This is a genomic window from Streptomyces sp. MMG1533 (assembly GCF_001279775.1).
In the GTDB taxonomy this organism is placed as follows: domain Bacteria; phylum Actinomycetota; class Actinomycetes; order Streptomycetales; family Streptomycetaceae; genus Streptomyces.
Genome location: NZ_LGDG01000230.1, coordinates 57672 through 101882, shown reverse-complemented (window position 1 = coordinate 101882; position 44211 = coordinate 57672). Strand labels below are relative to the sequence as shown.

The following is a 44211-nucleotide window of genomic DNA, read 5'->3' as shown; positions in this document are numbered from 1 at the left end:
GGGGCAGGGGTTGGGGTTGGGGCTGGGGCCAGGTCCGGGGCTTGGGTCGGCTCTGGGACCGGGACCGGGCCGCAGGGTGCGGACGCTGCCGCGTCGAGCGTGTCGAGGTCCGCCTCGGCGTCCACCTCCACGTCGATCTCCCGCTCCCACCCTGCCTGGGCCTGCGTCATGTGGCCGTACCCGGTTGCCGACACAGGCGCCACAGGAGTTTCGTGCGGCGTCGCCTCGGTGAGTTCGACGTCCGGAAGGGTCTCGTGAACGGTCGGCTCCGGCTGCGGCAGCGGCGGTGTCGACGACCGTTCGTCCGTGGGCTGTCCGGCGGACGCCGGCAGGACGTGGTCACCGGCGCGCCGGCGCAGTCCCAGCAGCGCGGCGAGATCCTCCAGTTGCTGCTCCACGGGGCCGGAAGGGTTCCAGGGCGCCTTCTTGAGCAGGTCCGCCACCGACCGTTCATGCCCTGACGAGGACTCGTAGCGTCTGACCAGTTCCCGGGCGATCTCCTCCGCCTTGTCCCGCGGCGGGGCGGCGTCCGTCTCAGGGAGGCCGTCGAGCGAGATCCGGCTGAGCAGCGGGTCGCCGGCCGCCGAAGCCCGCCACGCGGGGACGAACACGATTGAGAGCCCGTGCTCGTCCGTGGTGTCGAAGGTCGCGAAGTTGAACTCCGAGGTGAACCGGTTGCCGAAGATTTCGTGCAGGCCCCACAACAGCGGCGCCGCCATGTTGAACCTGCGCGGGTCGGCGAGCCGTTCGGACTTGACGGACAGCCGGTGCTCAGGAGCCCGGAGCACGGCGGCCGTGACCTCGGTGAGCTGAGGGGTGAGTGCCCGCGCATGCGCCCGCATCTTGTCCGAGGTGTCCCGCCAGGAAGCCTGCAGGATCGCGCGGCGGACCGGGTCGATCCGGGGACCCCCGCCCTCGGTGTAGGGAATCTCCGGCGTCGCCGACCACTTCCAGGCGACCAGCGCGATGCTCGGGAGGATGCTGAGCTGTTCTCTGCTGCCCACCAGGGCATGGCAGTTGGTGGTGGGGCGGCCGCCGGGCTCCTTGCCCGCCAGACGGTGAATCAGCACCACCTCGCCGGTCGAGACGACGGTCCGCACCAGGCTCGGCCGGTCGGGTCCGCCCTCCACCCGCAGCAGCGGGGCCAGCTCCTGGTACAGCTGCCAGGCCCGGGCCTCGTCGCAGGAGTACGCCACCGGGGCGATTCCGGTGCGGTGGGTCTGCGGGCTGTGCGCGTTGCCCTGCCAGCGGAAGAAGACCTGGTCGACCAGATCGTGATCTCGTTCCCAGTCGTTCATGCCCCCACCTCGGCGGATGCTTCCTCGGTTGAAGAGATGGTCGAGTCGATGACGCCGCACATGGCCAGCACCGACAGCAGTGGCTCGATCACCCGTCTCGCCCGCACCCCGTGCGGGTAGCGGCCGTCCTCGGCCCGGCCGCCGGTGGCGGAGGCGAAGTGCAGCGTGCACCGCGGGATGCCCTCGAACGGCCTCAGCCAGGGGCGGTGCGCGTGCAACCGCAGAAAGGCGTAGACGTCGCGGCTCTCCTTCAGAAGCCGTTCCTGGTCGAGTGAGGTCCCCGAGGCCTGCGTGACCTCACCGAGCCACTGGCCGACCGGGTTCTCGAACCTGATCAGGTCGGACTTCCCCACGACCAGGGCGGCGACTGCCTGGTGGTCGGACGGAAGCCGGTCCAGGACGGTCTCGAAGGTGGGGTCGCCCCCGGGGCTGACGTTCACCGCGTCCTTGGCACGGGCCTCGTCCAGCTGCGGCAGCGGGAGCGCCAGCAGTGGGTCGACGGCGAACACCAGGGCGTCCACGTTCAGCAGGAAGTTCAGCAGTTCGTCGGTCTTGAGCAGGTCCTCGCCGCCCAGGTCGAAGAAGGCGACGGGGCGGGTCTCACCATGCCGGTCGGTGATCAGGACGGCTTCCGCGAACTGCGCGAACGTGGTCTGCAGTGTGTGACCCAGTTCGGTTCCGCTGCGCAGCGGGGCCACCCGTTTGGTGTAGAAGTCGGAATGGATCCGCGGGCTGACGGACTGCCACCGCAGTCCGAAGGGCGCGAGTGCCTCGGCGGTCACCTCGCCGATCATCTGCGTCAGCAGATGGGTCTTCCCGCTGTGGGAGTTGCCGACCATGGCGACGATCAGCGGTCGCCCGTTGATCAGGTACGGGACCGGGACGTAGTGCGTCGGGGAGTCGTGCGCGCCCGGGCACTTCTGCACCGCCCGGCGCAGCAGATCAGCCAGCCGCTTCGAGTTGCGTTCGGATGTCACATCCAGCTTCTGGTACTGGAGTTGGGCGTCGACGATGAACAACTTGCTGTGGTCGTACGTCATCGACGCGAGGCAGTAGGGGCAGTCAACCGCCCCGGACTCGGCCTGCCCGCCCGGTCGGGGCGGCTGCCCGCCGGCGGTTGCGGAACGCGCCTGTCCCGACAACCGCTTGCGTGCCATGACGGCGTCGAACTCCCTGCGGAACGGGTCCAGCGGGTCGTGTCCGGCCGGCGAGGCCCCGCCGGGGCCGAAGCCCGGCTGGAGCCGCTCCAGCAGTTGTTCCGGGCCGGGCCGGTCCCGGGCCAGTGGGGCGAACAGCGGTCCGATGTCCGGCACCAGGGAGGGATATCTGGCCAGGTCGTCCGGCCTCCCTTGGGCATTCCCCGGCCGCCGCGCCACCAGCTCGTACATCAGCTGGGCAATGCTCCACAGGGAGTCGCGCGGATCGACCTCGCCGATCCCGGCCAGTTGCTCCGGAGGAGCGTAGGGGGCAAGACCGTACGCGGTACGCGGCCGGCCGGTCCGAGTGACCGCGCCGAGGTCCCACAGTTGCACGGTGCCGTGGTCCCAGTGGGCATACGCCGGCGAGATGCCGCGATGCACCAGTCCGAGGTCCTCCAGCAGGCGGACGGCGAGCACCAGGTCGCGCTGGATCAGCTGCTGTTCCCTGATCTGCACGCCGTCGGCCGCGGACAGCGGATCGCCGCTCGGACCGAGGTAGAGCACGAACGGCTCGGCCACGTCCATGTCGTAGCCGACCGGCACCGGGAAGAGCTGCTCATGACTGGTGCCGCGCAGCGCGGAGTTGATGTCCAGCGCCGCGCCCACCTCCGCCTCGAGGGCGCCCTGCGCCTCGGCGGTGCGGGCCTGGGCCGATGGCAGCCGGACCTGGACCAGGTCGTAGTCGCCGTCCAGGGCGACCCATCGGGCGACGGCGGGGGCTGGGGCCAGGTGGGGCAGTTCCTCGCCGGGGACCATCCACGCGGTGTGCCGCCGGCCCGCGGGATCGGTGAAACTGAGGGGGCCGCCCTTCGGCTCTCCGTTCGCCGCGGGCGGTCCGGCGGGTGGGTTCACCATGAGTGCTCCTCGTCCAAGGGGTCGTTCGCGGGGTGCCGCTGTTTCCCCTCGGGAGCGGGCGCGGTGGCCTCGTCCACGGGCCGGCCGTCGGCCGGGTGTCCCGTGTGCCGGTCGTCCGGGTCCCGCGTGCCGCCGTAGGACATCAGCGTCTCCACTGAGCCCGCGCGCAGCGGGGTCAGCCTCAACTGGCCCGCGTAGCGGCCCGAATACGTCCACACCGCTCCGTCGTCGTCGGCCGCGTGGCCGTCCACCTGGTCGCGGACGGCCGCGGGCGCGAACCGGATCCACTCGACGGCGGTCGGGTCGCGGCTCAGCAACGGCAACTGTCCGGGCGAGACGAGCTGAACCACCAGGTCCCGGTCGGCGTTGGGGGCCGCGACCTCGACCACCCGGTCCAGACCGAGGCCGAGCAGCCCGGCGGGACCGCTGCGGGTCCGCTTGGGGTCGGCGTACGGGGGAGCCGGGATGACTCCGTTGTGCAGCAAATGCCGCCGGGCGACGTCCAGTAGTTCCCTGACCCTCCTGGCCACTTGCTTCGCCGCCCCGGAGGCGGAGTGCCCGCCCTTCACGGATTCCCAGTACGGTTCCAGCGCCTGTACCACCAGATCGGCGAAGTCGCCGCCGAGCGTGGCGACCAGGTCGGGGCCGCCGTCGCCGTTCTCCCGGTCCACCCAGGGCGGCGTCCGGTCATCCGGCGAGCCGCCGGGACGTGCGGGCACCGGCCCCGCTCCGGAGAGGGTTCCGGACCCCGGGCGTACGGCGGAGACGGCCCGGGGCATCCAGGCGGGGACGTCGAGCCGGTGCCCGGTGCCCGGGTCCCTCCCCTCCCCGTCGGCGTCGAGGCCCGGGGCAGGCTTCTCGGTCCGCACCCCGGCGGCGGCCTCGGCGGTGACGGTCGCGCTCACGCCGCTGAGCACCACGGACACCGACCGGGCGGCCTCGGCGCAGCCGGTCCGTTCCGGCTCGGCCCACCAGCGCTGCCGTACCGCCTGGTCAAGCACCTCGTCGAGCGCGCGCACCGCCCCCTGCAGCGCGGCCGCGCCGCTGTCCTTCCACACCTGCCGCACGGCCCGGTTCCACTCGCGGACCATCACGATCCAGGCCAGGACCAGGCCGCCCGGCAGGCCGATCGGCGCGGTCCAGGTGGGCAGCCCCAGCAGGGTCCCCAGCGCGGCGGCGGACGCGCCGCCGAGCAGGGCTGCGGTGCCCTGCGCCAAGGAGTATCCGCTGCCGAACGCGGCGCGCACCCTTGGCGCGCTGTTCGGCAGGTGACGGGATATCAAGGATGCGCCGAACACGGCGAGCAACAAGACGCCGACCGCGCCGGCCGCCCAGGGCCAGACGCCCAGTCCGGCGAGGGCGCCCGCCAGGAAAGTGAGGACGCGTGCCCCCGCCGCTCCACTTGGTGCGTGCGGCGGGCCCCCGCCACCGGGGGCGAGCAGTTCCTGCGGGCAGGCGCGCGCGGGCCCCTCGGTCAGTGTGTCGTCCTGGTACGGCATCATCCTGGCCGAACAGTCCTCGAAGCGGTCGGCGACGCCGCTCAGGGTCAGACCGGCGCCGAAGAGGCGCTCGGCGAGTTCGCGCAGTCCCTCGCCCGACTGCTCGGGTGTGATGCCGGCCGGCGGCAGGGTGAGCCCGAGTTCCTTGAGCCGCAGCCCGGCCTCGGCGGGTTCGGTCGCCGTCTGTGGGCGCGCGCCCAGTTCGACGACGTCGCTCACCTGCTCGCGGTACTCACCGAGGGCGGTTCTGGCGCCGACCAGCGCCATGGAGAAGGCTTCTGCACCGTGGCCGGCGACCAGGCCGCCCACGGTGGCGAGATGGTTCTTCGCCTGCCCGGCGTCGCGCAGAGCGGCGACGCAGCGGTTCCGCGTCTCCTCCAGCGGCCCTCCCCGCGTGTACTCGACGGCGTGCTGCGCTCCGCTGCCGTCTGCCAGCCGGTCGAGCGGTTCCGGAAGGCTCGACGCGCCTGAGGCGACCCCGTCCGCCCTGACGTGGGTGCCGGCTCCCTGGGACGGCTGCCCGACGAAGCGGGCGGCCCCCTTCTTCCACGCGCGGTCGCGCGCCGTCGGCGACAGGTCGTACTCCAGCAGCCGCGCTCCCGGGGCGGCGACCCCGTTGCAGGTGGCGCCGAGTCGCCGCAGCACCTGGTCGAAGAGCTCGGGGACGAGGAGCAGCCCGGTCAGTGCGCCCAGGGCCAGGGGGTCGGGCGCGCCGCCGGGCGCGGGCGGCCCGTGCCGCCCCGCCGCCTTGATGTCGCCCGTCCACAGGACCCCGACCGATGTTGTCCTGAGCATGCCGGGGAGGCGCAGCATCGGGGAGTCCTCGTAGGTGCCCGATCCGGGGCGCAGATCCCCGGCGAGCACGCAGAGCAGGCTGATCCTGGGGGCCCGCTGATAGCGCAGCAGCCGTTCATAGACGGACTGGTGGTGGACCAGACCCTCGGGCGTGTCCACCACCAGGAAGCGGTAGGTGCCGGGGGCCGTGCGGCCGTAGGGCGCGAGCAACGCCCCGATGGCGGCCGCGAGGCGCTGGTCGTCGTCGAACCGCTCCGCGTCCTCCAGCAGGCTCAGACGGATCACGGGTCGTGAGGTTCCCTGGTCGCCGGTCACTCGGGATCACGCTCCCAGGAGTATGAGTCGGCCTCGTCCGGGGCGCTCCGGGGCGCGCTCCGGGGCGGCTCCTTCTCGTACGGCTCCCTCTCGTACGGCGCTTTCTCGTACGGCTCCCTCTGGAACGGGTCCTTCTCCGACGGCTCCTTCCCGTACGGCTCCCTTTCGTACGGCTCCTTCCCGTACGGCTCCTTCTCGTGGGGCCGGGCGTCGTCCGGCCGGTCCTCGTGTCCCCGGGTGGGCTCGTGGGGCGAGGCGGGGGCAGGCAGCGGCTGGGTTCCGAAGTCCTCGTCGGCAGGCCGCTCGAACCCGCGCTGTTCCGTCTCCGCCGCATTCGGCCTCAGCCGCCGGCGGTGCGGCTGCCCCTCGCGGAAGGCGTCCAGCAGATCCCGCAGGCTGACCTGGAACTCCTGCTCATCGGTGTCGACCCTCAGCGCCTCGGGAAGGGTGAACGACCAGAACCGGTGCAGCGGCTTGAGCCGCGCGGTGATCCGCGGATCGTCGAACTCCTCGCGCCGCGACAGCAGTTGCAGCTGCTGCGGAGCCACCTTCTCGACCAGATGGACGAAGAGCGGGTGCGGCTTGCCGCCGAGGCGTTCCAGCCCGTTCGGGGTGATCTGCATCAACACATCGCAGTAGGTGTCCACGATGGTGCCCTCGTCCAGCAGGGCCCAGCGCTCGTACGACCGCAGCAGCCCGACCCAGCTGGACAGTCCGTCCTGGTACTCGTCCAGGCTCAGGGTGATGCCGGGCTGGCCCGGCCTGGTGTCGGTGGTGAGCCAGATCCGAATCCGCTCCGGGGAGTCCTGGCTGCCCTCGACGACCTCCACCTGACCGTTCCACATCGCGCACAGCAGCCGGTACAGGATGTGGGTGCGATCGTCCTCGGTGCTGGCCAGCCAGCTGTCCTGGTGGCCCAGCCGCTGCCGCCAGTTGAGCATCGCCCCGTTCTTGCGGGCCGTGCGGGCCCAGGTGCGCAGCACATTGCGGGCCTCGGGCACCTCGGTGATGCTCATCTCGCTGCGGACCAGCACGACCGTGATCGACTCGGTCTCCACGCCCCGGAACTCGATCAGCCGCTTGGTGTCCCTGGGCAGTGGCAGCACCGTCCGCAGATAGTCCTCGACCTCCTGCCGGTTGGGCACCTGCGGATAGACGAGCAGCACCTTCATCGGACCGTTGCCCTCGGGGCTGAAGCCGATCGGCAGCAGCCCCTTGATCTTGTGCCCGAAGTCGGCGAGGGCGGCCTCGCCGACCTCCTCGGCCGCGCCCCGGTCACCCGCGGCCGCTGCCAGCAGCGCGCCCATCGACGGCAGCAGCGGGCGCTCCTCCTCATGCCGCAAGCGCTCGGCGAAGAGGGTCTTGACCCTCTTCTTCACGATGGACTTGACCTCGCCCACGGCGATCTCGGGCTTCTCCTTGCGCACCGCCCGCATGGCCGCGGTCCACTCGTCCGAGCCGACCAGCTTCAGCAGCAGGGTGCCCTCGTCGTCGTTCTCCTTGAGGCCGTGCCGGCTGGAGAGACGATCGGCCAGGTCGCCGTAGAACTCCCGGAGATCGCGCTGCGAGGGCAGCAGGTAGGCGACTCCTGTGCGGTCCTGGTAGAGCTCCTGGACCGCCCGCTTGTGGGTCTTCTTCTCTTCGTCGATGTGCCCGAGGAACGCCGAGGTCAGCCGCTTGACCTCGCTCTCCAGGAGCTTCCCCGAGCGTTCCCACGACGTACGGTGGGCCGCCCAGGCGGAGTGCCAGACGGCGTGACAGCGCCAGGCGTACCAGCGGTCCTGATCCGCCACCGCCGTCTGCACCTCCGAGTCGTTCCAGTGCAGCCGGGCGAGCCTGCCACCGCGGATCCGCGGGACCGCGGGCGGCTTTTCGCCGGCCACACCGGCGGGCCGGGCCGGCGGCTGGCCCCGGCGTTGCAGGATGCCGAGGAGCCCCTGCTGGACGGCCTTGTCCGGGTCGCGGCTGTCGCCCAGCACCATCCGCCTCAGATCGAACGGGTTGACCTTGCCCACCATGTCGTCCATGGCCTGCAGCGGTGTGAAGGCGTGGACCATGGCCGGCATCCGGCGGGCGACCTTCTTGCGCAGGTTCTCCAACTGCGCCTCCAGGTTGACGATCCGGTCCTGCAGCTCCTGTTCGATCGCGGTCCTGCCGCGGGGCGGCACCGTCGGGTCCGACGCCGGATCGAACGGCCGGTGCCAGAGGTCCGACAGCCCGCAGGTGTCGAACATCTGCTCAAGCAGCGGGCGCAGGGAGAGCTCCGACCGGTGGTCCTCATCGGCGAGGGCGTCCACGGCCACGGCGAGCATCCGCGCGGACATCACTTCGGCCAGTTCGTCCACCGGCACGGTGAGCGAGGCGACCAGGCTGGTGGAGACCCCCTTGCGGGCCGATGCCCGACGGGGCGCGCTCGGTGCGCTGTCGCTCGTGGTTGAGGAAGCTGGACGCGAAGGTCTGATCGTTGCCGTCCCGGGCCACGCCGCCGTTGGCGGGACCGTCCCCCAGTTCGGTGCCGATCAGCGACATCACCAACGACACGATGGAGCGCCGCAGGTCGTCGGGGCGGATACCGGCCGTACGGCTGAACAGGAAGCCGGTCGGCATCAGCCCGGGACGCATCCGGATCGGGGTCGCCATGGGGTACGTGATCCGCAGGCCTCCCGTGTTCTCCTCGACGTCCCCGAGTTCGGCGCTGGACATCGGCCGGTTCTGCTCGTCCACCAGCCGGAACAGGTCGATCAGTGACCGGGCCGCGTTGAGTTCGGCCTCGGGCCCGCCGCCGGCCCCGGCGGCGAAGGCGGAGGGCATCACGACCAGCGGATGGATCTTGACGCCCTGGAAACCCTTCTGCTTGAAGGCCTCCGCGATGAGGTGCAGATAGTCCAGGAAGATTCCGGCCCCGGTGCCGCCGGCCACCGAGAAGGACACGAAGACGTCGCAGCCGGTGATCTGGTTTCCGCCGAGCTGGGCCAGCGCCGGGCCGGAGCGCGCGATCGCGTTGATCGCCTCGCTCAGTGGGTCCATGACCCCCTTGAGGCTGTGCTGGAGCGTGCCGAACAGCGCGGCCCGGCCGATCGTCGGGTACTGGCCCGCTCCCTTGCTCAGCGGGGTTATCCGGGGCTCGTTGCGCTCCGGCGGCAGCCATCCCTCGGTCTCCCGGCGGAACTTGGCCCGCAGCACCTGGTTGACCTCGGAGGAGCTGTCGTGCGGGGGCAGCAGATCATGGGTGACTCTGGCGGTCTTGCGGAAGGCGGTGCGCAGCGTCGGGTCGCTGACGCTGTTGAGCGGCAGCAGATCGAGCTCGGCCTCGCTGAAGTCCGCGTAGACGAACTGCAGGCATTCCGGCAGCTGGTAGGGCAGTTGTACGCCGATCCGGCTGAGCGCGGTGCCGTCGGGACCGCACAGCTCCGTGCGGAGCCTGCGCTCCAGTTCGGAGCCGACCTGCCCGCCGGTGCCGCCCAGGCCGACGAAGAGCATGGGCTGGAAGACTTTCATGGGTGTTTCCCCCTGTCTGAACGCTGTCTGAACGGCGACTGTGGTCCGCCGGGGAGTCCGGAGCGGACTCCTGGGGTCAGAGGAACGGATCGAAGTCGTCGTCGAGGCTCGCGGACCCGGCGACTCCGGGCAGGGTCGCGGGGGTGGGCTTCGTGGGAGTGCGGCGGCCCAGGAGACGTTGGAGCCACCCGCCCGGTTTGGGCCCCTGGGAGCTCCCGCCCTCGGCGAGCGAGAGCCGCAGTGTGCGGTCCTGGCCGATGTCGAGCGTCACCATCCGGCCCCGGGTGAGCGGCTGCTCGCCCTCGCCGGCCGTGCGGAGCAGGACACCGGCCCTCGGGTCGCGGCGCACCGCGTAGCCGCCGCCGGGCCCGGCGGCGAGCGTCGGGTGCTCGCCGGTCTTGTCGACGACCTTGAACTCGAACCAGTTGCCCTTGCTCGCCCGGCCGGCCGGCAGCGTGCTGAGCGGGGTTCCGTCGGGGAGGCTGAGTTCGAGCCGCAGCCCGCGTGCCATGCGGTTCCAGATGCGCAGGCGCAGCGCCAGGACGACCGCCGCGACGAGCACCAGCAGCACGGTGGCCGCCAGCCCGACCACGCCGCCGTACTCGTCCATGAAGGTGGGCGTCGGCGTGATGGAGACCGACAGCGGGTTCTGGCTCAGCGGACCGCCGCCCGCCGAGCGGTCGGTGACCGTGAGGGCGCCGCCGAGCCGGGTGGTGGTGGAGACTCCGGCCGCCTTGAAGGCGGGGCTGTCGGCGACCTCCAGCTCCAGCGGGACGCTCCGGGCCTCACCGGCCGCGAGCGACACCGACGACGGGCCCGCGGTCAGCAGGCGGCCGGCGGTGTTCCGCACCGAAACCTGCAGGGTGTGCGCCTGCTTGCTGTTGTTGCGCAGCTCAAGCGTGCCCTGCACGCTGTCGCCGGGGTGGGCCTTCGCGTCAGTCAGAACCAGCCGGGAGGACACCGGGGGCTCGCCGAACGAGACGTGGCCGCCTTCGCTGCGGTCGGGGTCGGCGGCCAGCCCGATGGCGCTGAGGGTGGCCGTGGCCCGGATCGCGCCGTCCGCCGTGGAGGGGATGGACGCGGTGCCGGTGAAGGCGCCGTCCCCGGCCTCGTCGTCGGGATCGGAGCCGTCGTCGGCGAGCTTCAGCGACCGGTCGGTGAACCCGCTGCCGATCAGGGCGGCCTTCACCCGCATGCCCTTGAGGTCCTCGGGATCGGTGATCGGGGTGTCTTTCCTCGTCAGCAGTTGGAGCGTCACCTTCGCTGTGCCGCCCGGCTGCGGGTTGGGCGGGTCCAGGGTGATCGAGGTGCGCAGTTCGCCGTGCCACAGCACGCTTACGCTGGCCAGCTGCCTGCGGTGCCCGGCGGGAGCGTCGATGCGCACGGTCCAGTCGCCGGGGACCGGGTCGGTGAGCCGCAGCGACTCGACCGTCTCGCCTTGGCCGGCCAGGTCGTACTTGGAACCGTTGAAGGTGCCCGAGACCGGGGCGCCCGGCTTCAGTTGCCTGCCGTCGGGATCGGTGTAGGTCACGTTGACGGCTTTGTCGCCCTTGGACACCACGATGGCGCCGACGGTGGCGACCGCGGAGATGTGCACGTGCTGGGTGGTGGGCGGGTAGGCGCCGTCCGTGGGCTTCTCGTGGTGCAGGCAATGGGCAGAGGCGAAGGCCCGTTCGAGCGCCGCGCCGACATCGGCGGAGCCGTCCACGTCCCGCGCCGTGGGTGCGGTGTTCTCGATGCCGGGGCAGGACTGCTGGTAGCCGCCCTCAGCCATCTGCCGCAGCGTGTCCTCGTCCACGTCGGAGCCGAAGCCGAGCGGCCAGATCTGCACCCTGGCGGCCCTGGCCTCGTCGAGAGCCTGGGCGAGCTGGCGCCGCCCCTCCGCCTCGCGGTGCGCCTCGTCGCCGTACGAGGAGCTGTCCTCGACGTCGAGATGGCCGTCCGTGAGCATGAACAGCACCCGGGGGGTGCCGGCGGCCCCGTCCTTGAGATCGGCGACGCCCTGCCGGATCGCGGCGGGGAAGTCGGTGCCGGTGCCGGTTCCGGCCGCGCGGATCTTGAGTTTCGCGGTGCAGGCGCCGACCTGGGCGCGCCCGATGGAATCCAGCTTCAGCTGCGGGCAGGGGGTGTCCACGGCATGCTGCGGAGGTTCGTCGGCGCTGGCGAAGCCGAAGATGTCGACGGTGGAGTCGGCCGACACGTCGCCGAGGGCGATCCGCTCGGCGGCGTCGCGTTCCTGGAGCATGTCCGCGTCGCTGAGGCTTGTGGACTCGTCCACAGCGATCGCGAAGTCGATCGGGGCGATGGCGGCGGCTGCGCTCGGGTCCTGCGCCGGGGTGGCGCCCGCGGGCTCGGTGGCGGCGAGCAGCGGGAGGCCGGCGGCCAGCAGCGCCGAGGCCAGCAGCGCGGCGAGGCGCAGGGGCGCCCGGCGCCTCGGCGGCGGTGTCGCCGGTGACGGGCGTGCGGACCGCCCCTTGACGCGTCTGAACGCGCGGAACTCCTGTGTCATGACTACCCCCTCGGCCCCCTGGGGGCTCATTTAGATAGTTATCAGTCTTTGTCCTTGAAGAAGGGCAAAAGTAGGAATAAGGCTTTTGAGAGAAAGGTTTTTGGCGTCCAGTCAGATCCGACGCCCAGTCAGATCCGACCCCCCGTCAGGTCCGACGTTCAGTCAGGTCGTGCGCTTCCGGGGTGTCAGCCCACGACCAACCCGCAGGCCGCCAACACCGCCGCGGGCGTCAGCGCACCGACCCCCCAGCGCAGCCATCGGTACTTCGCGGCCAGGATCACGCAGATGTCCAGGGTCTGGACCACCAGCCAGTGGACCGGGTCCCTGGCCGCCTCGCCCACCCGCACCGACAGCGCCTCGGGCCCGTCCCTGTGCAGGAAGTCCGCGAAGAACGTCAGCCCGGGGCCGGCCCGGCTGGTACCGAGCCTCGGCAGCACCACCATCACCAGACAGCCCACCCCGGCCAGCCAGAGCACCCCCGACGAGGCCAGTAGCACCACCTCGGACCGGTCGAGGCCGGTCGGCCGCCAGCGACCGCCCAGCAGCAGTGCCGGCAGGGCCAGCGCGCCGGACAGCAGCACCGCGGCCTTGCTGTCGGCGCGGCCGATGTCCTCCCGCGCGGCCATCAGCAGCCGTTCGGCGACGTAGCGGTCCGCCGGTTCCGCTACCACTCGAACTTCTTCCTGCGCTCCTCGCGGGAACGGGCCGACGAGCGGGATGAGGTCTCTTCCACGTCGCCGGTCCCGCCGTCGACCAGGCGCGTGCCCCACTCCGGCTCCGCGGCCGGGGGATCGTCGTCGGCTCGGCGGGAATCCAGGGCCGGGGGGTACGACTCCTCCGGCCGGACCCGGTGGACCTCGACCCGCTCGGGCAGTTCCCGCCTGGGCTCGTCGGGCACCCCGCCGCCGTTGAGCAGCATCCTGCGTACCTGGCGCTCGATGTCCGGGGACTGGATCACGCCCTCCGAGACCCACTGCATGACCCGGTCCAGCATCTCGGCCTGGTCGCTGCGCTTCTCCTGCCGTAGCGCCTCCAGGAAGGCGCCCGCGTTGGCGTCGTCCTGCGCCAGCATGTAATTGATCTGCGCCCCTTGGCCACCCGCCATCATCGCCCGGAAGAACTCCATGCGCAGCGTGAGCAGTTCGCTCTGGTGACGCTCCTTCAGCCGGGCGGTCTCCTGCTTCACCTTGGCCTCGTGCTGCTCCCACCGCAGGTCGCGGTCGAGCTCGGCCTGCCGGACGACCTTGTCGTCCACCGCGATGCGTACGAACACCTTGGTCTGCAGGCCCACATCGGCGCCCAGGTCCCGCCATTCCCCCGCTTCGAGTTCGTTGTTCACCGCATGGTTGGCGCGCTGGGCGTCGTTCACCGCGAAGCGCTCCGAGACCTGATGCAGACGCTTCTTGATCTGCGGGCCGAGCACGTCCGCGACGTCCACCAGACGCTGGTCCACCACCCGGAAGTTGTCGATCACGATCCACTGCACATCGACCTGAGCCCGGAAGAACGCGGCGCCCCCCGCGGCCGGCAGTTCCAGCTCGAAACTGGTGGTGTGCCGACCGCGCGCTACCTCGATCACGGTGTACGGCTTCGCCCCGAAGCGCTTGCCGAAGTGCTCCGTCCCCATCGCGGAGACCACGCTGTAGCCGCCGCTGCGGTAGAACAGCACCGAGGTCAGCTGCGCACCGGGGTGCCGGAACTCCCCGGCGGGGTCGTACTCCGTCTGGAACGGTCCCTTGAGCTGTTCCGGCAGGATCAGCTCCCGACGATCCATGTTCATACCCGCTCCCTCTCCCGGTGTGCCCGTTGCGCCGGCCCCGGCCCCGGTTCGACCGTCCGCCAGATGCGTCGTGCCTGCTCGGTGGGGAGCGGGTCGTCCTCGTCCTCCACCATTCGGTTGATCAGCCAGCGCAGCTGCTCCCGGTCCTCACCGTCGTCCACCAGCAGCGGCAGCAGTTCCTCCAAGCCCGCGGACATCTCCTCGCCGTCCTCCTCGGCGGCCTGGCGTATCCAGACCGCGAGCGAGGCGCCCACGGCCTCGCGCGAGCGCAGCACCCGCAGGGCGTGCCACAGCAGATCGGCGACCGGCACCGTGCGCCCCTCCCGCGCCACGGTCAACGCCAGGGCCAGCGGCCACTTCTGATAACCCGTCAGGTCGGGTGCGGCGCTGTCGTCCCAGATGTCGCCGACTCTGGTGGCGGCCAGCCGGGCCACACTGAGCAGCCCGAGGTTCTGATCCTGCCGGTCCCTGCGGCGGCTCTGTACCCAGGCGGCGATGCGACGCAGCACCGTCATGTCGTCGGAGCCGGCGGCGAGCAGCACCGTGCTGTGCGAGGCGACGGACAGGTGCTCGCCGTCGTCCCGCGTCGCGATCCGGGCCAGCAGATCCAGCGCGGAACCCACCGTCGTCGTGGCATGCCCGTACCCGAGCGTCACCGCGGCGGTCCAGCGCAGCGGCGAGGAATCGGCCCCGGCCCACGCGCGGACCAGAGCCCGGATCCCTGCCCGATGCGAGTCGTGGCGGGCCGCCTGGTCCAGTGCGGTGGCGGCGAACATCCGGCGCCGGGCCCCGGACGCGGTGGACATCGGGCGGATCAGTTGCTCGTATCCGTGCTCGAAGTCGTGGACGCACAGTTCCCCGGCCGCGACCGCCGCGCGGATCCGCACCTGCGGCCGGGGGTCGTCGGCGAGCGAGCGGAGCCAGCGGACCACGGGCGCGCGGGCGGCGTGGTGCCGCGTCCAGACCTCCTTGAGCACGGCGGTGGGGAGCGCGCCGCCCCGGAAACGGACGGTGCGCACGGGCACGGGTACGTCGGCCACCAGGACGCGTCCCTCGTCGAGTACCGCCCGGGACAGTCCCAACGCCACCGACTGGTCGTCGCAGAACAGGGCACGCGCGGGTGCGCGCTCCGGTTCACGGGTCACCGCCAGCTCCCAGGCCAGGGCATGGGCGGTCTCGGCGACGATGCCGTGGGTCGAGCCGTTGAACACCGACAGGGCGATGCGGAAGGCCGCCGGATACATCACGGCGCCGGCGGAGGGAACGCCGGGACTGTGCTCACCGCCGATCTCCCGATCCAGCCCCGTGAACCAGGCGTGGGCCTGGCGGTCGGCCAGGTCGCCGCACCCGGCCAGCAGGTCGTCCCGGGAGAGCCGGCCGAGCGTGTGGCCCGCCAGCAGCTCGGCCAGCGTCTCGGCCTCCGCCGGGCGCAACTCCTCCAGACCGAGGGCGGTGCCGACGTCCGGCTCGTGCGCGAGCTCGGTGGCCCGCCGCAGCCCGTCGGCGCGGCTGTCCGCTCCCGCATCGGAGGACCACGACGCCAGATACTCCTCCAGCCGGGAGGCCAGCAGTTCACCGGTGGGGGCGGCCGGGCACAGGACGCCGTAGCGCCCGGACAGCAACGCGGTCGTGGCGGCGCCCGAGGCGACGATCACGACAGCGTACGCATTCCGCGTCTTCAGTGCCGCCGCCAGCGCGTCGAGGTGGACCTCGGCCGGCATCAGAGTCTCGTCGTTGCCCTCGGGGATCTCCAGGACGAATCCGTGGCCGGTTCCCCGCTCCTGCAGACTCTCGGCGGTGAGCTCGGAAAGGACGGTGCGCGGGTCGAGACGGGACACGCGCGGCGCGGACGGGTCGGGCCGCGGGTTCTCCGGGTCCGGTGCGGTGGCGGTCAGCCGGTCGAGCAGGACCAGCGCCGTGCATGTACGGCCGCTCCCCGGCGCCGCGCCGAGCACCAGGAGCCGTCGGGTGCGCAGGGCCTGCTCCAGATCGTCGAAACCCACCGGCTGCTGGTACACCCGGCGCAGCCGCTCCAGCTCCTCCTCGGGAACCGGGCCGCTGAACACGGCCGTCGCCCGCAGCGACTCAAGGCGAAGGTTGATGTCGCCGAAGTGCGCGGCGTGGAACTCCGGCCGGTGGAAGTTGTGCTGGTCGCGGCGGATGTCGAAGGAGGCCTTGGCCGAGCGGTGCGCCTGGGCGGCGGCCGCCGCGTCCGCCGCGTCCTCGTCGCCTTCCCGGCGGGGATCGCTTCCTACTTCGCGGAACAGGCTGTCGGCGCGTTCGCGTTCCCTGAGCTCGCGCTCGCGCTTCTCTTGATCGGCGCCATCGTCCTTGGCGTCCTTGGCGTCTTTGGCTTCGGCGTCCTTGGCGTTGGCCTTGTGCTGCTCCCCGTGTCCCGGTTCCGCGGCGTTCTTCGCGGCGTTCTTCGGCGCCGGAGGCTCCGGCTCGGACGGGCCGGCGGCGGGCTCTCGGGCGCCGCCCGCTGCCTCGTCACTCATGCCCGGCCTCCCCGCGCGTGTCCCCGAAGTGCACGGGGGCCTGGTAGACCGGCTGGTTGTGGTTGTGCTGGTCGCGCCCGATGGTGACGTAGCCCGCGCCGGGCTCCGGCACGTCATCCGTGACGTCGTCGGCCGCACGCTCGAAGCCCCCACCGGGATCCGTGGCGGACGGCTGCACCCGGCCCAGCCCCGGGAGGTGGAACCACGCGGTGACCTCCCCCTCCTTGAGGCGCGCCACGCTCGGGCGATACGTCTCCGGGCTGATCCCCCAACCACCTGGTCTCACCACGTCCTGATACAGCAAGTCCGAGACGACGCAGATCAGGTCGGCCTGGGCGGCATCCATCAGACGCCTGGCCTCCTGGCAGTCGGCCAGCCGGCAGGCCAGGTCGACCGCGCGTCCGCTCACTCCCCGGGAGTCCCCGCGGACCGGGCCGACGTGCATGCCCACCCGTAACCCCAGCGGACGCGCCAGCCGCCGGTTGCTCGCCCGGAGCTGCTCGTGCACCTCCACGAGCCAGACTCCGAGCAGATCGGAGGGCGGCACACAGGCGGCGACAGTTGCCAGGATGCCGTCCCCCCGGTCCTCCATGTGCACGGCGGCACCCACCGCTCCGGCTTTGAGGAACGCGGGTTCGACCACGTGGTAGAGCTGCTTGCGCAGCTCCGGTTTGTCGCCGTCGTCGTACTCGCCCGACCTCCGCGCGTCCACACTGATCACCAGCTGGTACGTCGCGGGCTTGATGTCGTCGTCACTCATAGCCGTCCCCCTGCGTGTGCCTCTGCGCCACTGCCATCAGCTTGTCCGTGCAAACCCGTGCCGTCTGTGACCGTTTACATGCGATGAGCGGCCGGTCTTCGGAACGCGGTGCCGCACCGGCGCCCGGACAGGCCCTCCCTGCTATCCGTCCTGTCCCTCCGGGAGGCCGCCCGGAGGGGCGGCATGTCCTCCGGCCAGCAGACGCAGCAACTCGGTGTCGAGGATCTCCACCCGCCGTGTCCCGGTGCGGACGATCTTCTGGTTCCTGAGCAGCCCGAGGGCTTTCGCGACGGCCTCGCGCGTCGCGCCGACCGCCGCCGCAAGGTCCTCCTGAGCCAGGCTCACGCCAGGGCGGGCGCTGGACCCCGACGCGGAGGGGCTTCCCTCGGCCAGTTCCAGCAGCCTGGCGGAGAGCCGCTGAAGCACCGTCAGCGACGCGAGAGACCGGCGTTCCCCGTCAGCACTGCGCAGCCGGGACGACAGCTGGCTCATCACGAGGCCGCCGGCGTGCGGATTCTCGATCAGGAACCGGCGAAACCGGTCACCCGGAACCAGCAGCGTCTCCACGGCGCCGAGCGCGGTCACGGTGGCACTGCGCGGACGGCTGTCCAGAGCGGCCATTTCCCCCAGCAGCTCACCGGGCCCGCGCAGGCCGAGCGTCAACTTGGCGGTGCCGCGTTGCGTCGCGGTGGACACCACCCCCCAGCCGCGCAGCACGATGAGCACGTGCGTACCGCGCTCGCCCTCCTGAAACAGATGGTCCCCGGGCGGGAACACCTGCCTGCCCCCGAGGCCCATGAGCGACTCGCACTCCGCGGACTTCAGGGCAGGAAGAAACGGCTGGCTGCGTTCGAGCAGTGCCATATCACCCCCCGCGTCAGCCCACCCTGGTCCGGTGCGGCTCACGTTTCGAGGCGTACATTAGCCCTATCGTGCACCGTAGTTGGCGTATTGCTCACTCTTGCCCGATTGTGCGAATTTACGACCGCATGGATCGGATCCAGCCGCCTGACGCTCACCCGCCGTTGCCCGGCAAGCACGTCCACCACGCGGCTCCCTCAGTGCGGAGAGCGGCGCGCGGTCGGGGCAAGAGGGCTTCGGATCGTCGATCTGCCGCCGTAGCCCGATCAGTTGGTGGCGTAGGGCCGAGTTCTCGGCATCCCTGTCGGAGATGCCGACACAGGGCAGGCGGTCACCTGCGTGGTGGGCGCGGCAGCGCGTGGACACGGTCGGCACCTTCGACCGCAACAGTCGTCCCGGGCGCGATCTCGGTGAACCCCGCGTCCCGCACCAACGGCAGCCCGCTGGTGGTGAGTTCACCCCATCGCCCCGGGGCCGCGGTCCGCACCGTCAGCGGGAAACCGGCGTCCCGCCACGCGTCCCGCTCCTCCTCGGACAGTTCCCACCAGGCGAGCTGGGCACCGTGTCCGGCCTGCGCCATCGCCTTGCCCGCAGACATGTCCAGCTCAGGGTTCATCCACAGCACGGGCGCCCCCGCGTCCGCTTCCGCAGGCGCTTTTGGGTCGTCGAGATCCGTGCCGGAGACCTGGAGCCGGGCCAGATCCTTCGGCCACCCGTCCAACGGCACCGGCGGGAAGACCCGCACCTCCGCCGACTTGCCCGTGACGGTGACGCCGGGCAGCGCCTCGGCCCGCCGCCACTCGGCGCCCCGGGCCCGCCGCACGACCTTGCGGATCCGGGCGTCCTGCCAAGCGCGCACGGCCCCGGCCCACTCCCCGTCTCCGAGGGACCGCTCGTCGCTGAGCATGACGAGGACGGCGCGGGCGGCGGTCTCCAGAGCGTCGGTACGGGCAGGGGGAGCGCCCCGCTCGATACGGACGACGAGCGGCAGCACGAACTGCGGTGCGCTGTCGCGTGCGCCGGGCTCGGACCGGAAGGGGCTTGTGTTTACGGGCGTCGACTCGTTGCTCACACGCACAGTCTGCCAACCCGGGAACGGGAACCTACGCTGGGCGTATGAGCGAGGACTACTGCACGATCCGCGAAGCGGCCCCGCCGCCGAAGGCGGACGCCCCGCCCTACGCGGAATGCGTCCTGTGCCGAAAGCCCACGGAGTACCCGGAGTCGTACAAGGGGATCACGCTGTGCCCGGTGTGCGAGTGGCAGGAGGCGCAGCGGACGGCCTGCTCGGGCTGAGCGTCGAGTCCCCGATCAGTTCGGACACCTTCACGAACCGGTAGCCCCGTTTCCGCAGCTCCGGCACGATCGCGCGCACGGCCCGCTCGGTCGCCGGCGCCGCGCTGCGCGTGCAGTGCATGACGACGACCGACCCCGGCCGCACCCCTTCGAGGACCTGCCGGGCCACGGCATCCGCATCCGTCGCGAAGGCGTCCCCGCCGACCACGTCCCACTGCACGGCGGTGATCCCGGCCGGGGTCAGCGCCTTCAGGGCCCGCCGGTCGTAGCACCCGCCGGGAAAGCGGAAGTACGGCATCGGATCCGGGATCCCGGCCTCGCGGAACGCGCCGTACGCCCGCTCCACGTCCGCGCGCATCCGGTCCGTGGAGACGGTCGGCAGTCCGTAGCAGTCGTCGGTGAAGGCGTAGTGGCTGTAGGAGTGGTTGGCGACCTCGAAGAGCGGGTCCCGGCCGATGGCGCGGGCCTGGGCCGGGTACTCCTCGGCCCATCGGCCCGTCATGAACACCGTGGCCGGTACTTTCAGCGCGCGCAGCGCCGCGATCAGCCGCGGGTTGTCGAACCGCTCGCCCGCCGCCGCCCGAGGCCCCTGGTCGGCGGTCATGTCGGCGTCGAAGGTGAGCGCGACGGTCTGGTCCGACGCGCGGCGGGGTCCGTTCTCGAAGACGGGGGTCAGACCGGCCGGGCCGGGGGCGAGGGTGGGAGGCGGGGAGGGGGCCGCCGAGAGCGCCGAGGGGGCGGGGCGGGGAGCCCGGGGTGCCTGCGCGCCGGCGCAGGCGGCGAGGCCGGCAAGGGCGGCGCCCAGGGCGCAGGCGGTGGCTGCACGGCGTACGCGAGTGGTCACCGTACGAACGTATGATGATCATCTCTCTACGGGGGCAGGCGCGGCGGGGATGTCACCCGGTCAGATCTCCCGCTGCTCCAGCGGCCGGGTCGCCGGCCCCTGGACCACCTTGCCGTCCGTGTCGAACCTGGACCCGTGGCACGGGCACTCCCACGCCCGCTCGGCAGCGTTGAAGGCGACCAGACAGCCCATGTGGGTACAGCGCGGCGCGAGAGCGTGCAGGTGACCGGCCTCGTCGCGGTACACCGCCAGGCGGTCGCCGTCCGCGCGGACCACCGCGCCCTCGCCCCGCTCGACCGACTCCACCGACTCGCCCGGCCGCAGCCGGTCGCCGACGAAGTGGCGGGCGACCTGCGCCTGGTGCTTGAGGAACGACGGTGCCTCGCGGACCGTCGAGCGCAGCCGACGCGGGTCGTACAGCTCGCTCCACGCGCACTCCTCGCCGGTGATCAGTGCCGTGAGCAGGCGGCCCGCCATCATCCCGCCGCTCATGCCCCAGCCGCCGAAGCCGGTGGCGACGTATGTGTGGTGGGCGCCCGGGTGCATCGGACCGACGAGCGCGACGGTGTCCGTGGGGTCGTTGTCCTGGGCGGCCCAGGCGTGCGTGAGCGTGACGTCGGGGAAGTGCTCGGCGGCCCAGTCGGCCAGGTGCTGGAAGCGGGCTCGGGTGTCACCGGTGCCGGGTGTGAAGTGCTCCCCGGTGACGATGAGCAGCCGGTCCTCGCCGTGCGGGGCCGTACGGACCGACCGGGTGCCCTCGTCCGGCGTGATGTACATGCCGTCCGGGTCCCGGCCGGCGCCGATGGTCCCGGCGACGACCAGCTCGCGACGTGGGGAGAGCCGGGTGAACAGCAGGGCGCGGTCGAAGACCGGGTAGTGCGTGGCGACCACGACGTCCCGGGCGGTCACCCTCGCCCCCGAGTCGGTGGTCAGCCGGCAGGGCTCACCCTCCTCCAGGCCCACGACCGTCGTGTTCTCGTGCACCTGCCCGCCGCGCGCGACCAGGTCGTCGGCGAGGGCCAGCAGGTACTTGCGCGGATGGAACTGCGCCTGCCCGGTGACCTTCACCGCGCCCGCCACGGGGAACGGCAGCCCGGTCTCCGTGACGAAGGAGGCCGGCAGTCCCGCCTCGTGGGCGGCCCTGGCCTCGGCGCGCAGTTCCTCGACCCGGCCCGCGTCGCAGGCGTACGTGTACGCGCTGCGGCGCTCCCAGTCGCAGTCGACGCCCAGCTCGTCCGCGATCTGAGCGGCCCGCTCGATCGCCTCGGACTGAGAGCGGGCGTACAGCCGTGCCCCTTCGGGGCCGCGGGTGCGCCGCAGCTTGTCGTAGATCAGGGTGTGCAGGGCGGTGATCTTGGCGGTGGTGTGCCCGGTGACGCCGGCCGCCACCCGGTCGGCCTCCAGCAGGGCCACGTGCCGCCCGGTCCGCGCCAGCTCCCACGCCGTGCTCAGCCCGGCGACTCCGGCGCCGATCACGGCCACGTCGGCGGTCAGGTCCTCCGCCAGTGCGGGGCGGTCCGGGCCGGACGCGGTCTGAAGCCAGTACGAGCCGCTGACGTGCGGGTTCTCGGTCATACGGGCCGGGTACCCCGTCCGGCCCGGTTCACTGAACGAGCAGTCGCCCGCGCCACTGCGCCACGTCGGAGCCGGACACTGCGGGGCCAGGGCCGCGCGATGCTGCTCCGGGACCTCCTACGGCACCGGCCCGTCCCTCACGGCCACGGGCCTTCCGGTCCGGCTACCTACGCCACGGCCCCGTCACTGCGAAGGTCGTCCCGGGCGTGTAGCAGTTGACGTACATCGTCCCGCCGTCCGGGGAGAAGGTCACTCCGGCGAACTCGCCCCACTCCGGCTCGTCCGGCGTGCCGATGTTCTGGCGGCCGCGGGCCATCGCGTAGACCTCGCCGCGCCGGGTGACGCCGTAGACGTGCTGGGCGCCGCTGCCGTCCTCGCAGACCATCAGACCGCCGCTGGGGGCGAGACAGATGTTGTCCGGGGACTCGCCGGGGAGCTGGATGTCCGTGTCCGGGCCGAAGACGATCACCAGGGTCAGCCGGCGCTCGGACGGGTCGTAGCGCCAGATCTGCCCGAAGTGGTCGGCCGCCGAACCGTCCGCGCTGCGCGCGAACGACGACACGAAGTACACCGACCGCCCGCCCCAGTAGCAGCCCTCCAGCTTCTGCGCGTGGGTGATGCCCTTCGGGCCGAAGTCCTGGAGGCGGATGGGGGTTTCGGCGGCGAGCGGGTCCGGTACGTCCACCCACTCGACGCGGTCGAAGCAGGCCCCCGTCTCCTGGATCGAGGACAGGTCGGGTACGCCGGGCACGCGCATCGCCTGGAGCCGGCCGCCCCTGCGCAGCGAACCGAGGCCGCCCAGCGGCTTGTCGGGCAGGAAGCGGTAGAAGAGGCCGAAGGGCTTGAGGAAGGCGTCCTCCGTCTCGTAGACGATGCCCCGCTCGGGGTCGACGGCGATCGCCTCGTGCTGGAAGCGGCCCATCGCGGTCAGCGGGACGGCGCCGGAGCGGTGCGGGTCGGCCGGGTCGACCTCGAAGATGAAGCCGTGGTCCTTGGTGTAGCCGTTGGTGCCGGCCTTGTCCTCGGTCTCCTCGCAGGTCAGCCAGGTGCCCCAAGGGGTCGGCCCGCCCGCGCAGTTGACGGCCGTACCGGCGATCGCCACCCGCTCGGACAGCACCTTGTTGTGGGAGTCCAGGGTCAGCGCCGTACAGCCGCCCTTGCCGGCCGGGTCGTAGGTCAGGCCCTCGACCGTCGGGACGGCGAGCGCGGCGGTGTTGCGGTTCTCGTGGTTGCGGACCAGGCGGACGACGGGAGCACCGCCTTGTCTGCCCGCGAAGGCCGACATGCCGTCGTGGTTGGAGGGGACCTTGCCCTCTCCGGAGCGCAGCGGGTCGCCCTCGCGGGAGAGGACCCGGTAGCGGAAACCTTCCGGCAGATCGAGCAGGCCCTTCGGGTCGGGGACCAGCGGGCCGTAACCGGTGTGGCCCAGGGACTGTGCGGCGGCGGTGCCCGCGAAGAGTTCGGAGAGGTTTCCGGCGAAGGCGATCGATACGCCCAGGACGCCCGTGCGGGCGAGCATCTGACGGCGTGTCGGTGTCGACGAGTCGGCCGTCGAGGCGGAGGTGGTCTCGGACATGGGGCAGCAACCTTCCTGCTGGCGGACAGGAACCTGTGACCCCGCCGTGTCTACCACCTACCGACGGCCTCGGGAACCACGCGCGTAGACGTGTCACTTCCCGATCGGCTTGTCGGCCGACTGCTCGACAGGCGCCTGCTGTGCCCGCTCCAGGAAGCGCAACAGCTCCACCGGGAAGGGCAGCACGAGCGTCGAGTTCTTCTCGGCGGCGACCGCCACCACCGTCTGCAACAGACGCAGTTGGAGCGCGGCGGGCTGCTCCGACATCACCCCGGCAGCCTCGGCGAGCTTCTTCGACGCCTGCAGTTCGGCGTCGGCGTTGATGATCCGGGCCCGCCGCTCACGGTCCGCCTCGGCCTGCCGGGCCATGGACCGCTTCATGGTCTCGGGCAGCGACACGTCCTTGATCTCGACCCGGTCGATGGTGACGCCCCACTCCACGGCCGGGCTGTCGATCATCAACTCGAGCCCCTGGTTCAGCTTTTCGCGATTCGACAGCAGGTCGTCCAGATCGCTCTTGCCGATGATCGAGCGCAGGGAGGTCTGCGCCATCTGCGAGACCGCGAACTTGTAGTCCTCGACCCGGACGAGCGCGTACGCCGCGTCGACCACCTTGAAGTACACGACCGCGTCCACGCGCACCGTCACGTTGTCCCGGGTGATGCCCTCCTGGGCCGGCACCGGCATCGTGACGATCTGCATGTTCACCTTGTGCAGCCGGTCCACGAGCGGGATGACCAAGGTGAACCCCGGCGGTCGCACGTCACCGGCGAGCCGCCCGAGCCGGAAGACCACCCCGCGCTCGTACTGCTTGACGATCCGCGCCGCCGAGGCGATGTAGACGGCCCCGGCGGTACCGGCGGCAACGGCCGCCGTCAACAGCTCCTGGAGCATCCCGACCTCCTTGCCCAGAGGCCCGCTGTGTCTGCTCCTGCAACGATATGCCCGATGCCCGGTCCGGGGCCATGATCGGCCCCGGACCGGGCATCGGTCCGCTTACGCGGCGGTCACCCGCACGGGCTCCGTGCCGACCGCGCTGTGCCGCTCGGCCCAGTTCTCCAGGGCCGTCCGGCAGGCGTGGTCGAGGTGGTGCAGCCCGGACAGGTCCAGTTCGACCGGGCGGTCCTGGGGCAGCGCCTCCAGACTGTCGAGTATCTTCGGCAGCCTGAGGAAGGTCGCGTTGCCCGACAGGTACGCCTGGACGGGTCCGGCGCCCTTGTCGATGACCTCCAGCTTGAGGTGCGAGGCCTCCCAGGCGGTCTTGACGACCGCCAGCGCGAGACCGATGAGCACACCCTCGAACATGCTGACCGCGACGATCGACACGGCCGTGACGACCAGGATCAGCGCCTCGCCGCGGTGCTCGCGCCACAGTGCCACGATCTCCCGGACCGGGATGAGCTTGGCGCCGGCGTGCACCAGGATGCCCGCCAGGGCCGGGATCGGGATGTACGCCAGGACGTTCGGCAGCAGCGCCGCGAACAGCAGCAGCCAGACGCCGTGCATGACGCGGGACGCCTTCGTCTTCGCGCCCGCCTGGACGTTCGCCGCGCTGCGCACGATGACCGCGGTCATCGGCAGCGCGCCGAGCACCCCGCAGATCGCGTTGCCGGTGCCCTGTGCCACCAGTTCCTTGTCGTACTCGGTGCGCGGACCGTCGTGCAGCCGGTCCACGGCCGCCGCGCTGAACAGCGACTCGGCGGACGCGATCAGCGTGAACGCGACGATCGTGGCGAGCACGCCGACGCTCGCCAGTTCGCCGAAGGCGTCCATCGACGGCGGCTGGATGGAGCCCAGCAGACCCTGCACCTCGACGGTGGCGACCGGCAGCGAGAACACCAGGGCGGCGATGGTCGCGAGGCCGACGGCGGCCAGCGGTCCGGGGACCGTCCGCAGTTGCTTCGGCATCCGCTTCCACAGCACGAGTACGGCGATGGTGGCCGCACCGAGGCCGAGCGAGGCCAGCGCCCCGGTGTTCTGGACGGCGTCGGCGAGGGCGCCGGGCAGCCCCGCTATCTTGCCGATTCCGGAGGCAGGGGCCTCGGCGTCCGCGACCGAGTACAGCTGTCCGGCGATCAGGACGAGCCCGATTCCGGCCAGCATGCCCTCGACGACGGAGACCGAGATGGCCCGGAAGTAGCGCCCCAGCTTCAGGGTGCCCATGAGGATCTGGAGGACACCGGTCGCGAGGACGATCACGCCGAGCACGGGCAGGCCGTACTCCCGGACGGCCTCGAAGACGAGCACGGTCAGACCCGCGGCAGGTCCGGAGACCTGGAGGCTGCTGCCCCGCATGAGACCGGTGACGATGCCGCCGACGATGCCGGTGACCAGGCCCAGCTCGGCCGGGACCCCGGAGGCGACGGCCACGCCGACGCACAGGGGGAGGGCGACGAGGAAGACGACGAGGGAGGCGGCGAAGTCCTGCCGCAGGTGGGGGGACTTGGTGAATGCGGTTCGCTGGTTCACGGCGGCCCTCACAGTGCGCGGTAGGAGTCGGAGGACACGTCGTGGGTCAGCACTGACCCCGTGTGTACCTCGTAGTACCAGGCGTGGAGGGTCAGTTGACCATCCGTCAGCTTCTTGTCGATGAAGGGGTACGAGCGCAGTCGCAGCACCTGGGCGAGGATGTGGCTCTGCACGCCCTCGGCCACGGCCGGGTCCTCGGCTGCGCCCGCGGGGCGGGGAGTGGCGTGCGTGAGCCAGTCGCGCACGGCCGGTACGGCGGTCAGGTCGTCGCCGCGGACCAGGGCACCGACGGCGCCGCAGTGCGAGTGCCCGCAGACCACGATGTCGCGGACACCGAGCACCTCCACCGCGTACTCGATGGTGGCCGCCTCGCTGGTGGGGTGCTCGGAGGTGTACGGCGGGACGATGTTGCCCGCGGTGCGCAGCTCGAAGAGCTCGCCGGGACGGGCGCCCGTGATCAGGGCCGGGACGACCCGGGAATCGGAGCAGGTGATGAACAGAACCTGTGGGGACTGGCCTTCGGCCAGCCTGGCGAACTCCTCAGGGCGCTGTCCGAACGTGCGGGCGTTGTCGATGAGGGGCTGCATGTGTGGTGACTCCTCCTGGCGCGCCACAGGGGCGCGTCGGGCTTACATGACAGAGGTGGGGGGATGTGACCGCTCTGCTGTCAGCAGCGGAAGACCTGAAGTGCGGCCGCGGAATGGGATGTCGAGGGTCTCGACACCCGGAAGACGCCGGGCGGGACAGGTTTGCGTACGGCCGCCGGATCCTGGGTCAGCAGCGGGCGCTCGGGTCCCTGAGGGGCCAAGTCGACGGCGCGGTGCCGGTCGCGGCTGCGCAGTGGACCGGTCGGGTCCCCGGAGGGGTCGCACTGGCGGTGCGTGACGGACTCGTCGCGCAACGCCTTGGCGGAGAGCTTGGATCCGGGCTGGGCTTTGGCCTCTGCATGACGGGCCGTGTGCGCGGATGCGAAGGATGCGGTGGGTGCGAAGAACTGGAGCGCGAGCAGGACGGCGGCGAGGGTCGCTACCACGGTCCGTACCGTCGTACCTCGGAACATGCGCCCCCCTCCGGTCAATTCGCGTCTCCGGCCCTTCTCTAGCCCAGGCCAATGATTGGTCAATGGCTGGTCAAGAAACACCTTAACCCTGCAAAGTTGTTTGCAGGGTTAACTTAACGTTTCGAGCCTGAAGAGAGGCTGAAGCGTGCAGGGTGGTTGGCGCGAACCGGCTCTTGATCTTGAAGAGTTGGTGAGTTAGGGCAGGTCCCCGGAGGGGTCGACCAGGCCCTTGGCGTCGCGGGCCAGGGCGGTGAGGCGGGAGATCGCCCGGAAGTACTTCTTGCGGTAGCCGCCCTTCAGCATCTCCTCGCTGAACAGCCGGTCGAAGGGCAGCCCCGAGGCCAGGACCGGGACCTCGCGGTCGTAGAGCCGGTCCGCGAGCACGACGAGCCTGAGGGCCGTCGACTGGTCGGGAATCGGCCGGACGTCGGTGAGGCAGACCGCCTTCAGGTCGTCGGTCAGTGCGCCGTACCGGCTGGGGTGGACGCGGGCGAGGTGGTCCAGGAGCTGCGGGAAGCCGTCGAGCGAGGCGCCTGGCGTGCGGTGCGCGGCCCCGGTGACCTGCTCGTCGGTGAACGGTGCCGGCGCCTCGGGCAGGCCGCGGTGGCGGTAGTCCTCGCCGTCGATGCGCAGGGCGCGGAAGTGCGCGGACAGGCCCTGGATCTCGCGCAGGAAGTCGGCCGACGCGAACCGGCCCTCGCCGAGCTTGCCCGGCAGGGTGTTGGAGGTGGCGGCGAGGGCGACGCCCGCGTCGACGAGCTTGCCGAGCAGGGTGGAGACGAGGACGGTGTCGCCGGGGTCGTCCAGCTCGAACTCGTCGATGCACAGCAGGCGGTGGCCGGAGAGGGTCTGGACCGTCTTCTGGAAGCCGAGGGCGCCGACCAGGTTCGTCAGCTCCACAAAGGTGCCGAACGCCTTGAGCGCGGGCTCGGCCGGCGTGGCGTGCCAGAGGGAGGCGAGCAGGTGGGTCTTGCCGACGCCGTAGCCGCCGTCGAGGTAGACGCCACGAGGGCCGGCCGGGGTCTTCGGTGCCTTGCTCCTCCCGAAGCCCGGGAAACCGCGCCTGGCCTTGCCGGCGCCGGAGGCGTGCGCACCGCCGAGCCCCGCCGCGAAGCCCTCCAGGACGCGCACGGCCTCGGTCTGGCTCGGCTGGCCGGGGTCCGGGATGTACGTACCGAAACGCACCGAGTCGAACCGCGGCGGCGGCACCATCTCGGCGACCAGCCGGTCCGCGGGGACGTACGGCTCACGGGCGCACAGGGACAGCGGGGCGGTGTCGGCTATGGGGCCGAATCCGGACGCGGCGGGGGAGGTAGGCACGGTTACCCATGCTAAGGGTCGTGCCACACTGCACGACATGCGACGCCTGTTCCCTGTGACCGATGAGACAGAGGCCGAGACGGTGACCCGGGCCCCGGGTGACGTTCCGGGCGAGGGCCCCGGGGTGGACGCCGCCGGCGGGGTCGGAAGGGCTCACCTGGTCGACCGGGAGTGGAGCCTTGCCGAGCTGGCCGCCGCCTATGCGTATCCCGAGCTCGGGCCGGGGGGAGGGTCTGGCGTCGGTTCCGGGGCCGGTCCCGGTGGGCCCGGGGCCTGGCTGCGCGCCAACATGGTGTCCACGCTCGACGGGGCCGCCCAGCACGACGGCCGCTCGCAGCCCATCTCCAGCGGCGCCGACATGCGGATCTTCGGCATGCTGCGGGCCCTCGCGGACGTGGTGATCGCCGGGGCGGAGACGGTGCGCCAGGAGGGGTATCGGCCCGCACGCGCGCGTGCCGAGTTCGCGGAGATGCGGGAGGCGGCCGGGCAGGACCCCGTGCCCGCGATCGCGGTGGTCAGCGCGAGCCTGAACCTGGACTTCACCCTCCCGCTGTTCACCTCGCCCCTGGTGCCCACCCTGATCCTCACGGGTGCCGCCGCGGCCCCGGACCGGATCGCGGCGGCCGAGAAGGCGGGCGCCCGGGTGGTCGTCGCCGGTGACGGCGTCGGAGTCGAGCCCGCCCGTGCCGTACGGGCCCTCGCGGAGCTCGGTCACACCCGGCTGCTCACCGAGGGCGGCCCGCGGCTGCTCGGCCAACTGGTGGCCGCCGGGGTGCTCGACGAGCTCTGTCTGACCGTGGCCCCGATGCTCAGCGCGGGGGACGCACAGCGCATCGCCGGCGGGCCCTCGGTCGCGGTTCCGCAGCGGTTCGCACTGGTGTCCCTGCTGGAGGAGGAGGGTTTCCTCTTCAGCCGCTACCGACGGTCCTGAGGATCGATTGGTCGAGAAATGGGCTTGATCGACACCTTTAGTGCCGATTTGGCAGAATTTGTCGTTCCGCTCGGCTTCCGACGGGCACACTCAATCCGGCAGTACCCGTGCGATCTGGGGGCAGGATGGTTTCGGCAGGGCCTCGCACGGCCCACGGAGGAGAGAGGGCCGAGCGGCCCTCGAAGGAGAAGGGGCGCCTGGTGTTCACAAGCGTTTTGATGATCGAGAAGGCCCTTACGTCCGCCGACGTGGAGTTCGTCACCACCTTGCACGGGGACGAGCAGGTCGCCTTCCATGTGCTGCTGCAGCCGCGCGGCGACCAGGCGGACCGGTTGCTGAGGGCCATCGACGACGTCGCACTCGGTGAAATCGACGAGGCCGCCCGGGAGCGGGAGGTGCCGGAGGGCGACGAGGCGAGGGGGCCGGGGGAGCAGGCGCTCGACGTGTCCCTGAGGGCCTTGCGGGCGGCAGGCAGTGAGGCGGAGGGGCGGCTGATCGAGGCCCATCCGCTGGACGCGCTGAAGTCCCTGGTCGGCGAGATCGACGCGGACGAGGTGATCGTGCTGACCGATCCCCACTACGTGGAGGAGTTCTTCCACCGGGACTGGGCCTCGCGGGCGCGGCACAAGGTGGGCGTGCCGGTGTTGAAGCTGTTCTCGCACAGCAAGGCGTGAACGCAACCGGCTGTCCGGTGCGTCCGCCGTGGGTCAGTAGGGTGGGTGGCCGAACCTTCGCCGCACCAGCACGTACAGGGAGACACGCATGGCACCCGGCCTTCCCACCGCCATGGACCGACCGCACTTCATCGGCATCGGCGGCGCCGGGATGTCGGGGATCGCGAAGATCCTCGCGCAGCGCGGGGCGAAGGTGGCGGGCAGTGATGCCAAGGAGTCCGCGACCGCCGAGGCGCTGCGGGAGCTGGGCGCGACCGTGCACATCGGGCACGCGGCGGAGCACCTGGCGGACGACGCCACGTGCGTCGTCGTCTCGTCGGCGATCCGGGCCGACAACCCGGAGCTCGCCCGGGCGGCCGAGCTGGGCATTGGGGTGGTCCACCGTTCGGACGCGCTCGCCCGGCTGATGGACGGCCTGCGCCCGATCGCGGTCGCGGGCACGCACGGCAAGACGACGACCACGTCGATGCTGGCCGTGTCGCTGAGCGAGCTGGGCCTGAAGCCGTCGTACGCGATCGGCGGCGACCTGGACGCGCCCGGTTCCAACGCCCTGCACGGTGAGGGCGAGATCTTCGTCGCCGAGGCGGACGAGTCGGACCGCAGCTTCCACAAGTACGCCCCCGAGGTCGCGATCGTCCTGAATGTGGAGCTCGACCACCACGCCAACTACGCCTCCATGGACGAGATCTACGAGTCCTTCGAGACGTTCGCGGGCAAGATCGTGCCCGGTGGCACGCTGGTGATCACGTCGGACCACGAGGGCGCGCGGGAGCTGACGCGGCGGCTGGCCGGGTCGGTGCGGACGGTGACGTACGGGGAGTCGGAGGACGCCGACGTACGCGTCCTGTCCGTGACGGCGCAGGGGCTGAAGAGCGAGGTCGTCGTCCTCCTTGAGGGCGAGGAGCTCACCTTCACGGTCTCCGTCCCCGGCCGTCACTACGCGCACAACGCGGTGGCCGCGCTCGCAGCGGGCGTGGCGCTGGGCGTCCCGGCCGCCGAGCTGGCCCCGGCGCTGGCCGCGTACACCGGTGTGAAGCGGCGCCTCCAGCTGAAGGGCGAGGCGGCGGGGGTCCAGGTCATCGACTCCTACGCCCATCACCCGACGGAGATGACGGCGGACCTGGAGGCGATGCGCGCGGCGGCCGGCGACGCCCGGATCCTGGTGGTCTTCCAGCCGCACCTCTTCTCCCGGACGCAGGAGCTCGGCAAGGAGATGGGCCAGTCCCTGACCCTGGCCGACGCGTCGGTCGTCCTGGACATCTACCCGGCCCGCGAGGACCCGATCCCCGGCGTGACCAGCGAGCTGATCATCGAGGCGGCGCGGACCGCGGGAGCGGACGCGACGCCGGTGCACGACAAGGGCGCGGTGCCGGAGACCGTCGCGGGAATGGCGAAGCCCGGTGATCTCGTTCTCACCATGGGCGCGGGTGACGTGACGGACCTCGGCCCGCGGATTCTGGACCGTCTCGCACAGAAGTAAGGGGTTGGCCGACATGTCGTACGACGTCGAGAAGCCGGACGAGCAGTGGCGCGCGGAGCTGACCCCGTCCGAGTACGCCGTGCTGCGGCAGGCCGGCACGGAGCCCGCCTTCGTCGGTGAGTACACCGACACCAAGACCGAGGGCGTCTACTCCTGCCGGGCCTGCGGTGCCGAACTCTTCACCTCCACCACGAAGTTCGAGTCCCACTGCGGGTGGCCGAGCTTCTACGACCCGCGCGACTCGGACGCGGTGGAGCTCGTCCAGGACCGGTCCCACGGGATGGTGCGGACCGAGGTGCGGTGTGCGCGGTGCGGCTCGCACCTCGGGCACGTGTTCGAGGGGGAGGGCTATCCGACCCCCACCGACCAGCGGTACTGCATCAACTCGATCTCGCTGCGGCTGACCCCCGCGGGGGAGTGAGCTGACGGTCAGCGTGGCGCTGCCGTGCTGTTCCTGACGACCAGGCTCGTCGGGACCAGGTCGGTTCCGGCCTTCGGGCCGCCGTGCGTGCGGATCTGGCGGAGTACGCCCTGCACGCAGCGGCGGCCCACCTCGGCGAAGTCCTGGTGGACGGTGGTGAGGGGCGGGACGAAGAACGCGGCGTCGGGGATGTCGTCGAAGCCGACGACGCTGACGTCCCCGGGGACGGACCGGCCGCGTTCGTGGAAGGCGCGCAGCAGGCCCAGCGCCATCTGGTCGTTGGAGGCGAACACCGCGGTGCAGTCGGGCACTTCGGCGAGCGCGAGGCCGGCCGTGTAGCCGGACTCGGCCGTCCAGTCGCCGTGCAGGGGTGGCGGCACAGGACGTCCGGCCTCCTCCAGGACGGCACGCCAGGCGTGGGTCCGGCGCTGGCCCGCGAAGGACGTCTCGGGGCCGGTCACGTGCCATACGGTCCGATGGCCCAGGTCGAGCAGGTGTCTCACGGCTTTCCGCGCGCCGTCGGCCTGGTCCGTGTCGACCACGCTGTGGCGGTCCCCGGCGTCCGAGTCCACGACGACGACATGGACGCCGGGCGGCAGTTGGACCGTGGCGGCGTCGAGCAGATGGATCTCCATGATGACGATGACGGCGTCGACGGCCAGCTCGCCCATGCGCGTGAAGGCCCCCAGCACGTTGTCCTGGGTCGGGACGTCGACGGGGATCAGGGTGATCGCGTACCCCTCGGCCGCGGCGTGCGTGGCGATCGCCTCCACGGTGCGGCTGTTGCCCGTCGAGGACAGGCTGAAGAGGATCACGCCGATGGTGTTGAACTGGCCGTAACGCAGGGCGCGGGCCGCGCTGTTGGGGCGGTAGCCCAGCTCGCGCATCGCGGCGAGCACCTGCTCCCGGGTGGAACTGATCACGCCGGGATGGCCGTTGGAGACCCGTGAGACCGTCTGCGACGAGACGCCGGCGAGCTTGGCGACATCGGCCATGGAGACACGCTGCTTGCGGCGCCCGCCGGGCACGCCCGAGCCGCCCCGTTCCACCACTGGTGCCTCCTTCGGCCGGTCCGGACCTGTTGCGCGTCGCACCGGATGTTACGTGTGGGAAACCTTGACGGCCGCTGGGGTGGATGCCACGATTCCGGCGCCGCCAAGTTTACGTAAACATCGCCCCGGGACCCCCCAGCCCGAGAGTCGGCCCCCACTTGTTGCCGCGCATGTTTACGTAAACATCTGTGATCCTGAAAGGGCACGTCGATGCGCAAGACCCCCACCAGAGCACGCTTCACGCCCCGGCTGCGTACCGCCTTCGTCGCGGTCGCGATCGCCGCGATCAGCGGCACCACCCTCGCCGGCAGCCCCGCCTCCGCCGCCGCGCCGAGCACCGACACGACCCAGTTCAAGGGCGTGAACTGGGCCGACCCCCGCGACAACTTCGCCGACGACCCGGTCGTGCTGTCCGGTCTGGCCCTCTCCGACACCTACGCCCAGACCTACACCAAGGCGAGCCGCATCATCTCGGCGTTCCGCGCGAACCTCGGGGCCAACACCGTGCGGCTGCCCATCAACCCGTACACGGTCAACGGCTCCTACTGGAAGTCGTACCGCGGAGTCATCGACGCGGCCTCGGACAAGGGCTTCAAGGTCATCGTGTCCTACTGGGAGGGGACGGGCGCCCAGAAGGACGGCTTCATCGACGACGAGGCCACCTACTGGCCCATGTGGAACACCGTCGTCAAGGCCTACAAGAACGACAGCCGCGTCTACTTCGAGCCGATGAACGAGCCGCACGGCTACACCGACACCGAGTGGGCCGACATCGCCGCGAAGTGGCTGTCGACCTACCCGTCGGTCCCGCGTAACCGGGTCTTCGTCAGCGGCGCCGGCTACAACGACCACGTCACCTCGGTGTGCGCCGACCCGCGCCTGAAGGGCACCTACCTGTCGCTGCACCACTACGGGTTCTGGAAGGAGTACGCCACCTACGACCAGTGGGTGGCCGACCTCAAGGTGCGCATCGGCGACTGCGCCAACCGGACCGTCGCGGACGAGTTCGGCTCCCCGATGACCACCGGCCTGAACTACAACGTGCCGACCCCGGACAACAACTTCATCAACTACCTCCAGGCCGTCACCGACACCTTCCGTGAGCTCAAGATGGGCTCCGTCTACTGGCCGGGCCTGCGCACCGACGACACGTACTCGCTGCAGACCCTGACCGGCGACCCCGCCCGCCCCTGGCTGGCCACCACCAACCAGTCCGGCGCCGACCGCCTCGCCTGGGGCTGGGGACGCGGCACGCCCGTCCAGCAGCCCTGACCCGGGCGACCTGGTTCTCGGTGGCTCCCGCGACTGACGCGGGGGCCACCTGCTGCTCAGCGGGGACTACGGCACAGTCCCCGTCGTGAAGATGACCGCCCGGGCATTCAACCGGGCCACGCTCGCACGCCAGTTGCTGCTGCGGCGGGAGCCGCTGGGTGTCGGCGATGCCGTCCGCCGTGTGGTCGCGTTGCAGGCGCAGCAGGCCGCTTCACCGTACGTGGAGCTGTGGAACCGGCTCACCGACTTCACGCCGGCCGAGCTGGACCGTGCCTTCGCCGACAGGGAGGTCGTGAAGGCCACCCTGATGCGGATCACCCTGCACGCCGTCCACTCCGACGACCACCGGGTCTTCCGCGACGCCATGCAGCAGAGGCTGTACGCCTCGCGACTCGGCCACCGTTTCGCGGCGGCGGGACTCACCCCGGCGGACGCCGGCGAACTGGTGCCGGGGCTGCTGGAGTTCGCCGGCCGGCCCCGTTCGAATGCCGACCCGCAGGCGTGGCTCGCGGAGCGGGTCGGCGCCGAGAAGGCGCGGTGCCCCGCGCCCGCCCGAGGACACTCCGGCGCCGCCCCGCCTGCTGGCCGATGTGGGACAGCGTCCTGCCCGCGTACGCCGACCGCGGCCGCGTCATCCCGCCCGACTACGCCGACTGGTGACCCGCAACAACGGCGACGTGCTGCCGACACTGTTGGTCGACGGTCACGTCGCCGGTGTGTGGCGTCCGGTCGGGGGCGGCATCGAGGCGACGGCCTTTCACGAGCTGTCGTCCGAGGTGTGGGAGGGGCTGGCGGGGGGAGGCCCGGTCGCCGGCGGAGCTGCCGGCCGAGCGCGCCCCGCGCGTCTACAGCCGCTACGCCCACTGGTGGGCGAAGCTCCCGGGCACTCAGGTTCGGCTGCTTCCGGACCGGCCTCAGCCGGTCCTGTACTCCTCAAAGCACCTTGCGATGGACGAGCGCCGACAGGACGAGGGCGCCCGGGAGCAGCGGCAGCCAGATCGTCACCACGCGGTAGCCGATGACGGTCGCCGTGGCCAGGCTCAGCGGCGCGCCGAGCGCGGCCAGGGTGAAGACCAGGGTCGCGTCCACGGGCCCGATGCCACCCGGCGCGGGGACGGCCCCGGCCACCGCGCCGGCGGCGAGGAACGCGAGGGTGACCTGCGCCCAGCTCAGCGGCAGGCCGAGCGCGGCGCCGACCGAGGCGATCACGCCTGCCTGGAGGAGCGGGGTGGCGGCGGCCCCGCCCCACAGGGCGAGGACGCGGGCGGGCCGGGTGTGCAGCAGCCGGGCGTCGGTCAGGGCGGTGCGTACGAAGGTGAGGGCGGGGCGGCGCAGCGGCGGTACGGCCGCCACGAGCAGGGCCGGTGCCGCGAGACCGAGTGTCACCGCTCCGGCGGCCAGCAGCAACGTTCCTTCGTCGGGGGCGAGTTGATCCAGTCGCAGCAAGTCGGGGGAGGCCGCGAGGAAGGCGAGGAGGACCAGCGTCTTCGCGATCGGTCTGACCAGTACGTAGAGGGCGAGGGAGGCGGCGGCCCGGGGGAGGGGAATGCCCCGGCCCAGCAGGAAGCGAAGGGTGACGGCGTGGGCGCCCATGCTCGCCGGGAGCACGTGGTTCGCGGCGCCGGCGGCGAACTGCGACGCGAGCAGCAGCCCCGGCGGCAGCCGCTCGGGCAGGGCGCCCTGTCGTACGCACGCGGCTGCAACCCAGCCGAGGCAGGTGAAGAACACCGCCGCCAGCAGCCACCAGGGGTCGGCGGAGGCCAGCCGGGCGGCACCGTCGTACACGGTGTGCCGGTCGAAGGCGGCCCACGCCCCGATCAGCAGGAGCGGGAGCAGGCTCAGCGCCCTGGGGAGGAGGCTCAGCATCCTGGGGAGGAGCCGCGTGGCGGAGGGGGAGCGGGGTGGTGGGGAGGGGAGCGTTCCGGGGGGACCGTCGAGCGGGAGCAGGGACACGGCGCACGTCGTCCTTCCGCGTCGCGTCCCGCGCGGTGCGGGACGGGTGCGACGGATCCGAGGCGAGGCAGGGGCGGGACAGCAGACAAGCAGCAAGCAGCAAACAGGCGAGCAGGTGGGGACCGCTGAGTCTTTCCCGTTCGGTGTGACGCCGTGGTGACCGGGAACCGACGGGGCGTGGGCGTGCGGCCGTCGGAAGTGAGTTTGCCCAATGAGTCGCGGTCTCAGTCCCTGTGCGCCCGGGGGTCGTGAATCGATAATCCACCTAACTGTTGACTTTTGGCTGAGTGAGCCAGAGGATTTCGGGGGTGAGCCCCACCGAAGGCATGACCCTCAGTACCGCTCTCCCGGTCGATCTGGACGAGGCGGCCCACCGCTGTCTGGTCGCCGGGTTCGACGGCACCACCGCCGTCCCCGACACCCTGAAACGGCTCGTCGACCGCGGCCTCGGCGGGGTCATCCTGTTCACCCGCAACGTGCGGGACGCGGAGCAGGTGCGGCGGCTCACCGACACCCTGCGGGCCCTGCGCCCCGACGTACTCGTGGGCATCGACAACGAGGGCGGCGGCATCGGCCACCTGGTGAGCGCGGGCGCCCCCGAGGTGCCCGGTTCCTTCGCCCTCGGTGTCGCCGACGATCTCGGGCTGACCGCCCGTTGCGCCGACGCGCTCGCCGGGCATCTGTCGACGCTCGGCATCACCGCCTCCTACGCGCCCGTCGCCGACGTCCAGCACCTCCCGGACAACCCGATCGTGCGGACCCGCGCCTTCGGCACCGACCCGGAGCTGGTGTCCCGCCATACGGCGGCCTGGATCGCCGCCACCGAGGCGCGCGGCATCGCCTCCTGCGCCAAGCACTTCCCCGGGCACGGCGGCACCCTGACCGACAGCCACCACGCAATGGCCGTGGACCCGCGGCCGTACGACGGACTCGACCTCGCACCTTTCCGGGCCGCCATCGCCGCCGGTGTGCCGATGCTGATGAGCGCGCATGTCGTCTTCCCGGCGCTGGACGCCAACCGTCCCGCCACCCTCAGCCGCCGCATCCTGGGCGACCTGCTCCGCCACGAGCTCGCCTTCGACGGCGTCGTGGTCAGCGACGCGCTGGAGATGAAGGCGATAGCCGACCGCTACGGCGAGGCGGCCGGGGCGCGGATCGCCCTTGCGGCGGGGGTGGACCAGGTCATCGTCGCCGTACCGGACCCGGAGGTCGCGCTGGGCTGCCGGGACGCCGTGCTCGGCGCGCTGCGCGACGGGACCCTGCCTCAGGAGCGGGTCGGGGAGGCCGCGGGGCGGGTGCGCCGGCTCGCCGAGCGGTACGCGACGCCCGCGGCCGAGGTCGCCGCGTGGGACGCGGGGGCGGGGCTGGAGGCGGCACGCCGGGCCGTACGGAGCCGGGGCGGGCCGCGGGCCGTGCGTGGCGCCCATGTCGTCGACCTGTTCCCGCCGCCGCATCCGGCGCTCAACTGGGGCGGCGAGGACCTGCTGACGGAGCTGCGCGCCGTCGACCCGACGGCCACGGGCACCTGCGTCACCGGAGAGCCCGCGGACCCGGCCGCCCTCGTCGACGGCATCGTGCGTCTGGCCCAGGGCGCGCCGCTGGTCGTCGCCACCTGTGACGCCGGACTGCACCCCTGGCAGTCGTGCCTGCGGGACGCCCTGCTGACCCGGCGCCCGGACGCGGTGCGCGTGGCCACCGGGCTGCCGGACGACGGCGCCCTGTGCTCGTACGGGCGCGGGAAGGTGAACCTGCGGGCGGTCGCGGAGACGCTGGCGGGGGTGTGACGTGGCGGGGGTGACGCCTTAGGACAGTCGTCCTTACGGCAGTCGTCCTTACGGCAGCCGTCCTCACGGCAGTCGTCCTCATGACAGCCCCGTCCTCATGACAGCCGTCCTCACGCCGGTCGTACGACCTCCTTGATCCCCCGCGCCGCCAGGTAACCCTCGTCGCCGGCCCGTGCGGCCAGTACCACCGCCGGACGGACTCCCTCCGTGCGCAGCCGCATCCACGCCTCGAAGAACGCGCCTCCCGGACCGGACACGGAACGGGAGACCGGCGTGCAGTCCAGGACCAGGGCCGTCTCGCGCGGCCGGGGTGACGGCGGCTGGGCGCGCAGGTCGGCGACCGTCGCGGCGAGGGCGTCCGCGATCGGCTTGGGGCGGCCCGCCGAGTCGAACAGGCCCAGGGTGTACTCGAGTTCCGGGTAGTCGGCGAGGGAGCGGTCTACGTCGTGGGAGCACCACCACGTCACGCCCCAGAGGTTCGCGCACTCGGCCGCGTTCCGTACGGTCGCCCGTGCGAACTCCGGCGCGTCGGCCGCCGGGATGTGCGGCTCGGGCGCGCCCGTCTCCTGGACCCAGACGGGACGGGCCGGGTCCTCGGCGTACGCCGTGGCGAGTTCCGTGCCGTACTCGGCGAGGTGGTGCACCTGAGGGGAGCCGGCGCCGTAGCGGCGGGCGCAGTCGCCGGAGAACACCCAGGGGTGGACGGTGGTCAGGTCGCCCTTGTGGGCCGAGGCCTCCGGGGTGAAGGGGTGGCCGTCGCCGTACCAGGCGGCGTCGTACGCGGAGTGCGTGACCAGGTGGCCGGGGCGCACACCCGCGCGGGCCGCGGCCAGCAGGGTGTCGAGGTAGTGGTCGACCTCCTGCACCGTGACCGGGTTGTGCTCGACCAGGTTGTTGAGCTCGTTGCCGAGCTGGAGACCGATCAGGTTGGGGCGGCCGGCGAGGGCGCCGCCCAGCGTGCGCAGGAGTTCGGCCTGTGCCTCGATGGTCCCCGGGTCCGTGAACACGTTGCGGTGGTGCCAGCTGCGGGTCCACTCCGGGTAGAAGTCGAAGCTGGACAGGTGGCCCTGCACGCCGTCCACGAGGACGTCGAGACCCGCCTCCGCGGCCAGGTCGACGAGCCGCACCAGCTGGTCCACGGCGGCGGTGCGGATGAGCGTGCGGTTGGGCTGCAGGAGCGGCCAGAGGTGGAAGACACGGACGTGGTCGAGGCCGAGCCCGGCTATCTGGTCCAGGTCCTCCCGGGCGTGCACGGCGTCGAAGTCGTGCCAGGAGTGGAACCAGCCGCGGCGAGGCGTGTAGTTGACGCCGAAGCGGAGTGTACGGATGGGATCCTCCTCGGGTCCGGGGCTTGTCCTGCGCGAATGTATCAACCACCATAGTCAGTGATGGGCAATGATTTGAACCAGAAGTTTGGCGACGAGCTCGTCGTCGGCCTCGACGCGGGCGGCACGCGTACCCGTGTCGTGCTCGCCGCCGCGGCGGACGGCCGTCTGCTGGGCGAGGGCGCCGCCGGGCCGGGCAACGCCCTGACCGTCCCCGTGCCCCAGCTCACCGGCCATCTCGCCGAGGCCGTCGCCGCGGCGGTGCCGGAGCAGGCGCGCGGCCGCGTCGTGTCCGTGGCCGGCGGCTTCGCGGGCGCGACCGCGGCCTCCCCCGACGACCCCGGGCACGTCAACGCCCGGACCGCCCTCACCGCGGCCCTGCGCCGGCTCGGCATCCCGACCGGGCCGGTCGGCATCTGCAGCGACATCGAGGCCGCCTTCGCCGCCGCGCCCGGCACCCCGGCCGACGGCCTCGCCCTGGTGGCAGGCACCGGCGCGGTCGCGATGCGCATCACCGGCCGCCGGGGCACGGTCACCGTGGACGGCGACGGCTGGCTGCTCGGCGACGACGGCAGCGGCTTCTGGATCGGGCGTACGGCGGTACGGGCCGCGTTGCGCATGGCGGACGGGCGGGGACCGGCGACGGCGCTGGCGGTGTCGGTGGGGCGGGCGTTCGGGGTGCCGGGGAGCGTTCTGCCGCCCGACGGTGACGCCGCCCGCTGGAGCCGCCCTCAGCGTGAGGCGTTCCGCATGCACCTGCTCCCGGCCGTCATGGCCGACCCCCCGATCCGGCTCGCCCGGCTGGCCCCGCCGGTGGCCGAGGCGGCGCGTGACAAGGACGCGGTCGCCGAGGCGATCCTCGAAGAGGCGGCCGACCAACTGACCGAGACCGTAAGGGCGTTGGACCCCGTCGCGGGCGAACCGCTCGTCGCCACCGGCGGCCTGCTCGGCCCCGACGGCCCCCTGACGGCACTCCTGGCCGGTCGCCTCACCGCGCTCGGTCTGACGCTCGACTGGGTCGCCGACGGCTGCCGGGGCGCAGCGGCCCTCGCCCGGCTCGCACACGGTGGCGGCAGCAGATGAACGACATGCTCTACCGCGACCCCACCGCCCCCGTCGACGCCCGCGTCCGCGACCTGCTCGGCCGGATGACCCTGCGCGAGAAGGTCGGCCAGCTCAACCAGCGGATGTACGGCTGGGACGCCTACCGCCGCACACCGGACGGCGCCTTCGAACTCACCGCCGCCCTGCACGCCGAGACCGAGCGCTTCGCCGGACTCGGTGCCCTCTACGGGCTCCAGCGCGCCGACGCCTGGTCCGGCGTCGACCACACCAACGGACCCGGTGCCGAGGACGGCGCCGCCCTCGCCGACCTGGTGCAGCGTCATGTCGTCGAGCGGAGCAGGCTCGGCATCCCCGCGCTGTTCGTCGAGGAGGTACCGCACGGGCACATGGCCCTCGACGGCACGGTCCTGCCGGTCAACTTGGCTGTCGGCGCCACGTGGGACCCCCGGTTGTACGAGCACATCGCCGCTTGCACTGCCGCCGAACTGCGCGCCCGTGGCGGGCATGTCGCCCTGGTCTCGGCCCTCGACATCGCCCGCGACCCGCGCTGGGGCCGCACCGAGGAGTGTTTCGGCGAGGACCCCTACCTGGCGGCCTGCCTCACCGACGCGCTGGTGCGCGGGATGCAGGGTGAGCGCTCCGAGGAAGGGCACTTCGCCGACGACCACGCCCCCGTGGTCCTCAAGCACTTCGCCGGCCAGGGCGCCACCGTCGGCGGACGCAACTCCGCCGAGTCCGAACTCGGCCTCCGCGAACTCCACGAGATCCACCTCCCCGCCGCCCGCGCCGGCGTCCGTGCCGGGGCCGCCGCCGTCATGGCCGCGTACAACGAGGTCGACGGCATGCCCTGCTCCGGCAACCGGGCCCTGCTCACCGAACTCCTCAGAGAACGCTGGGGCTTCGACGGGCTCGTCATGGCGGACGGCCTGGCCGTGGACCGCCTGGCCCGCATCACCGGCGACAAGGTGACGGCGGGCGCGCTCGCCCTCGACGCCGGTGTCGATCTGAGTCTTTGGGACGAGGGCTTCACGCACCTCGGGGAGGCCGTCGAGCGGGGACTGGTGGACGAGGAGGTCCTCGACGCGGCCGTCGCCCGCGTCCTGCGGCTCAAGTTCCAGCTGGGGCTGTTCGAACAGCACGGCCCGACGACGACCGGTTTCCCGGCCCACGGCAGGGATGTGAGCACCACCCTCGCCCGCGCCGCGGTCACCCTTCTCCGCAACGAGGGGGGTGTCCTCCCCATCGCCGCGACCGTATCCAGGATCGCCGTCATCGGCCCCCAGTCGGCCACCCCCGCCCACCAGTCGGGCGACTACACGGCCCCACAGCGGGCGGGCACCAGTGTCCTCGACGGACTACGGCAACTCGCCCCGCCCGGCGTCGGCATCCGGCACGCCCCGGGCTGCGCGCTCACCGGGGACGACCTCTCCGGCATCCCCGAGGCGGTCGCCGCGGCCGCCGCCTCCGACCTGGCCGTGCTGGTGCTGGGCGGCAGCAGCGCCCGTACGTCAGGTACCGAGTTCGACGCCAACGGGGCGGCGCTCAACGCCGTTTCGGAGATGACCTGCGGCGAAGGTGCCGACCTGGCGGGACTGCGGCTGGGCAAGGCGCAGTACGCCTTGCTGGACGCCGTCGCCGCGACGGGCACGCCGACGGCGGTCGTGCTGATCCAGGGCCGCCCGCATGTCGTACCCGAGCCCGCGGACCGTGCGGCCGCCCTGCTCACCGCCTGGTATCCGGGCCCGTGGGGCGGCGAGGCCATCGCCGAGGTCCTCCTGGGGCACCAGGAACCGACCGGCCGCCTGCCCGTCTCCGTCCCGCGCTCGGCGGCCCAACTCCCCGTGTACTACAACCACAAGGACACCGAGTACGGCTCGTACGTGGACGAGAGCGCCGAGCCGCGCTACTCCTTCGGGCACGGGCTGTCGTACACGAGCTTCACGTACGGCCCGCCGCGCCTGTACCGGAACATCGTCACGGTCGACGTCACCAACACCGGTGCGCGGTCCGGCCGTACGGTCGCCCAGCTCTACATCCGCCGGCTGCGCACCTCCGTCTGGCCGCGCACCCTCGAACTGCGGGGCTTCCAGGACGTCGGCCTGAAGCCGGGCGAGTCCCGTACGGTCGGCTTCCACATCGGCACCCGCCAACTGGAGCAGGTGGGCGCGGACCTGGAGACCGCGGTGCGGCCCGGGACGCTGGAGATCCGCATCGCCGAGTCGTCCCGGGCCGCGCTGACCGCCGTACCCGTCGTCGTGGACATCAGGCACTGATCGGCGTCAGAGCTTCACGGCCCCCGACGACACGCCCTTGTAGAACCACCGCTGCGTGATGACGAACAGCACCAGCACCGGGATCACGGAGATCACCGAACCGGCCATGACCATCCGCTGGTCGTAGCCGAACGAGGAGCTCTGCAGCCGGGAGAGCCCCAGCGTCAGGGTCATGTTGCTCTCCGAGCGCAACACGATCAGCGGCCACAGGAAGTCGTCCCAGGCGCTGATGAAGGTGTTGATGACGACCACCAGGATCGCGCCCCAGGCGGACGGCAGGTACAGGTGCCGGAAGCGCTGCCACTCGTTCGCGCCGTCGAGCATGGCCGAGTCCTCGATCTCGCGCGGCACCGCCAGGAACGCACCGCGCATCAGCAGGACGTTGATGGCGCCGACGAACCCGGGCAGCCACACGCCCGCCAGGCTGTCGACCAGGCCCAGGTCGCGGATGCTCAGGAACAGCGACACCATGATCGACTCGAAGGGGAACATCATGGAGGCGATCAGCACGACCCAGACCGCCTTGCGGCCCTTCCAGGCGGGCTTGGAGAGCATGTAGCCGGCCGTGGTGGAGAACACCAGCTGGCTGGTGACCGACAGGGCGACCACGATCAGGCTGTTCCTGATGTACGTGGCCACCGGCACCTGCTCGAAGACGGTCCGGTAGGCCCGCAGGGTCGGGTGCTCGGGCAGCAGGGAGGCGTTCGCCCCGAAGACGTCCTCACCGGTGCTCTTCAGCGAGGCCAGCAACTGCCACAGCAGCGGCCCGATGGTCAGACCGAGCACGAGGAACAGCAGCAGGTAGCGGACGACCAGTTCCCGGGGGCGGCCGTAGTCCCGCCAGCGCGGCATCAGGCGCCGGCGCTTCTCCACAGCCGTGGTCATGCGTCGTCCTCCTTCGTCAGGCGCTGCGCCAGCAGGGTCAGCCCCAGCGTCAGCAGGAACAGGGCCACGCTGACGGCCGAGCCGTAGCCGGCGTTGCCGGTGACCGGGTCCAGGCCGACGTCCCGGATGTAGAAGGGCAGGGTGCGGTCGGCGCCGCCGGGGCCGCCGGTGGCGCTGCCCAGCATGTAGATCTCGGTGAACACCCGCAGCGAGCCGATACCGGTGAGCGTGCCGACGAGCATCATGGCCTGCCGCACGCCCGGCACGGTGATGTGCCAGAAGCGGCGGGCGGCGCCGGCGCCGTCCATGGCGGCCGCCTCGTGCAGTTCCTTGGGCACGTTTCCGAGGGCTGCCAGGTAGAAGACCATGTACCAGCCGAGTCCCTTCCACAGGGTCAGGCCCATCGCGGACAGCAGGATCAGCCACGAGTCCGACAGGAACGGGATGGCGCTCCTGATCAGATGGGCCTTCTCCAGCCAGGTGTTGACCAGCCCGTCGTCGGCCAGCAGCCACTGCCAGCTCAGACCCACGACCACGCTGGAGGCGAGGACGGGGGTGTAGAAGGCGGAGCGGAAGAAGCCGATGCCGGGCAGGTTCTTCTCCACCAGGACGGCCAGCAGCAGCGGCAGCAGCACCATCAGCGGGACGACGATCAGCGCGTACAGGACGCTGTTGCGGGTCGCCAGCCAGAAGTCGGAGTCGTCCAGCATCCGCGTGTAGTTGTCGAGCCCGACGAAGCTCGCGGCGCCGCCGAGCGGCTTGGCGTCGGTGAACGACAGCAGCACGGTGTTGAGGAACGGGAACACCCCGAACACCACCGCGCAGACGATCGCGGGAGCGGTCCACAGCCAGGGCAGCCACCAACGGCGGTACATCGCCGCGCCGTTGGCGCCGGGAGCGGGGCCGGGCAGCACCGCCCGGGAGAGTCGTCGTATGCGGGACGGGGCCGGGCCCGGCACGGAGGCCGTGGCCTCCACGCCGGGCACGGACACCGGGCTCGTGATCTGTGCCGTCACCGTCAGCCTGCCTGCTTCAGCAGGTTGTCGGCCTTCTCCTGGGCGTCCTTCACGGCGTCCGCCGCGCTCTTCT

33 protein-coding genes and 3 pseudogenes (1 of these 36 cut by a window edge) are annotated in these 44211 nt (G+C 71.8%); 10 read left to right on the top strand and 26 right to left on the bottom strand.

Annotated elements, in window-relative coordinates; all coding sequences use genetic code 11:
* The 12 genes and pseudogenes from ADK57_RS28750 to ADK57_RS28695 form a co-directional block, all read right to left on the bottom strand.
* A pseudogene (locus ADK57_RS28750) lies at positions 1-1298 on the bottom strand (hypothetical protein); the annotation flags it as partial.
* Positions 1295-3352: a hypothetical protein gene (locus tag ADK57_RS28745; protein ID WP_053752508.1), complete on the bottom strand. Its 2058-nt coding sequence runs from the start codon at positions 3350-3352 to the stop codon at positions 1295-1297. The gene ADK57_RS28745 and the pseudogene ADK57_RS28750, both read right to left, overlap by 4 nt.
* Positions 3346-5931: a hypothetical protein gene (locus ADK57_RS28740; RefSeq protein WP_053752507.1), complete on the bottom strand. Its 2586-nt coding sequence runs from the start codon at positions 5929-5931 to the stop codon at positions 3346-3348. The genes ADK57_RS28745 and ADK57_RS28740 overlap by 7 nt, the downstream gene beginning before the upstream one ends.
* Before the next feature lie 26 nt (positions 5932-5957).
* On the bottom strand, positions 5958-8306 hold the full coding sequence (locus tag ADK57_RS28735) for a hypothetical protein (RefSeq protein WP_234390451.1): 2349 nt from the start codon (positions 8304-8306) through the stop codon (positions 5958-5960).
* Positions 8239-9459, bottom strand: a complete 1221-nt coding sequence (locus ADK57_RS28730; RefSeq protein ID WP_053752505.1) for a tubulin-like doman-containing protein — start codon at positions 9457-9459, stop codon at positions 8239-8241. The genes ADK57_RS28735 and ADK57_RS28730 overlap by 68 nt, the downstream gene beginning before the upstream one ends.
* A 76-nt stretch (positions 9460-9535) precedes the next feature.
* On the bottom strand, positions 9536-11968 hold the full coding sequence (locus ADK57_RS28725) for a VWA domain-containing protein (RefSeq protein ID WP_053752504.1): 2433 nt from the start codon (positions 11966-11968) through the stop codon (positions 9536-9538).
* Positions 11969-12153: 185 nt separating this feature from the next.
* The gene (locus ADK57_RS28720; RefSeq protein WP_234390450.1) at positions 12154-12639 is read right to left on the bottom strand and encodes a Pycsar system effector family protein; all 486 of its coding nucleotides are present in this window, start codon (positions 12637-12639) and stop codon (positions 12154-12156) included.
* A complete protein-coding gene (locus ADK57_RS28715; RefSeq protein ID WP_053752503.1) occupies positions 12633-13748 on the bottom strand; it encodes a hypothetical protein in 1116 nt (371 codons plus the stop codon). The genes ADK57_RS28720 and ADK57_RS28715 overlap by 7 nt, the downstream gene beginning before the upstream one ends.
* Positions 13745-16246 (bottom strand): hypothetical protein, encoded by a 2502-nt coding sequence (locus ADK57_RS28710; protein ID WP_053752502.1) that lies wholly within the window; start codon positions 16244-16246, stop codon positions 13745-13747. The genes ADK57_RS28715 and ADK57_RS28710 overlap by 4 nt, the downstream gene beginning before the upstream one ends.
* On the bottom strand, positions 16239-17006 hold the full coding sequence (locus tag ADK57_RS28705; protein ID WP_053752501.1) for a hypothetical protein: 768 nt from the start codon (positions 17004-17006) through the stop codon (positions 16239-16241). The genes ADK57_RS28710 and ADK57_RS28705 overlap by 8 nt, the downstream gene beginning before the upstream one ends.
* 141 nt (positions 17007-17147) lie before the next feature.
* On the bottom strand, positions 17148-17870 hold the full coding sequence (locus ADK57_RS28700; RefSeq protein WP_053752500.1) for a Crp/Fnr family transcriptional regulator: 723 nt from the start codon (positions 17868-17870) through the stop codon (positions 17148-17150).
* 328 nt (positions 17871-18198) lie between these two features.
* Complete coding sequence (locus ADK57_RS28695; protein ID WP_053752499.1) at positions 18199-18939, bottom strand: peptidyl-tRNA hydrolase; 741 nt, start codon at positions 18937-18939, stop codon at positions 18199-18201.
* A gap of 44 nt (positions 18940-18983) precedes the next feature.
* Here ADK57_RS28695 and ADK57_RS47940 point away from each other — a divergent pair, with 44 nt between their 5' ends.
* Positions 18984-19163 (top strand): hypothetical protein, encoded by a 180-nt coding sequence (locus ADK57_RS47940; RefSeq protein WP_078973393.1) that lies wholly within the window; start codon positions 18984-18986, stop codon positions 19161-19163.
* Here ADK57_RS47940 and ADK57_RS28690 read toward each other — a convergent pair.
* From ADK57_RS28690 to zapE, 8 genes are all read right to left on the bottom strand, one after another.
* Complete coding sequence (locus ADK57_RS28690) at positions 19105-20007, bottom strand: polysaccharide deacetylase family protein (RefSeq protein ID WP_053752498.1); 903 nt, start codon at positions 20005-20007, stop codon at positions 19105-19107. The genes ADK57_RS47940 and ADK57_RS28690 overlap by 59 nt on opposite strands.
* Positions 20008-20067: 60 nt before the next feature.
* Positions 20068-21582, bottom strand: coding sequence for an FAD-dependent oxidoreductase (locus ADK57_RS28685; protein ID WP_053752497.1), 1515 nt, complete (start codon positions 21580-21582; stop codon positions 20068-20070).
* A 163-nt stretch (positions 21583-21745) separates the two neighbouring features.
* Positions 21746-23158 (bottom strand): PhoX family protein, encoded by a 1413-nt coding sequence (locus ADK57_RS28680; RefSeq protein ID WP_053752496.1) that lies wholly within the window; start codon positions 23156-23158, stop codon positions 21746-21748.
* Between the two features lie 93 nt (positions 23159-23251).
* Positions 23252-24052, bottom strand: coding sequence for a slipin family protein (locus tag ADK57_RS28675; RefSeq protein ID WP_053752495.1), 801 nt, complete (start codon positions 24050-24052; stop codon positions 23252-23254).
* A 102-nt stretch (positions 24053-24154) separates the two neighbouring features.
* Complete coding sequence (locus tag ADK57_RS28670; RefSeq protein ID WP_053752517.1) at positions 24155-25627, bottom strand: SulP family inorganic anion transporter; 1473 nt, start codon at positions 25625-25627, stop codon at positions 24155-24157.
* Between the two features lie 8 nt (positions 25628-25635).
* Positions 25636-26214, bottom strand: a complete 579-nt coding sequence (locus ADK57_RS28665; protein ID WP_053752494.1) for a carbonic anhydrase — start codon at positions 26212-26214, stop codon at positions 25636-25638.
* An 80-nt stretch (positions 26215-26294) separates the two neighbouring features.
* On the bottom strand, positions 26295-26687 hold the full coding sequence (locus tag ADK57_RS28660) for a hypothetical protein (protein ID WP_053752493.1): 393 nt from the start codon (positions 26685-26687) through the stop codon (positions 26295-26297).
* A gap of 195 nt (positions 26688-26882) precedes the next feature.
* Positions 26883-28007: a cell division protein ZapE gene (gene zapE / locus ADK57_RS28655; protein ID WP_234390449.1), complete on the bottom strand. Its 1125-nt coding sequence runs from the start codon at positions 28005-28007 to the stop codon at positions 26883-26885.
* Positions 28008-28044: 37 nt separating this feature from the next.
* On the opposite strand from zapE, the gene ADK57_RS28650 reads away from it, so the two are divergent.
* From ADK57_RS28650 to msrB, 4 genes are all read left to right on the top strand, one after another.
* Entirely contained in the window at positions 28045-28938 is an 894-nt protein-coding gene (locus ADK57_RS28650) for a pyrimidine reductase family protein (RefSeq protein WP_107091667.1), read from the top strand.
* 200 nt (positions 28939-29138) lie between these two features.
* Positions 29139-29612, top strand: coding sequence for an indole-3-glycerol phosphate synthase (locus ADK57_RS28645; RefSeq protein ID WP_107091666.1), 474 nt, complete (start codon positions 29139-29141; stop codon positions 29610-29612).
* Positions 29613-29700: 88 nt separating this feature from the next.
* Positions 29701-31092, top strand: a complete 1392-nt coding sequence (gene murC, locus ADK57_RS28640) for a UDP-N-acetylmuramate--L-alanine ligase (protein WP_053752490.1) — start codon at positions 29701-29703, stop codon at positions 31090-31092.
* Between the two features lie 13 nt (positions 31093-31105).
* Complete coding sequence (msrB, locus tag ADK57_RS28635) at positions 31106-31513, top strand: peptide-methionine (R)-S-oxide reductase MsrB (RefSeq protein WP_053752489.1); 408 nt, start codon at positions 31106-31108, stop codon at positions 31511-31513.
* Between the two features lie 8 nt (positions 31514-31521).
* Here the strand turns inward: msrB and ADK57_RS28630 are convergent, their stop codons facing one another.
* Positions 31522-32565, bottom strand: coding sequence for a LacI family DNA-binding transcriptional regulator (locus ADK57_RS28630; protein ID WP_078973392.1), 1044 nt, complete (start codon positions 32563-32565; stop codon positions 31522-31524).
* 210 nt (positions 32566-32775) lie between these two features.
* Here ADK57_RS28630 and ADK57_RS28625 point away from each other — a divergent pair, with 210 nt between their 5' ends.
* Positions 32776-33837 (top strand): glycoside hydrolase family 5 protein, encoded by a 1062-nt coding sequence (locus tag ADK57_RS28625; RefSeq protein WP_053752488.1) that lies wholly within the window; start codon positions 32776-32778, stop codon positions 33835-33837.
* Positions 33838-33922: 85 nt separating this feature from the next.
* Positions 33923-34749: pseudogene (locus tag ADK57_RS47935) on the top strand (DNA glycosylase AlkZ-like family protein); the annotation flags it as partial.
* Between the two features lie 21 nt (positions 34750-34770).
* On the opposite strand, the gene ADK57_RS28615 reads toward ADK57_RS47935, so the two are convergent.
* Positions 34771-35790, bottom strand: a complete 1020-nt coding sequence (locus ADK57_RS28615; protein ID WP_078973391.1) for a lysylphosphatidylglycerol synthase transmembrane domain-containing protein — start codon at positions 35788-35790, stop codon at positions 34771-34773.
* Positions 35791-36116: 326 nt separating this feature from the next.
* Between ADK57_RS28615 and ADK57_RS28610 the strand changes: the two genes are divergently transcribed.
* Positions 36117-37574: a glycoside hydrolase family 3 N-terminal domain-containing protein gene (locus ADK57_RS28610; RefSeq protein WP_053752514.1), complete on the top strand. Its 1458-nt coding sequence runs from the start codon at positions 36117-36119 to the stop codon at positions 37572-37574.
* Between the two features lie 110 nt (positions 37575-37684).
* Here the strand turns inward: ADK57_RS28610 and ADK57_RS28605 are convergent.
* Positions 37685-38954: pseudogene (locus ADK57_RS28605) on the bottom strand (glycoside hydrolase 5 family protein).
* Positions 38955-38962: 8 nt separating this feature from the next.
* Between ADK57_RS28605 and ADK57_RS28600 the strand changes: the two are divergent.
* Together ADK57_RS28600 and ADK57_RS28595 are read left to right on the top strand one after the other, a co-directional pair.
* Positions 38963-39982 carry an N-acetylglucosamine kinase gene (locus ADK57_RS28600; protein ID WP_053752485.1) on the top strand — a complete coding sequence of 340 codons (1020 nt, stop codon included), beginning with the start codon at positions 38963-38965 and terminating at the stop codon, positions 39980-39982.
* The gene (locus ADK57_RS28595) at positions 39979-42237 is read left to right on the top strand and encodes a glycoside hydrolase family 3 N-terminal domain-containing protein (RefSeq protein ID WP_107091663.1); all 2259 of its coding nucleotides are present in this window, start codon (positions 39979-39981) and stop codon (positions 42235-42237) included. Before ADK57_RS28600 ends, ADK57_RS28595 begins: the two co-directional genes overlap by 4 nt.
* A 6-nt stretch (positions 42238-42243) precedes the next feature.
* Here ADK57_RS28595 and ADK57_RS28590 read toward each other — a convergent pair whose 3' ends face one another.
* The 3 genes in view from ADK57_RS28590 to ADK57_RS28580 are tightly spaced (at most 2 nt apart) and all read right to left on the bottom strand, a layout consistent with a single transcriptional unit that may run on beyond the window.
* Positions 42244-43122, bottom strand: a complete 879-nt coding sequence (locus ADK57_RS28590; protein ID WP_053752484.1) for a carbohydrate ABC transporter permease — start codon at positions 43120-43122, stop codon at positions 42244-42246.
* Entirely contained in the window at positions 43119-44138 is a 1020-nt protein-coding gene (locus ADK57_RS28585; protein WP_053752483.1) for a carbohydrate ABC transporter permease, read from the bottom strand. The genes ADK57_RS28590 and ADK57_RS28585 overlap by 4 nt, the downstream gene beginning before the upstream one ends.
* A gap of 2 nt (positions 44139-44140) precedes the next feature.
* Positions 44141-44211 carry the 3' portion of an extracellular solute-binding protein gene (locus tag ADK57_RS28580; protein WP_053752482.1) on the bottom strand. Its footprint extends 1300 nt past the window's final position, so 71 of the gene's 1371 nt are visible here — the last part of the coding sequence; its start codon lies beyond the right edge, outside the window; the stop codon is at positions 44141-44143.

What these genes read in the sequence shown, in the direction of transcription:
- ADK57_RS28685 (WP_053752497.1), bottom strand. Translation starts at nt 21,582, where the DNA reads ATGACCGAGAACCCGCACGTCAGCGGCTCGTACTGGCTTCAGACCGCG.
- ADK57_RS28715 (WP_053752503.1), bottom strand. Translation starts at nt 13,748, where the DNA reads ATGAACATGGATCGTCGGGAGCTGATCCTGCCGGAACAGCTCAAGGGA.
- ADK57_RS28665 (WP_053752494.1), bottom strand. Translation starts at nt 26,214, where the DNA reads ATGCAGCCCCTCATCGACAACGCCCGCACGTTCGGACAGCGCCCTGAG.
- ADK57_RS28700 (WP_053752500.1), bottom strand. Translation starts at nt 17,870, where the DNA reads ATGGCACTGCTCGAACGCAGCCAGCCGTTTCTTCCTGCCCTGAAGTCC.
- ADK57_RS28725 (WP_053752504.1), bottom strand. Translation starts at nt 11,968, where the DNA reads ATGACACAGGAGTTCCGCGCGTTCAGACGCGTCAAGGGGCGGTCCGCA.
- ADK57_RS28590 (WP_053752484.1), bottom strand. Translation starts at nt 43,122, where the DNA reads ATGACCACGGCTGTGGAGAAGCGCCGGCGCCTGATGCCGCGCTGGCGG.
- ADK57_RS28610 (WP_053752514.1), top strand. Translation starts at nt 36,117, where the DNA reads ATGACCCTCAGTACCGCTCTCCCGGTCGATCTGGACGAGGCGGCCCAC.
- ADK57_RS28675 (WP_053752495.1), bottom strand. Translation starts at nt 24,052, where the DNA reads ATGCTCCAGGAGCTGTTGACGGCGGCCGTTGCCGCCGGTACCGCCGGG.
- ADK57_RS28705 (WP_053752501.1), bottom strand. Translation starts at nt 17,006, where the DNA reads ATGAGTGACGACGACATCAAGCCCGCGACGTACCAGCTGGTGATCAGT.
- ADK57_RS28710 (WP_053752502.1), bottom strand. Translation starts at nt 16,246, where the DNA reads ATGAGTGACGAGGCAGCGGGCGGCGCCCGAGAGCCCGCCGCCGGCCCG.
- ADK57_RS28745 (WP_053752508.1), bottom strand. Translation starts at nt 3,352, where the DNA reads ATGGTGAACCCACCCGCCGGACCGCCCGCGGCGAACGGAGAGCCGAAG.
- murC (WP_053752490.1), top strand. Translation starts at nt 29,701, where the DNA reads ATGGCACCCGGCCTTCCCACCGCCATGGACCGACCGCACTTCATCGGC.
- ADK57_RS28650 (WP_107091667.1), top strand. Translation starts at nt 28,045, where the DNA reads ATGCGACGCCTGTTCCCTGTGACCGATGAGACAGAGGCCGAGACGGTG.
- ADK57_RS28660 (WP_053752493.1), bottom strand. Translation starts at nt 26,687, where the DNA reads ATGTTCCGAGGTACGACGGTACGGACCGTGGTAGCGACCCTCGCCGCC.
- ADK57_RS47940 (WP_078973393.1), top strand. Translation starts at nt 18,984, where the DNA reads ATGAGCGAGGACTACTGCACGATCCGCGAAGCGGCCCCGCCGCCGAAG.
- msrB (WP_053752489.1), top strand. Translation starts at nt 31,106, where the DNA reads ATGTCGTACGACGTCGAGAAGCCGGACGAGCAGTGGCGCGCGGAGCTG.
- ADK57_RS28595 (WP_107091663.1), top strand. Translation starts at nt 39,979, where the DNA reads ATGAACGACATGCTCTACCGCGACCCCACCGCCCCCGTCGACGCCCGC.
- ADK57_RS28600 (WP_053752485.1), top strand. Translation starts at nt 38,963, where the DNA reads ATGGGCAATGATTTGAACCAGAAGTTTGGCGACGAGCTCGTCGTCGGC.
- ADK57_RS28730 (WP_053752505.1), bottom strand. Translation starts at nt 9,459, where the DNA reads ATGAAAGTCTTCCAGCCCATGCTCTTCGTCGGCCTGGGCGGCACCGGC.
- ADK57_RS28680 (WP_053752496.1), bottom strand. Translation starts at nt 23,158, where the DNA reads ATGTCCGAGACCACCTCCGCCTCGACGGCCGACTCGTCGACACCGACA.
- ADK57_RS28625 (WP_053752488.1), top strand. Translation starts at nt 32,776, where the DNA reads ATGCGCAAGACCCCCACCAGAGCACGCTTCACGCCCCGGCTGCGTACC.